This is a genomic window from uncultured Ruegeria sp., from assembly GCF_947497005.1.
Taxonomy (GTDB): domain Bacteria; phylum Pseudomonadota; class Alphaproteobacteria; order Rhodobacterales; family Rhodobacteraceae; genus Ruegeria.
Genome location: NZ_CANMFF010000007.1, coordinates 1 through 55304 on the forward strand (window position 1 = coordinate 1; position 55304 = coordinate 55304).

General features: G+C 55.7%; 60 protein-coding genes, 1 tRNA gene and 1 pseudogene (1 of these 62 running past the window's edge). 25 read left to right on the top strand and 37 right to left on the bottom strand.

Annotation, left to right across the window (positions count from 1 at the left end):
* Nucleotides 1–245 precede the first annotated feature (245 nt).
* Nucleotides 246–1181 (bottom strand): LysR substrate-binding domain-containing protein, encoded by a 936-nt coding sequence (locus Q0816_RS11020; RefSeq protein WP_298850347.1) that lies wholly within the window; start codon nt 1179–1181, stop codon nt 246–248.
* Between the two features lie 237 nt (nt 1182–1418).
* On the opposite strand from Q0816_RS11020, the gene Q0816_RS11025 reads away from it, so the two are divergent.
* The 6 genes from Q0816_RS11025 to Q0816_RS11050 all read left to right on the top strand — a co-directional run bounded on the left by Q0816_RS11025 (nt 1419) and on the right by Q0816_RS11050 (nt 8672).
* Complete coding sequence (locus tag Q0816_RS11025) at nt 1419–2369, top strand: ABC transporter substrate-binding protein (protein WP_298850348.1); 951 nt, start codon at nt 1419–1421, stop codon at nt 2367–2369.
* Nucleotides 2370–2453: 84 nt separating this feature from the next.
* Nucleotides 2454–3482, top strand: coding sequence for a glycine betaine/L-proline ABC transporter ATP-binding protein (locus Q0816_RS11030; RefSeq protein WP_298850350.1), 1029 nt, complete (start codon nt 2454–2456; stop codon nt 3480–3482).
* Nucleotides 3482–5464, top strand: coding sequence for a proline/glycine betaine ABC transporter permease (locus Q0816_RS11035; RefSeq protein WP_298850352.1), 1983 nt, complete (start codon nt 3482–3484; stop codon nt 5462–5464). The genes Q0816_RS11030 and Q0816_RS11035 overlap by 1 nt, the downstream gene beginning before the upstream one ends.
* 1 nt (nt 5465) lies before the next feature.
* Nucleotides 5466–5837, top strand: coding sequence for a cupin domain-containing protein (locus Q0816_RS11040; RefSeq protein WP_298850354.1), 372 nt, complete (start codon nt 5466–5468; stop codon nt 5835–5837).
* On the top strand, nt 5834–8233 hold the full coding sequence (locus Q0816_RS11045; RefSeq protein ID WP_298850356.1) for a DUF1989 domain-containing protein: 2400 nt from the start codon (nt 5834–5836) through the stop codon (nt 8231–8233). Before Q0816_RS11040 ends, Q0816_RS11045 begins: the two co-directional genes overlap by 4 nt.
* Nucleotides 8220–8672, top strand: a complete 453-nt coding sequence (locus Q0816_RS11050; RefSeq protein ID WP_298850358.1) for a hypothetical protein — start codon at nt 8220–8222, stop codon at nt 8670–8672. The genes Q0816_RS11045 and Q0816_RS11050 overlap by 14 nt, the downstream gene beginning before the upstream one ends.
* Nucleotides 8673–8867: 195 nt before the next feature.
* Here Q0816_RS11050 and Q0816_RS11055 read toward each other — a convergent pair whose 3' ends face one another.
* The 5 genes from Q0816_RS11055 to Q0816_RS11075 all read right to left on the bottom strand — a co-directional run bounded on the left by Q0816_RS11055 (nt 8868) and on the right by Q0816_RS11075 (nt 11654).
* Nucleotides 8868–9548 (bottom strand): IS6 family transposase, encoded by a 681-nt coding sequence (locus Q0816_RS11055; protein WP_298850360.1) that lies wholly within the window; start codon nt 9546–9548, stop codon nt 8868–8870.
* 64 nt (nt 9549–9612) lie between these two features.
* Nucleotides 9613–10341 carry a carbohydrate porin gene (locus tag Q0816_RS11060; RefSeq protein ID WP_298850362.1) on the bottom strand — a complete coding sequence of 243 codons (729 nt, stop codon included), beginning with the start codon at nt 10339–10341 and terminating at the stop codon, nt 9613–9615.
* Between the two features lie 16 nt (nt 10342–10357).
* Nucleotides 10358–10606 carry a hypothetical protein gene (locus Q0816_RS11065; RefSeq protein ID WP_298850364.1) on the bottom strand — a complete coding sequence of 83 codons (249 nt, stop codon included), beginning with the start codon at nt 10604–10606 and terminating at the stop codon, nt 10358–10360.
* A complete protein-coding gene (locus Q0816_RS11070) occupies nt 10603–11367 on the bottom strand; it encodes a DUF3299 domain-containing protein (protein WP_298850365.1) in 765 nt (254 codons plus the stop codon). The genes Q0816_RS11065 and Q0816_RS11070 overlap by 4 nt, the downstream gene beginning before the upstream one ends.
* A gap of 137 nt (nt 11368–11504) precedes the next feature.
* Nucleotides 11505–11654 carry a hypothetical protein gene (locus tag Q0816_RS11075; protein ID WP_298850366.1) on the bottom strand — a complete coding sequence of 50 codons (150 nt, stop codon included), beginning with the start codon at nt 11652–11654 and terminating at the stop codon, nt 11505–11507.
* A gap of 26 nt (nt 11655–11680) precedes the next feature.
* Between Q0816_RS11075 and Q0816_RS26045 the strand changes: the two genes are divergently transcribed.
* Both Q0816_RS26045 and Q0816_RS11080 read left to right on the top strand, forming a co-directional pair.
* Nucleotides 11681–11836: a helix-turn-helix domain-containing protein gene (locus Q0816_RS26045; protein ID WP_367180492.1), complete on the top strand. Its 156-nt coding sequence runs from the start codon at nt 11681–11683 to the stop codon at nt 11834–11836.
* A 521-nt stretch (nt 11837–12357) separates the two neighbouring features.
* Entirely contained in the window at nt 12358–13356 is a 999-nt protein-coding gene (locus tag Q0816_RS11080; protein WP_298850367.1) for a LacI family DNA-binding transcriptional regulator, read from the top strand.
* Here Q0816_RS11080 and Q0816_RS11085 read toward each other — a convergent pair whose 3' ends face one another.
* Nucleotides 13357–14490: a Gfo/Idh/MocA family oxidoreductase gene (locus Q0816_RS11085; protein WP_298850369.1), complete on the bottom strand. Its 1134-nt coding sequence runs from the start codon at nt 14488–14490 to the stop codon at nt 13357–13359. It abuts the gene before it with no gap.
* A 38-nt stretch (nt 14491–14528) separates the two neighbouring features.
* Nucleotides 14529–15632, bottom strand: coding sequence for a Gfo/Idh/MocA family oxidoreductase (locus tag Q0816_RS11090; protein ID WP_298850372.1), 1104 nt, complete (start codon nt 15630–15632; stop codon nt 14529–14531).
* Between the two features lie 112 nt (nt 15633–15744).
* Between Q0816_RS11090 and iolC the strand changes: the two genes are divergently transcribed.
* Genes iolC through Q0816_RS11105 form a run of 3 tightly spaced genes read left to right on the top strand, consistent with a single transcriptional unit; the run spans nt 15745 to nt 18407 of the window.
* On the top strand, nt 15745–16725 hold the full coding sequence (gene iolC, locus Q0816_RS11095) for a 5-dehydro-2-deoxygluconokinase (protein WP_298850375.1): 981 nt from the start codon (nt 15745–15747) through the stop codon (nt 16723–16725).
* A 9-nt stretch (nt 16726–16734) separates the two neighbouring features.
* Nucleotides 16735–17571 (top strand): 5-deoxy-glucuronate isomerase, encoded by an 837-nt coding sequence (locus Q0816_RS11100; protein ID WP_298850377.1) that lies wholly within the window; start codon nt 16735–16737, stop codon nt 17569–17571.
* The gene (locus Q0816_RS11105; protein WP_298850379.1) at nt 17568–18407 is read left to right on the top strand and encodes a class II fructose-bisphosphate aldolase; all 840 of its coding nucleotides are present in this window, start codon (nt 17568–17570) and stop codon (nt 18405–18407) included. The genes Q0816_RS11100 and Q0816_RS11105 overlap by 4 nt, the downstream gene beginning before the upstream one ends.
* A gap of 15 nt (nt 18408–18422) precedes the next feature.
* Here Q0816_RS11105 and Q0816_RS11110 read toward each other — a convergent pair whose 3' ends face one another.
* From Q0816_RS11110 to iolG, 10 genes are all read right to left on the bottom strand, one after another.
* Nucleotides 18423–19202, bottom strand: coding sequence for a TIM barrel protein (locus Q0816_RS11110; protein ID WP_298850380.1), 780 nt, complete (start codon nt 19200–19202; stop codon nt 18423–18425).
* Between the two features lie 27 nt (nt 19203–19229).
* Nucleotides 19230–19988 (bottom strand): SDR family NAD(P)-dependent oxidoreductase, encoded by a 759-nt coding sequence (locus tag Q0816_RS11115; RefSeq protein ID WP_298850382.1) that lies wholly within the window; start codon nt 19986–19988, stop codon nt 19230–19232.
* Nucleotides 19985–20791: a 5-deoxy-glucuronate isomerase gene (gene iolB / locus Q0816_RS11120; protein ID WP_298850384.1), complete on the bottom strand. Its 807-nt coding sequence runs from the start codon at nt 20789–20791 to the stop codon at nt 19985–19987. Before iolB ends, Q0816_RS11115 begins: the two co-directional genes overlap by 4 nt.
* Nucleotides 20792–20838: 47 nt before the next feature.
* Nucleotides 20839–22020, bottom strand: coding sequence for a phytanoyl-CoA dioxygenase family protein (locus tag Q0816_RS11125; RefSeq protein ID WP_298850388.1), 1182 nt, complete (start codon nt 22018–22020; stop codon nt 20839–20841).
* 48 nt (nt 22021–22068) lie between these two features.
* The gene (gene iolE, locus Q0816_RS11130) at nt 22069–22968 is read right to left on the bottom strand and encodes a myo-inosose-2 dehydratase (RefSeq protein WP_298850389.1); all 900 of its coding nucleotides are present in this window, start codon (nt 22966–22968) and stop codon (nt 22069–22071) included.
* Nucleotides 22965–24797: a 3D-(3,5/4)-trihydroxycyclohexane-1,2-dione acylhydrolase (decyclizing) gene (gene iolD / locus Q0816_RS11135; RefSeq protein WP_298850391.1), complete on the bottom strand. Its 1833-nt coding sequence runs from the start codon at nt 24795–24797 to the stop codon at nt 22965–22967. The genes iolE and iolD overlap by 4 nt, the downstream gene beginning before the upstream one ends.
* A 154-nt stretch (nt 24798–24951) precedes the next feature.
* Complete coding sequence (locus Q0816_RS11140) at nt 24952–25773, bottom strand: ATP-binding cassette domain-containing protein (protein ID WP_298850392.1); 822 nt, start codon at nt 25771–25773, stop codon at nt 24952–24954.
* Between the two features lies 1 nt (nt 25774).
* Complete coding sequence (locus Q0816_RS11145) at nt 25775–26881, bottom strand: ABC transporter permease (RefSeq protein WP_298850393.1); 1107 nt, start codon at nt 26879–26881, stop codon at nt 25775–25777.
* A 68-nt stretch (nt 26882–26949) separates the two neighbouring features.
* The gene (locus Q0816_RS11150; RefSeq protein ID WP_298850395.1) at nt 26950–27870 is read right to left on the bottom strand and encodes a sugar ABC transporter substrate-binding protein; all 921 of its coding nucleotides are present in this window, start codon (nt 27868–27870) and stop codon (nt 26950–26952) included.
* Nucleotides 27871–27994: 124 nt separating this feature from the next.
* Entirely contained in the window at nt 27995–29008 is a 1014-nt protein-coding gene (iolG, locus tag Q0816_RS11155) for an inositol 2-dehydrogenase (RefSeq protein ID WP_298850397.1), read from the bottom strand.
* 562 nt (nt 29009–29570) lie between these two features.
* Here iolG and Q0816_RS11160 point away from each other — a divergent pair.
* On the top strand, nt 29571–29720 hold the full coding sequence (locus Q0816_RS11160) for a hypothetical protein (RefSeq protein WP_298850399.1): 150 nt from the start codon (nt 29571–29573) through the stop codon (nt 29718–29720).
* A gap of 173 nt (nt 29721–29893) precedes the next feature.
* On the opposite strand, the pseudogene Q0816_RS11165 reads toward Q0816_RS11160, so the two are convergent.
* A pseudogene (locus Q0816_RS11165) lies at nt 29894–30010 on the bottom strand (universal stress protein); the annotation flags it as partial.
* A gap of 108 nt (nt 30011–30118) precedes the next feature.
* Here Q0816_RS11165 and Q0816_RS11170 point away from each other — a divergent pair.
* On the top strand, nt 30119–30583 hold the full coding sequence (locus tag Q0816_RS11170; protein ID WP_298850401.1) for a hypothetical protein: 465 nt from the start codon (nt 30119–30121) through the stop codon (nt 30581–30583).
* Nucleotides 30584–30702: 119 nt separating this feature from the next.
* On the opposite strand, the gene Q0816_RS11175 is transcribed toward Q0816_RS11170, so the two are convergent.
* From Q0816_RS11175 to Q0816_RS11185, 3 genes are all read right to left on the bottom strand, one after another.
* Nucleotides 30703–30779: transfer RNA gene (locus Q0816_RS11175), tRNA-Arg, on the bottom strand.
* 152 nt (nt 30780–30931) lie between these two features.
* Nucleotides 30932–31420, bottom strand: coding sequence for a GNAT family N-acetyltransferase (locus Q0816_RS11180; RefSeq protein ID WP_298850402.1), 489 nt, complete (start codon nt 31418–31420; stop codon nt 30932–30934).
* Nucleotides 31421–31732, bottom strand: a complete 312-nt coding sequence (locus Q0816_RS11185; RefSeq protein WP_298850403.1) for an ETC complex I subunit — start codon at nt 31730–31732, stop codon at nt 31421–31423.
* Nucleotides 31733–31890: 158 nt separating this feature from the next.
* Between Q0816_RS11185 and Q0816_RS11190 the strand changes: the two genes are divergently transcribed.
* The 3 genes from Q0816_RS11190 (at nt 31891) to Q0816_RS11200 (ending at nt 35504) form a co-directional block, all read left to right on the top strand.
* Nucleotides 31891–32370, top strand: coding sequence for an SRPBCC family protein (locus Q0816_RS11190; protein ID WP_298850405.1), 480 nt, complete (start codon nt 31891–31893; stop codon nt 32368–32370).
* A gap of 82 nt (nt 32371–32452) precedes the next feature.
* Complete coding sequence (gene uvrB, locus Q0816_RS11195; protein WP_298850407.1) at nt 32453–34639, top strand: excinuclease ABC subunit UvrB; 2187 nt, start codon at nt 32453–32455, stop codon at nt 34637–34639.
* 1 nt (nt 34640) lies between these two features.
* Nucleotides 34641–35504 (top strand): DUF4238 domain-containing protein, encoded by an 864-nt coding sequence (locus Q0816_RS11200; protein WP_298850409.1) that lies wholly within the window; start codon nt 34641–34643, stop codon nt 35502–35504.
* Nucleotides 35505–36060: 556 nt separating this feature from the next.
* On the opposite strand, the gene Q0816_RS11205 is transcribed toward Q0816_RS11200, so the two are convergent.
* Nucleotides 36061–36618 carry a hypothetical protein gene (locus Q0816_RS11205; protein WP_298850411.1) on the bottom strand — a complete coding sequence of 186 codons (558 nt, stop codon included), beginning with the start codon at nt 36616–36618 and terminating at the stop codon, nt 36061–36063.
* Between the two features lie 467 nt (nt 36619–37085).
* Entirely contained in the window at nt 37086–37376 is a 291-nt protein-coding gene (locus Q0816_RS11210; RefSeq protein ID WP_298850413.1) for a hypothetical protein, read from the bottom strand.
* A 227-nt stretch (nt 37377–37603) separates the two neighbouring features.
* On the opposite strand from Q0816_RS11210, the gene Q0816_RS11215 reads away from it, so the two are divergent.
* Nucleotides 37604–38308 carry an ORF6N domain-containing protein gene (locus Q0816_RS11215; RefSeq protein WP_298850415.1) on the top strand — a complete coding sequence of 235 codons (705 nt, stop codon included), beginning with the start codon at nt 37604–37606 and terminating at the stop codon, nt 38306–38308.
* Nucleotides 38309–38351: 43 nt separating this feature from the next.
* Nucleotides 38352–38780, top strand: coding sequence for an excinuclease ABC subunit B (locus Q0816_RS11220; RefSeq protein ID WP_298850417.1), 429 nt, complete (start codon nt 38352–38354; stop codon nt 38778–38780).
* Between the two features lie 5 nt (nt 38781–38785).
* Here Q0816_RS11220 and Q0816_RS11225 read toward each other — a convergent pair whose 3' ends face one another.
* Nucleotides 38786–39028: a zf-TFIIB domain-containing protein gene (locus tag Q0816_RS11225; protein ID WP_298850902.1), complete on the bottom strand. Its 243-nt coding sequence runs from the start codon at nt 39026–39028 to the stop codon at nt 38786–38788.
* 158 nt (nt 39029–39186) lie between these two features.
* Nucleotides 39187–39609: an excalibur calcium-binding domain-containing protein gene (locus Q0816_RS11230; RefSeq protein ID WP_298850426.1), complete on the bottom strand. Its 423-nt coding sequence runs from the start codon at nt 39607–39609 to the stop codon at nt 39187–39189.
* 139 nt (nt 39610–39748) lie between these two features.
* Between Q0816_RS11230 and Q0816_RS11235 the strand changes: the two genes are divergently transcribed.
* Nucleotides 39749–40231 carry a HugZ family protein gene (locus tag Q0816_RS11235; protein WP_298850428.1) on the top strand — a complete coding sequence of 161 codons (483 nt, stop codon included), beginning with the start codon at nt 39749–39751 and terminating at the stop codon, nt 40229–40231.
* A 3-nt stretch (nt 40232–40234) separates the two neighbouring features.
* Here the strand turns inward: Q0816_RS11235 and Q0816_RS11240 are convergent, their stop codons facing one another.
* From Q0816_RS11240 to Q0816_RS11260, 5 genes are all read right to left on the bottom strand, one after another.
* A complete protein-coding gene (locus Q0816_RS11240) occupies nt 40235–40642 on the bottom strand; it encodes a universal stress protein (RefSeq protein ID WP_298850430.1) in 408 nt (135 codons plus the stop codon).
* Between the two features lie 64 nt (nt 40643–40706).
* Nucleotides 40707–41033 (bottom strand): antibiotic biosynthesis monooxygenase, encoded by a 327-nt coding sequence (locus Q0816_RS11245; RefSeq protein WP_298850432.1) that lies wholly within the window; start codon nt 41031–41033, stop codon nt 40707–40709.
* A 143-nt stretch (nt 41034–41176) separates the two neighbouring features.
* Nucleotides 41177–43465: a glycosyl hydrolase family 28-related protein gene (locus tag Q0816_RS11250; protein WP_298850434.1), complete on the bottom strand. Its 2289-nt coding sequence runs from the start codon at nt 43463–43465 to the stop codon at nt 41177–41179.
* A gap of 138 nt (nt 43466–43603) precedes the next feature.
* Complete coding sequence (locus Q0816_RS11255) at nt 43604–44005, bottom strand: DUF4864 domain-containing protein (protein WP_298850436.1); 402 nt, start codon at nt 44003–44005, stop codon at nt 43604–43606.
* Nucleotides 44006–44053: 48 nt separating this feature from the next.
* Nucleotides 44054–45628 carry a lysine--tRNA ligase gene (locus tag Q0816_RS11260; RefSeq protein ID WP_298850438.1) on the bottom strand — a complete coding sequence of 525 codons (1575 nt, stop codon included), beginning with the start codon at nt 45626–45628 and terminating at the stop codon, nt 44054–44056.
* A gap of 370 nt (nt 45629–45998) precedes the next feature.
* Here Q0816_RS11260 and Q0816_RS11265 point away from each other — a divergent pair, with 370 nt between their 5' ends.
* The 3 genes from Q0816_RS11265 to Q0816_RS11275 all read left to right on the top strand — a co-directional run bounded on the left by Q0816_RS11265 (nt 45999) and on the right by Q0816_RS11275 (nt 47606).
* On the top strand, nt 45999–46724 hold the full coding sequence (locus Q0816_RS11265) for a methyltransferase domain-containing protein (protein ID WP_298850440.1): 726 nt from the start codon (nt 45999–46001) through the stop codon (nt 46722–46724).
* Nucleotides 46721–47095 carry an EamA family transporter gene (locus Q0816_RS11270; protein WP_298850442.1) on the top strand — a complete coding sequence of 125 codons (375 nt, stop codon included), beginning with the start codon at nt 46721–46723 and terminating at the stop codon, nt 47093–47095. The genes Q0816_RS11265 and Q0816_RS11270 overlap by 4 nt, the downstream gene beginning before the upstream one ends.
* A gap of 88 nt (nt 47096–47183) precedes the next feature.
* A complete protein-coding gene (locus tag Q0816_RS11275; protein WP_298850444.1) occupies nt 47184–47606 on the top strand; it encodes a tellurite resistance TerB family protein in 423 nt (140 codons plus the stop codon).
* A gap of 28 nt (nt 47607–47634) precedes the next feature.
* On the opposite strand, the gene dacB is transcribed toward Q0816_RS11275, so the two are convergent.
* From dacB to Q0816_RS11295, 4 genes are all read right to left on the bottom strand, one after another.
* A complete protein-coding gene (gene dacB / locus Q0816_RS11280) occupies nt 47635–49113 on the bottom strand; it encodes a D-alanyl-D-alanine carboxypeptidase/D-alanyl-D-alanine-endopeptidase (RefSeq protein WP_298850446.1) in 1479 nt (492 codons plus the stop codon).
* A gap of 66 nt (nt 49114–49179) precedes the next feature.
* Nucleotides 49180–49800, bottom strand: coding sequence for a nicotinate-nucleotide adenylyltransferase (locus Q0816_RS11285; protein WP_298850448.1), 621 nt, complete (start codon nt 49798–49800; stop codon nt 49180–49182).
* A gap of 32 nt (nt 49801–49832) precedes the next feature.
* A complete protein-coding gene (locus tag Q0816_RS11290) occupies nt 49833–50303 on the bottom strand; it encodes an MOSC domain-containing protein (RefSeq protein WP_298850450.1) in 471 nt (156 codons plus the stop codon).
* Entirely contained in the window at nt 50296–51126 is an 831-nt protein-coding gene (locus tag Q0816_RS11295; RefSeq protein ID WP_298850452.1) for a hypothetical protein, read from the bottom strand. The genes Q0816_RS11290 and Q0816_RS11295 overlap by 8 nt, the downstream gene beginning before the upstream one ends.
* A 66-nt stretch (nt 51127–51192) precedes the next feature.
* Here Q0816_RS11295 and ettA point away from each other — a divergent pair, with 66 nt between their 5' ends.
* Entirely contained in the window at nt 51193–52848 is a 1656-nt protein-coding gene (gene ettA / locus Q0816_RS11300; protein ID WP_298850454.1) for an energy-dependent translational throttle protein EttA, read from the top strand.
* Between the two features lie 61 nt (nt 52849–52909).
* Nucleotides 52910–53605: a hypothetical protein gene (locus Q0816_RS11305; RefSeq protein WP_298850455.1), complete on the top strand. Its 696-nt coding sequence runs from the start codon at nt 52910–52912 to the stop codon at nt 53603–53605.
* 58 nt (nt 53606–53663) lie between these two features.
* Here the strand turns inward: Q0816_RS11305 and Q0816_RS11310 are convergent, their stop codons facing one another.
* Complete coding sequence (locus Q0816_RS11310; RefSeq protein ID WP_298850456.1) at nt 53664–53828, bottom strand: hypothetical protein; 165 nt, start codon at nt 53826–53828, stop codon at nt 53664–53666.
* Between the two features lie 49 nt (nt 53829–53877).
* A complete protein-coding gene (locus Q0816_RS11315; protein WP_298850458.1) occupies nt 53878–54810 on the bottom strand; it encodes a hypothetical protein in 933 nt (310 codons plus the stop codon).
* Between the two features lie 428 nt (nt 54811–55238).
* Here Q0816_RS11315 and Q0816_RS11320 point away from each other — a divergent pair, with 428 nt between their 5' ends.
* Nucleotides 55239–55304, top strand: the 5' portion of a protein-coding gene (locus Q0816_RS11320; RefSeq protein WP_298850459.1) for a cold-shock protein. 141 nt of this gene lie beyond the right edge of the window; only the first 66 of its 207 coding nucleotides appear in the window; it begins with the start codon at nt 55239–55241; its stop codon lies beyond the right edge, outside the window.

Sequence of the window (55304 nt, forward strand, 5' to 3'; positions counted from 1 at the left end):
ATCTTCGCGCCGATTTCCTGAATCGGTTTCTTGTTCGCTTCGCGGGCGATTTCGATGTCGGATTTGTAGCTCATTGGGTGCTGGGCTCCGTGCAAAGTAGGTTTAACGAACTCAAACCCGTCCGCATCTGCGACCGGGGGAGGAATCAAATACTTTCTTTACGGTAAATAAATATTCCTTTGGGTCAACCTCAGAAATGCGAGGACATGACCGAAAGAGCGTTTCTTACGCGATGGCGTCACGGATCACGCGTAACGTTTACGCACCGCGCTTAGCCCCAACAACCACTCCTCTACGATGCGCAGTTCCGGGAATGCTTTTTGCGTTGGGCTTTTAAGAAGATAGTACCCAGACTGCGTTCGCACCGATACGTCCTGAATCGGTCTGACTAACGCGCCGCTTTCAAGCAGTGGGTCGACAAGATGGGCCCAACCTAATGCGACACCCAATCCATCGACTGCTGCTTGTATAGAGAGAGGATAAGTGTTGAAAGCCACAGCGCGTTCCATCAATGAGGTTGAAACATCATTGCCGTTAAGCCACGTGTGCCAAGTCATCCATTCCGCGTGACTACTAGTCACCTCAATCAGATCCAACTCCGGCAAAGCAGTTAAATCTGTCACCGACGGATTGGTTTTAAGATACTCTGGGCTGCAAACCGGGAAAACAGTTTCCCCAAATAGAAGCTGAGCATCATATCCAGGCCATTCGCCATCCCCGCGCAATATCGTTAAGTCCATCGAATCTGACAGGCACTCTGCATCACTGTCGGAAGACACTAACGAAATACGAATTCGACCATTGGATTTGTTGAATTTTCTTAGCTGTGGCATCAACCAGAGTGACGCAACCGAGTTGGTCGCAGAGATCGAGACAGTGTTGGCTTGATGTTTAGCCAGCATGTCACGGCTAACATCCCGCATCAGGTCCAGCGACTTTTCCACGGTTGTCAACAATATGGCACCTTGCTGCGTCAGCGAGACCGACCGATGACCTCTGACAAACAGAGGAACATCATAATGCTGCTCCAACAGTCGCACCTTGCGGCTGATTGCCGTTTCCGAAATGTTGAGCACCTTGCTGGCCTGCGCAAAGCTCTGCGCTTTCGCAGCCGCTTCAAATGCCAAAAGGTAATCGAGCGGTGGAAGGACCTTCCCGGTAATTGGTGCTTTCTTTGCCATCTGAAGGCGGTTTCCCAATCTGAAGATGATCGCAATCAAGAACATTTGCCCGCTTCGACTGGAAACCGATCAGGCAACTGACTGTTAAAATAGTGAAAAATCAGATTTGCCTCAAGATTTTATAGGCAATGCCTCTCAAATTTCTGTTCTGCGTCTCGCGAAAACTTAGGCAGAATGAGAAAATTCGGGGCCGGAAGAGTCCGCAGATAAGAAATGTACGTCACTCAGGGAGCAAACATGAAACTCACAAATCTATTTTCTGCTGCAACTTTGGCAGCGGTAGCGGGCACCGGAGCGATTGCCGAAGACAGCAGCGATCCGATCGTCATACCAATTCACAACTGGTCCAGTCAGATCGTGATGTCTTACGTTACAGGTCAACTACTCGAAGAGATCGGTGACAACGTCGAATACGTCACAACAGACAGTCAGGCGGTCTACGAGTCGGTGCGCTTGGGCGATGTCACACTTGAGATGGAAGTCTGGGAAGGTGCGTTTGGCGCATCCTTCCGCGCCGCGCTAGAAAAGGGTGGTTTGCATGATGCAGGTGATCATGATGCGGTCACGCGCGAGGATTGGTGGTATCCGATGTGGACTAAGGAATCCTGCCCCGGCCTGCCCGATTGGCAAGCGTTAAACGAATGCGCGCATCTTTTCGCAACAGCGGAAACCGGGGACAAAGGCCGATATCTGGATGGACCCGTCGACTGGTTGAAGCATGGTAAGGAACGTGCCGAAGCGCTTGATTTGAATTTCACGGTCATCAATGCGGGTTCGGCTGCGGCGCTTTGGGCCGAGATCGGAGCCGCAGAGGCAGATAAGAAACCGGTTCTGGTCTTCAACTGGACACCCAACTTTGCCGAAGCTGTCTGGCCCGGTGAATTTGTCGAGTTTCCGGCCTGGGAAGATGGTTGCGACAAAGACCCATCCAAAGGTCCGAATCCAGATGCGTTGTATGATTGCGGCAACCCAGCCACCGGTTACCTGAAAAAAGCCGCGTGGGATGGCATGAAAGACAAGTGGCCGGCTGCCTATTGCGTATTGACCGAGATTTCGTTCACCAACCCACAAATCGCGGAAATGGCCAAGCTGGTCGATACAGATGAGCTGGAACCAGAAGAGGCCGCAGCCGAATGGCTGGATGCTAACCGCGCTGTTGTTGACCCCTGGATCAGCGCCTGCAGCTGATAATCCGGTCATTAGCAACGAAACTGGCGCGGCCTTGCTGATCTCAGTGAAGCGAGGCCGTTCCTAACAAGAAAGAAGGCAGCCATGTCCGCCACAGCGCCCGTCATTTCAGCCAAAAACATCTGGAAACTGTTTGGAGCCTCTCCTGAGGCCTATCTGAAATCCATGCCCGCGGGCCGCAGCTTCGATGAGATACGTGCAGACGGCTACATCGCCGGAGTCAAAGACGTCTCGATTGAAGTTGACCGGGGTGAAATGCTGGTCATCATGGGGCTGTCCGGATCAGGCAAGTCCACTCTGGTACGGTGCTTTTCTCGCCTTCATGACATAACCGGCGGCACGATAGAGGTTGATGGTCAGAACATCATGAGCCTGAGTGAGCGTGACTTGATCGAGTTGCGGCGCAACAAGATGGGCATGGTGTTTCAGTCCTTCGGTCTGCTGCCGCATCGTACGGTTCTGGATAACGTTGCCTTCCCGCTGGAAATGCGCGGCCAGGATCGCCATGACCGACGCGAGCGGGCGTTGGAAGTCATCAAGCTGGTCGGCCTTGAGGGTCGCGAAGAATACTTCCCGCGCGAGCTTAGCGGCGGGCAACAGCAACGGGTCGGCATCGCCCGCTCCCTGGCGATTGAGCCGGATATCTGGTTTCTGGATGAACCGTTCTCGGCCCTTGATCCATTGATCCGCCGCGAAATGCAGGATGAATTCCTGCGGCTGCAAGAGATGCTGGGCAAGACCATCGTCTTTATCACCCACGATTTCGACGAGGCGCTGCGTTTGGCAGACCGGATCGCGATCATGCGCAATGGCGCTGTCGAACAATGTGACACGCCCGATCAGATCGTCATGAACCCCGCCACCGAATATGTGGCGAAATTTACCGAGGACATCGACAAAGCCCGCGTGGTACATGCGAAAGGGCTGGCGAAACCGGTCAACGGGCACGCTTTGGAAGGCGCTCCAATCAATGGCGGCTCGACCATCCACGAACTGGCGCGGGTTCTGGTCAATGACAACCGTATCCTTTTACCGGTTGCAAATGACAAAGGCGTTGTCACCGGTGTGCTGGAACGCGACGCCGCGTTGAATGTTCTGCTCGGAGCCGAATAATGGCGACACTGTCCACTGATCTGCCCAAGACCACGGACAAGTCGTGGGGACGTACCCGAGTGCTTACCGCGCTGCTTGCCGTGGCTTTTGCACTGATCCTCGCCAAGGCAGTCGGTATTCTGCCTGAATGGCTGAACCGCATCCCCGAAGCGGCCATTCCACCCACCGCGCAGGTTCTGGATGCGATTTTCAACTTCATCCAAAACGACCTCGGCCTGATTTACGTCACCCGCTTTATCGCCGAAGGCCCGCTGGAATTTCTGCTGGACACTTCAGCCAACCTTTTAGAAGGCAAACGCCGCTGGCCAAACCTGGGACCGATCCCATGGTCTGCGATTGCCGCCGTTGCCGGGGTTGTGGGCTATGCTGTCGGTGGATGGAAGTTGGCCGCTCTGGGCGCGGGCACCTTTATCTGGACTGCGGCAATCGGCCAGTGGAAGATCGCCATGCAAACCATGTCCGTGATCGTGGTTGCGGCCCCCTTGGCGTTTTTGCTGGGTCTGGCTCTGGGTACTGCCGCATGGAAATATGGCTGGTTCGAGCGGATGCTGAAACCCATCCTGTCCATATTGCAGACCCTGCCCTTCTTTACCTACCTTTTGCCTGCGGTGATCTTCTTCAAGGTCGGGCCAACAGCCGGTGCCGTCGCGACGATTACATTCGCGATCCCACCGATGATCCTGATGACAACGCTGGGGCTCAAGAAGGTCAGCCCCGAAGTGATCGAAGCAGGCCAGATGTCGGGCTGCACCCGCTGGCAGATGCTGCGCCATGTCTATATACCGGCGGCGCGGACCGAAATTCTGGTTGGCGTCAATCAAGTAATCATGCTGTGTCTGGCCATGGTGGTCCTGACCGCCTTCATTGGTATGCCTGGCCTTGGTGCCAAGCTGTTGGCAATGATGGGCAGCTTCAAGCTGGGCCGTTCCTTCGAGATCGGCGTGACCATCGTTCTTCTGGCCGTGACGCTGGACCGGATGTCCAAGGCCTGGGTCGTCAAGCAACCGGTTCACTTTGAACGCGGCACACCGTGGTGGAAACGGCATCAGATCTCGCTGGTCGCACTGGGTCTGTTTGTCGGGTTTATCCTGCTGTCGCAGCTGTTCCCGATCCTGGCCGAAGTCGGCCGCAAACAGCACTTGAGCCAGGGCAAGGAAATCGATGTGGTGATCAAGTCGTTCCTGGCGATCGAAGCCATCAAGGGAACAACCGAATGGTTGCGCTGGTTCTTGAACGTCAAGGTTCTGATCCCGTTCCGGAACACGTTGCTGGCGATCCCGACCCCTGCCTTCATCCTGCTGGTCGTTGCTTTTGCCTATTGGGTCGGCGGACGCCGCCCGGGTATCTATGCGGCAGTATTCTTCACCATGGTCGCATTCTCGGGCTGGTGGGACCGGTCGGTGATCACTCTGTATACGGTTATCTCGGCCGTTGCGCTGGCCACGCTGATCGGCATACCGCTTGGCGTGATCGCCGCCCGGTCCGAGCGCTGGTCGAAAAGCATCCTGCTGGCCTGCGACACCGCGCAGACATTCCCCAGCTTCATCTACCTGATCCCGGCCATCATGCTGTTCGGCGTCAATGACGTGGCCGTCGTGTTCTCGATCCTGATCTTCGCCGCCGTGCCATTGATCCGGTACACCATTATTGGCCTCAGCAGCGTGCCCCCGGAAATGACCGAAGCGGCAGACATGTCCGGGTCCACGCGGCGGCAAAAGCTGATGTCGGTCCAATTCCCGCTGGCGCTGCCGACCATGGCAGTGGGCTTCAATCAAGCCATCATGTTCGCCTTTTTCATGGTCATCATCGCGGCCTTCATCGGCACCCAGGACCTGGGACAGGAATTGCAGCGCACGCTGGCGGGCACCGAGTTGGGCAAGAACTTCGTCCTTGGCCTGAACGTGTCGCTGATGGCGCTGACCTTTGACATGGCCATCAGCAGCTGGGCGGAACAGCGTAAAAAGCGACTGGGGCTCGACTGAGATGGAACAGCCGCAAAACATGCGTACCGTCACCCGTTTCGACGACACCGGCTTTGTCAGAATGCAGATGGAAGATTTGCCCGACGAACAGATCTGGTGGAAGAATGTCAGCTTTGACGAGGACACCGGGCAAGGCAGCTATCTGATGAAAATGGCACCGGGCACGCGCTCGAACCCGCATATCCATCACGGCCCGGAAGAGTTCTTTGTGCTCGAAGGTGATCTGACCGATCACGACGGTTTCAGCTATCGCAGTGGAGACTTTGTCAGCCTGGCCGCCGGTTCCGGTAACTTTTCGCGCACCGAAGCGGGATGCCTTTTGGTGGTCACGCATCGCGGCGCAACTGAATCCATTCAGGAAGGTGCACTATGAATGTGAAGCCGGTTTTCGAGGTGCCGTATGAACGCAGCGGGGTTCTGGCCCCCGGCCTTCCGATCCTGCCGCATGGAACGGAACGTCATCCCGTCCCTGGCGCAGGATCGCGTGCGGTTCAGGTGTCCAAAGGCGACACGATCACATTGCTGGATCGCGATGGGATGCAACCCGCCGAGATAGTGTTCTTTGCTCCTGATCGAAGCTCGGACGCTGCCATGCTTGGCGCGGAGGGGCACGGACGTCCAGAGGGGCTGATTGCAACTCTGGCGAATGGCTCGGCTTCGGGCAAGAAAGTGTTGCGCGCGTTAGAGGTTGCAGGTTTCGACATCGGACGCGGGGATGCGATCAGGGCTTTCTCGGATGAATCACGCCCCGGCGACATGGCGCACTTCGTGGCCGAATGCGACGGTCTACTGATCGTCTCTGCTCCCGGCGAAGCGATGCGGCCCGAAGACAACAACCCACCGACCGACATTATCCTATACATTCAGCGTGCCGCTCCCGGCTTTGAAAAACCCGACGTGGGCGCGCCCGATCCGTTGGCCGACCCTCTCAGAGACATCAACATTCAGCCGGGCAATGCCAAATCTTATGAGGTCAAAGCCGGAGAGTTCATCCAGATCGTGGATATCAGGGGCCGCGAATGCTCAGACTTTCAGGCGTTCAGCCGTCGTGCATTAGATCAGGGGATCGAACGGGAGATTGATCCCACCACAACGCGCAGCCTGATGGGCAGCTTGTATCCGCAACCAGGTATATTCTCGAAATACTGGTCAGTGGATCAGGAACCGCTGGTTGAGATCGTGCAGGATACATGCGGCCGCCACGACACGTTCGGGCTGGCCTGCACAGCACGGTATTATGAAGACTTGGGCTATCCCGGCCACGTCAATTGCTCGGACAATATCAACAAGGATCTAAGCCAATATGGCATCCGTCCCCGCGCAGGTTGGCCTGCGATCAACTTCTTTTTCAACACAATGCTGGACGATAACAATGCCATTGGCATGGACGACCCGTGGTCGCGACCCGGAGATTTCGTGCTGCTGCGCGCCCTGACGGATCTGGTCTGCGTCAGCACCGGCTGTCCCTGCGATATCGATCCGGCCAATGGCTGGAACCCAACCGACATTCAGGTGCGAACCTACAAAGCAACCGAGGATTTCAAACGGTCCTATGGCTACAGAAAATCTGCGGAGGCGGATGTGGAAGAAACCAAGAAAACAGCATTTCACGACTGCTTTGCGCGTCATACCCGTGATTTTGTCGAATATAATGGATATTGGCTGCCTAATACGATGACCAATCACGGCACTATTGCCGAATACTGGGCCTGTCGGGACAAAGTTGCTGTGATGGACCTGAGCCCGCTGCGCAAATACGAGGTTGTTGGCCCGGATGCCGAAGAACTGATGCAGCTTTGCGTGACCCGCAACATGAAAAAGCTAAGCGTTGGTCAGGTAGTCTACACGGCCATGTGCTATGAACACGGTGGCATGATCGACGATGGCACCGTCTATCGCCTGGGAGAGACCAATTTTCGCTGGATTGGTGGCAACGACACCAGCGGTTTGTGGCTGCAAGAACAAGCGCGTAAGCGCAATATGAATGTCTGGGTGAGAAACTCTACAGATCAGTTGCACAACATCGCGGTACAGGGGCGGCACAGCCGCGACATCCTCTCGCAGATATTCTGGACGCCACCCCAGCAACCAACCATTGAAGAATTGCCTTGGTTCCGGCTTACAGTGGCCCGGGTTGGGGATGTGCGCGGGACATCCGTTGTAATTTCTCGGACGGGGTACTCCGGCGAGTTGGGGTATGAAATCTTCTGCCACCCTAAGGACGCTGTCGAGATTTTCGACCGTGTCTGGGAAGCTGGTCAGGACTATGGAATTGCCCCTCTTGGACTTGCCGCCCTCGACATGTTGCGGATCGAAGGTGGCTTGATCTTTGCCGGGTCCGAATTTGACGACCAGACTGATCCGTTCGAGGCCGGGGTCGGTTTTACCGTCCCATTGAAATCTCAGTCCGATGATTTCATCGGGCGCAACGCAATTGAGGAACGCAAGGCTCACCCTCACCGCAAACTGGTCGGGTTTGATATAGAAGGTGGAACAGTTCCTTCTCCGGGCGATTGTGTACGTATCGGAAAAGCGCAGGTCGGCGAAATCACCAGCGCGATGAAGTCACCCATCTTAGGCAAGGTCATCGCCCTCGGGCGGGTTGCATCAACCCATGCGCTCGAGGGGCACGACATTGAGATCGGCCAACTGGATGGGCAGCAAAAGCGCTTGAAGGCAAAAATGGTTCCGTTCCCGCATTTTGATCCATCAAAAGAGCGTGTGAAGGGTGTTTACCTGAAAAACGATTTCCCGGATGCGGCTGAATGATAATTTAACAACCAAGCAAACGACCAAAGCTGCGGTCGTTTGTTTTCTGGGGTTTGTCATGGCTACTTTGCCAGAAACCGGCTTCGCAGGAGTATGTGACAGGGTTACCGCACTTGAAAACTACAACACCACCGGTTTCTCGCCGATAGGAGCAATGTGCAAACCGTATGTCGGCCTAGCCAATGTCCAAGGCATTTCATGCCGATGGGAGTTTCCGTTCCGAGACGCCGAAGCCAATCGCGCATTCAACGACCTTTGGACCGAAGTAACACGTTGCAAAGACGGAACTCAGAAACAACACCGTAGTTCCGTTAACCACCCTGACAGCTACGTACAGAGGAAACTTATCACCTCGGACGGTGTTTATCGCGTCGCCCAAAAAGACAAGGGCCAAATCAATCTTACATTGGTGTTTTTGAGTCTCGAACATCGCAATTGACGCAGCCGGCGTACCATTGCTCGCTAGATGACTAAGGATAGAGTAGTGCATGCTCTGCCATCTTCGATCGTCACGAAGCCCAAGTGCCGGACAACAGAACAGGCAGTGGCGCGAGCTGTCAGCTCAGGTATTCTGAAATGGAGGTTGTGGTGCAAAGATTCTTGCTAGCCAAGGAGATTACGGCGTGTCTTCAAGTTAAGCGGCCAGTTCAGCGAATTGTTGAAAGGGACAGAGTCCGGACGTGAATTGGCCCTTGCGGATCATGTTCGCGACTTCGATTCCAGCGAGTGTTGCTGCAGCAGAATCGAAAGCTTTGAACCCCAGCATTGGCCAAGTGCGTCTCTTGATGAATCGGTGATCCTGTTCGACGATGTTGTTTACGAACTTCTGCCTCACCATCTCGATTGGAATCGGACATCCAAAGCCCTTCAGCATTTTGTTGATGGCTTTAATACCTGCTGTGTTTGCGCCGCTTTTGTCGATGACAATCTTTCGGGTAAGGCCGTTGACCTCCAACATCCGAGCAAACAAGTTTGTGGCTGCAGGTTTATTACGACGTCGAGAAAGCATGAAATCAAAGGTTTTGCCGTGTTTGTCGACGGCCCGGTAGAGGTAAACCCACGCACCTTTCACTTTGATATAAGTTTCGTCCATTCTCCAGGAACGATCACATGACCCTTTTCGGCGACGCGCTGCTTCAGCGATCGCGCCGGAATACCGTGTTACCCATCGGTTCAGTGTGGTGTGGTCTACCGAAACACCGCGCTCAGCCATGATTTCTTCTAGATCCCGATAGGAAACACCGTAGCGGACATAAAAGAAGACCGTCAACAAGATCACGTCTTTCGGATACTGAGCGCCTTTGAAAGAAATCAAGAACCAACCTTCAATTGGATAATGCCGTTCGCCACACAGGCACTGACGCCACAAAGGTCAATGGTCAAAAGTTTGCAACACAACCCCGCTTTGGAGCAGTGAAACATTTGCTTTGCACCGCAGCGAATGACCGCTTCCCGCCCCTCGGGTATACAACTCCTCTATTCAAACCGCTGGCCAGACGTTTTGCGATTGTTGTCTTACCGGTGCCCGCATAGTCTTCCGCGCGGCTTCCATTATCAGCTGCATCCGCGTGCCACAAAGTCAGGTGGACATTGTCGGAGTAGATGCGATCAAAGCCAGCGGTATAACCAAGCTTGAGCGACTTGAAGAGATTGCCATCGCCAAACGCATCAAAATCTGGATGGGACGGGTCTGCATTTGCGTCTGCAATGCTCGCAATTGCGTAGATGTTCTCGCTTAGCTTTACCCCGCCTGCAATGCCAAGACCTTGATTGGGCGTGTTAATAGTCGGGTTAGTGTTGAAGGACAGATTCTGAAACCCACTGTAGGGACTGACCAGCCCATAGATATCAACGAAATCCGTGACGTCGATCTGACTGACTTGCAGTGTCCACGAGCCATTCTCGGCCCTTTGGGTCCAAAACAGGTTGGTCAGCCGCAAACCATTGTCATTGAAAGCCGTCCCGGTGATCGACAGAGCACCGCCGTCCAGCCGCAGAAACTGCAAGGCGATATCGGCGTAACTGTGCCGATCTTCGATCTTAAATGACAGTGAACCAAGTTCAGTTGCCTGCCAACTACCGTAGAGACGCGTAATTCCGCTGGCCACCTCGCCGGTTCCCAGGTCAGCATTTCGTAGATTGACCCAACGCCAGGTAATCAATGTTGAACCGAAATCCTTCCTCGGCCAGTCGGTCTTTCCAAGTGAACCACCCCGATGTGATGTTGCGCGGACACTCTGAGCGGTACTGCGGATCGGTCAAACCATCTCCGGGCTCAAGGTCAGCTTCAACAGAAGAAGGTCTGGACAGTCCCTGCGCCGAAACTGTACCAGCGAAGGCGATACTCAATGTGGCAGCCAAAAGTCTTATCATTCAGACGCCTTTGCCCCACCGGTCTTGCGGTCGCCTGCCGCACGGATGCGATCAGCAGCACGCTGTTTACACTCCAGCCTGTCTGCCTCGGTTTCCAGTATTTCGACACTAACCCTCTCCAACCGGAAGGTCGCACTCATGGGCACAAGACCATCCACGACCATCATGCTCTGAACCGAGGGATCAATCGTCAGCGTGCCAGTTAGACGAATGGGTTCATGGAAATAGCTGGGCGTCCAGTCCCCATTCAACCGCACGCGGATCATCTGGTTGGGCGGCGGTGGAGGCATGTGGCTGCACATCCCGCGTTCTGGCACCAAATACGCTACAGGTCGCCCGTCAGGGTCGCTCGGGGCAGGAATAGCAAAGCCCGCGAGTGTAATTGTCTGACCGTCGAATTGCGGATTCCCATTTGTTCCTGCCTTTCTTCGACGTTCTGTCACAACCTCCCGCTGATCGAGTTGCCAGTCGACATCAATCCCATCTGCTGCCAAGGCGTCCTCTGTCTCGGTCAGAAGCTCTTGCCATTTCTGCCTGTCTTCCATGCTGCCACCGTCTTGATGCAGCCTGCCTCGCAAGAGTATGATAAACAGGACATCGTCGAACTGTTCGGGGCTAAGATCACGATAGGGGTCTTCAAAGACCTGCACGGATGGATCTGGCAGGTCGGGCCAGTCCAGCGTTGTTCCCGGCGATGCCATGGCAGAATGACCAAACCAGACCAATCCTGCAATCATTGCAGAGCGAAACCAATGGTGCATGAACACTCTTCGGCTGATTTTTCGGGTCATTCCATTGTATATTTATATATCACACCGTCCTTCATAATCAGTTGAATCTTTTCCGGGCTCTCCGGCCTCGGGTCGGCACCGAACCGCTGATCGCCCGTTCCAACGACTCAGAAGTCTTCAAGTGGGTTGCCGTCGATCAGCAGGATGTCAGCATAGGCGCCTTCTTCGATCACACCCAGCTTACCTTCTGGATAGGGGTTCATGAAATCACCGCTGAGTGCCGTGATCTCGCCGCCTACCGAAGTCAGGGTTACCATCGACGCTCACCCGCGAAGTAAAACGGCTGCGTGCCGATGTCGCTAAGGAGCGCCTCAGAGAGGACAGGATGACAATTGCAGAAATCGGCCTCATGCATGGCTGCTCCGACAAGCCCCACTTCACTCGCTTTTTTCGAGGCCAGACCGGAATGACGCCGACCCAATTCCGCTTTGGATCGTAACTGCGGTGCGAACAGCTGGATTGGCTGTCAACTCCGGGTCGACAAGAATTTGCAACACATTATTCAGGGCCAATATCCAAGGATTGAAGAGAGACAATTGGCCCCATGGCCATTTTGGTTGAGCATGCAGCGCTGCAGCACTTCTTTGTTTGGGTTCGATCGGTCATGAACTTGATCGCAGCAAGTTGCCATATGCTCTTGAGCCGTCCCGCAGGGTGTGAAACCTTCAAGCCGCTAGCAACACTAGACATCTCTTCAACATGCTGCTGGTGGCGGTAACGAAGGACAGCACCTTGTTGCACGTGTGGATTGGATTAGAACGCCTCGTTTGATCCGAAAATGTTGGAAGTTCGAGTCACTCGTCACCCACCATTCTCTCGTCAAAGCAGCGTATCTGTAACAAGGTCGAAATGCTGAACGCACCTTGCAACCGGTTGCAAGTTTTTGCCGATGGTGCATAATGATTTGGCTATGCAGAACTTAACGAAATCCCAGTCTCACAGCGGCAGGAATCGGTCAGCGTGAGTGTGACCCTCAAAGACGTTGCCGCACTGGCAGGTGTTTCACGATCAGCCGTGTCGCGCACCTTTACCGAAGGGGCCTCCGTTTCCGCAAAAACGCGCAGCAAGGTCGAAAAAGCCGCGCGCGAACTTGGCTATAGCCCAAATGCTCTGGCTTCATCATTGACAACCGGGCGCACCAAACTGATTGGGTTGATTTCCAACAACTTTCACAACCCAATCTTCCTCGAAGTCTTCGATCAGTTCACGCGCGCCCTACAGGAACGCGGCCTGCGCCCGTTGATCGTGAACCTGACGGATGAGACCGAGCCCGCAAACTCGGTGCGAATGCTGCGGCAGTATTCGGTTGATGCGGCCATTGTGGCTTCGTCCACCCTGCCGCCCAGTTTTGCAAAAGCCTTTCACGATGCCGGTGTGCCCGTGGTTCACACATTTGGTCGGTCGGCCACCTCGCCCGAAGTGCATGTGGTGGGAATCGATAACGTCGAATGTGGCCGCATGGCCGCCAGAGAGCTTTTGTCGCGCGGTTATACCCATGTCGGGTACCTGGGCGGCCCAAAGGATGCCACCTCGGCCCTCGACCGGTATCGGGGATTCACAGAAGAGCTGGCAGATCACCCTGAGGTCGAAGTGACCCATTGTTTTGCCGGGGCGTATTCATTCGAAGCCGGACGGGACGCAATGTTGCGCCTGTTGGTCGGCGCACCCGCGGAGGCGTATTTTTGTGGTGACGACATCCTGTCCGTCGGTGCGCTTTCAGCGTTGGAAAACCACGGATTGAAGCCGGGTCAGGACATCGGAATCATCGGCCTGAACGACATGGAAATGTCGCGCTGGGAAAATATCAACCTGACAACGATTCACCAGCCGATCAAGCAGATCATCACCTCATCCGTGAATCTGGTCGTGGAGATGCTGAAAGAGCCTCAGCGTTATCCTGAAGCCCGCATCTTCCCCTGCCGGGTGATTGAGCGGGGCACATTGCGACCCCGCCCATAATCAGCGAAACATCGGCGGGCGGGCATCCTGCCAAGCGCCGTCTGCCTTGCCGGATGTAACGGCCGCATGGACGGCTGCGATGGATCGCACCCCATCAGCCGCTCCAGGCAATCCATCCCGGCTTTCACCGCGGATCGCATCCGCCAGATCGCAATAGATATTGGCTACGGCCAGCGGGAACCCTTCGGGGTGCGCAATGGCAACTCGGGACAGGCGTTGAACCTCGTCATGCAGACCACCCTCGCCTTTTTCGATGATCTGAGTACGTCCGCCGACAGGTGTATAGATCAACTGGTTGGGTTGCTCAGACGCCCAGCGCAGCCCGCCGGTTTCGCCAAAGACCTGAATGTCGAAACCATGCTGACGGCCAATCGCGACCGATGATGTCCAAAGACGCCCGACCGTGCCACCTTCCATTCGGAAGTTGATCATCGCATCGTCTTCCAGTTCACGGCTGGGGATGGTCGAGGCCAGATCAGCGGAAAGAGACTTTACCTCATCATCACAAATAAAGCTGGCCATGTGCAATGCGTGGATACCGCAATCGGCAAACTGGCCCGAGACTCCCGCCATCGCAGGATCATAGCGCCAACGTACACGTGGATTATCTGCATCGGTGGCATCGCCATGATGACCGTGGCTGAAATTCGTCACAACCAAACGCACCTTGCCCAACTCACCTGCGCGCACCATAGCACGCGCCTGACGCACCATCGGATAGGCGGAGTAGCAGTAGTTCACCGCGCATATCTTGCCCGAGGCTTCGGCGACGCGAACAATATCTTCGCCCTCTTCCACTGTCATGGTCATCGGCTTTTCACAAAGAACGTTAAAGCCAGCCTCGAGATACGCTTTGGCGATCTCGAAATGAGTCGAGTTGGGCGTCGCGATGGTCACCAGATCAATCCGATCTTGACGGCTTTTTTCGCCCGCCAACATCTCCTGCCAATCGCCATAGGCGCGCCCGGCTGCGACCCCCAGCCGCTGCGCGTATTCGCGGCCCGCTTCAGGTCGGTGATCTAGCGCGCCAGCTGCAAATTCAAACAGCCCGTCAGCCTGCGCACCAAGACGGTGGGCGGGACCAATTTGACTGCCCTCACCACCTCCGATCATGCCCCATCTCAACTTAGCCATGGTCTTCGTCTCTCATTAGAACTTTTTAGGTTGAGCGATCAGAAATCGCTGATGTTTTTCCACTGCCGCTGATCTGACGACGCCAGGACGGCGGCCAGCACGCGGTTCACCTCATGCCCGTCGCGGAAGGTGGGCCAAATCGCTTTTCCGCTGTGGATGGCCTGCAGGAAGTCTTTGGCTTCGATGATAATCTGGTCCTGATATCCGGTTCCGTGGCCCGGACCCTGGCAAAAGGGTTCATAATCCGGATGCGCAGGGCCGGTCAGGATCTTTGTGAAGCCACGCGACGCTTCGAGGCCTTCGCGCTTGTACAGCCACAATGCGTTCTGATCTTCCTGATCGAACCGAATGGCGCCTTTGGTGCCCGCGATTTCATATGCATAGCCCATTTTCCGGCCCGTCGCCACGCGGCTGAAATACAGGTTTCCCATAACCCCGTTTTCGAACCTGCACATCACCTGGGCATGGTCGTCATTTGTCACTTCACCACCCGGTCGGGTTTTGTGAACGGTTTCAACATCCGCCATCACCTGGGCTATGGGTCCGATCAATGCCAACGCTCCGTTGACCATATGCGGGGCCAGGTCGCCGATCGTTCCGTTCGCCATACCTGTTGTGCGCCACGTTGCCCGGGCTTGCGGGTCGGCATAAAAATCCTCGGTGTGCTCCCCCCGGAACCAGGTGACATCTCCGATCTCACCATTGACGATCAGCTGGCGGACGTATTGGCTGGCGGGCGTGCGGATATAGTTGAACCCCACCATATTGACCGCGCCCGAAGCCTTGGCAGCAGCAACCATGGCTTGGCTGTCATCCAGTGACGCGCCCAGTGGTTTTTCGCATAAGACCGGCTTGCCCAAGGCGAAAGCCGTCTCGGCAACCTGCCTGTGCGTGGATTGAGGGGATGCAATGACAATGGCCTCAACCTTTGGGTCCTCAACCAATGCACGCCAGTCATCGGTTGCCCGCTGAAACCCGTAAGCCGCCCGGTAACGTTCCGCACTTTCGGAGGTTGATGCACAGATGATCTCAAGCCGGGGCCTTAACGCCGTGTTGAACACCGCACCTACCGCCGACATGGCAACGGAATGGGCCTTGCCCATATAGCCGCCGCCTACGATTCCAATTCCGATTTCAGGCATCTGCCACGGCCTCGCACATTGTATTTGCAACCGGTTGCAAAATCAGTATCGTGTGAATCGATTCAACGCAAGGTCCAAACTTTGCCGACCCCTTTTCACCGGAGGATATGACGTGAACGCTTTGACGGATGGCATCAGAGGAAACCGGTTCGCCATCTTGGGGCGTGCGGGCATGGATTTGTTCGCCGATCCCATCGGGATAAAAAGCGAAGACGCCGATACTTTCCAGGCAGATTTGGGCGGCTCGTCTGCCAATATCGGTGCTGGTCTGGTGAAATTGGGCAGCCAGGCGTCCCTGATCACGTCGATTTCGGATGATGCCATCGGGCGGTTCTGTCTGAAACGTCTGCAGTATTACGGCGTTGATACTTCCCACATCCGCGTCGTCGGTGGCGAACACCGTATGTCCGTCGCGATCTATGAGAGCCGTACGGAAGATTTCCAGAATGTCATCTATCGAAACGGTGCAGTCGACTTTCAAGTTACCGAAGAAGACATGGATCGCGTGGATTTCAGCGCTTTTTCTGCTGTCCTGTCCGCCGGAACTGTTTTTGCATCTGAACCCTCGCGCAGCGCAACCTTCCGGGGGTTTGAACACGCGCGCAAAGCTGGTCTTCCGATCATTTTCGACATTGATTATCGCCCCTACAGCTGGCCCTCGCCAGAAGTCGCCGCCGATGTTCTGTCCCGAGCCGGTGAAGCCAGCGATCTGATCGTCGGCAACGATGAAGAGTTCGGCTTTATGGCCGGAGGCCTGGACAAGGGCTTTGCCAAGGCACAGGAGCTTGCCGAGAAACCAGGCCGCATCGTCATTTACAAAATGGGCGAAAAGGGCGCAGTAACGCTGGCGGACGGGCAGGAAATCAAAACCGGTATCTATCCTGTGGACGCCATCAAGCCGGTCGGCGCTGGCGACAGTTTTATGGCGGGGCTTCTGGCTTCGATCGCTGCCGGGCACTCGCTGAAAGACTCGGTGATGCGCGGTTCGGCCTGCGCATCCATTGTCGTTTCCAAGCCCGGCTGTGCTCCTGCAATGCCGACAACCACACAGTTGGATGCGTTTTTGTCCAACCATCCCGGCCCCACAACGTAGGAAACCGTCATGCACATCGCGCCCTATGACAACCAGAACAAACCCATCGTTGACGCCGATGACCCAACCGTCCCGTTGAACTATTTCAACATCGTCAAGCTGAAGAAGGACGAGGCGTTTGAATATCAGGTTCCTGGCTATGAGACCTGCATCGTGCCTGCAACAGGCAGCGTGGATGTGGATATCGAAGGCGTTGCCTTCGCCAAGCTTGGCAACCGGGGCGAGGATGTCTGGGATGGTGAGCCCGAAGGTGTCTACGTGCCCGTCGGTGCCAAGGTGCAGTTGGCGTGCGTGTCGGACGAGACCGAAGTGTTCATTGCCGGGGCCCGATACGACAAGGTGCTGGATCCGTTCGACGTGCGCAAACATGACCTTGTGCAATACGGCAGCGACGACACCAAGACACACCGCAAGATCAAACACATCCTTGGCCAAAAACAATACGACAAGGTTGGTCGCCTTCTGGTGAGCGAGCTGTTTACAGTTGGTCAAGGCGGCTGGTCCGGATTTCCCAGCCACAAGCACGACACCAATCGCTTGCCGGACGAAACCCGCCATGACGAGACCTATAATTTCCGGTTCAAGCCCAACTGGGGCTCGGGCCTGCAAATGCTACAGCGCGAAGATAACCAACCGGGCGATGCCTATCATATCGTAGATGGTTCGACGATCTGCATCGACAATGGCTATCACCCCTGCTGCGTTCTGCCGGGATACGAGATGTATTATTTCACCATCCTTGGCGGTCTGAGCCAGCGCTCACTTGTGCAGTATTTCCAACCGACACATGCCTATCAGATTGAAACGATCCCGGGCATCAAAGACATGATCGCGAAATTCAAATGACCCTCGTCACACTGAAAGACGTCCTGCAACCCGCTTATCAACAAGGCTATGCCGTGGGCGGGCTGGTCACACTCGGCTGGGAAGACATGCGCGCCTATGTGGCAGCCGCCGAGGCCGAGAATGCGCCGGTGATCCTGCAAGCCGGACCCAGCTGTCGCGAGAACACACCGCTGCCCGTTTTGGGTAAAATGTTCCGGTATCTCGCCGAAAACGCCTCGGTTCCGGTCGTTGCGCATCTGGATCACGGTTACACATTCGAGGACTGCAAGATTGCGCTGGACAGCGGTTTTACATCCTTGATGTTCGACGGGTCACGCAAACCGTTAAACCAGAACATCGACGAAACCGCCGCGATTGCCGAGATGGCGCATGCGGCCGGCATTTCATGCGAGGGCGAGATCGGATTTGTCGGGTATTCCGGCGGTGAAGGATCGAACGGCACTGACCCCGAGGAAGCCGCGAAATTCGCACGGGAAAGCGGCGTGGACGCGATAGCGATTTCCGTCGGTAACGTTCACTTGCAACAGAACAAGGAAGGCGGTCTGGATGAGGCGCGTATCACCGAAATCGACGCCATGACCGAAGTGCCTCTGGTCATCCACGGCGGATCGGGTGTGCCGGTAGAACAGCGTATGAAGCTGGCGCGCGAAACCTCGATCTGCAAGTTCAACATCGGCACCGAACTGCGTATGGCCTTCGGTACAGCCATGCGTGAGGCCGTCATTCGCGATCCCGAACGGTTTGATCGTGTCACGATCCTGAAGGAAACGCATGACCCGGTCGAAGCCGCTGCTCGTACCGTGATCCGTGCCTTTGGCGCCCCGCCGCAAAGATAAGGCGCCCAAGCTTTCTTAAATCGTAAAGGCTGCCCGGAACGCCTCAAGCGCCGTGTCCGGGTCGCCCGAAGCACAAGACTCCATACCGACAGGTCCACGGTAACCCATATCACTGAGCGCCCGCGCAACAGCTACATAGTTGATCTCTCCGGTTCCCGGCTCGCACCGGCCGGGATTGTCGGCCACCTGAACCTCTCCGATCCATGGCAGGCATTTCTCGCACCAGCGGATCAGGTCGCCTTCTCCGATTTGCGTGTGATAAAGGTCCAGATTGATCCGAAGACGCGGGTGATTGACGGACGAGACCAGCGCCAGAACATCCCCGGTCGATCCAAAGGGACAGCCGGGGTGATCCAGCAGGTTCAGGTTTTCCAGTGTGAAGACGATATCTTCTTCTTCGGCCAAATCACAGATGCGGCGCAGCGTGTCCTGCGCTTTCAACCACATGCCACCTGTCACGACATCATGCTGCCAGATCGGAATTCCACCATCACCCAGACCGGTGCCGTGCAGGTTCAGACGATCCACGCCCAGACGCTTGCCAATCTGCGCGGTCTCACGCGCGGATGACAGCAGCATGTCAGCCCCTTCATCATCCGCAAGACGACCCTGAAGATACCCGTCCATGATCGTGTAATTCGCGCCAACACGTTCCAACTTGTCCAGGTCCCACGTCGACCAGTTCCACAGGCCGACACCAAATCCCATCTCGGTCAGCCGCGCTGCGCGCCAATCCATGGATTTATCCAGCCACAGCATCTCGGCACATGCCGCCAGTTGAAAGGGTTGAGACATGTCAGCTCCCCAATTGTTCTGATTGGCTCAGATCGAGCCACCTTCGACCATGAAATTGCCCGCACTGCACATCGCTGCGTCATCCGAGGCCAGAAACAGCACCATGCGCGCCACATAGACCGGATCAATCGGGTCCGGCAGACATTGACGATCTACCTGTTTGGCCAACGCCTCGGGCGTGACCCACAGGTCTTTCTGGCGATCGGTCATGATCCAGCCCGGCACGACCGTATTCACGCGAACACGTTGATCACCCAACTCACGCGCCATGGTACGGGTCAGGCCGTGTACTGCGGATTTGGCTGTGGCGTAGGCGGGAAATCCCGCACCGGCCTCCCACCAGGAATTCGAGCCTATGTTGACGATCGAGCCATTGCCCTTGGCGATCATACCTGGGGCTACGGTCTGAATAGCGAAGAACATATGCCGGATATTTGTTGCCATGCGCTCGTCCCAGTATTCCGGGGTTACTTCGCGCCAGTCGTGGCGGTCATCATGAGCGGCGTTGTTGACCAAGACATCCGCTTCACCCAGCTCTTCAACCAGTTGTCCCAGAGCAGCTTTCGTTGCAACGATGTCGCGCAGGTCGCATTGGGCAAAGGCGTGCTCACCCTCAAGAGAGGCCAACAGAGCAAGCCCGGCGTCGGCATTTAGATCCAGAAACCCGACCTTTGCCCCCTGTGCCGCAAAGGCCCGCACAGATTCTGCGCCAATTCCCCCAGCCCCGCCGGTGATGAAAACCGTCTTGTCTGCAAGGCTTGGATAGTTGGCGAAGTTCTTGTTCATCCGTCACGCTCCATGATCCACTCAACCTCGGGGGCCGGGACAAATCGCCATTTCCGTAGCGGTCCGGCCATCACGTTCAGATAGTACATCTCAAACCCATAAGGCGCGCCGCAAGGGTGATGGCCGCGCGGAACGGTCACAACATCGCCATCAGATACGGCCATCGTCTCATCCAACTGACCGTCATCCGTATAAACCCGCTGTATCCCGAACCCGTTTGCTGGGTTGAGACGATGATAATATGTCTCTTCCAGATAGGTGATCCGGGGGAAGTCATCCTCGTCATGACGGTGGCTGGGGTACGAAGACCAGTGCCCATTTGGCGTAAACACCTCAGTCACCAACAAACTGTCGGCGTAGTCCTCGTTCTCCATCGCTATGTTATTGATGTATCGCGTGTTCACGCCCTTACCGCGTTCAGTGAGTGTGATGCCATCCGGCCCAATGCGACGTGCTTGGTGACCGCCTTTGCCTGGAGCCGAGCACACCGCCACAACGCAATCGGTTTCCGCCACGACCTCCCACTCGGTTCCGTTCGGCAGATACAAACAATGCGGCGGCGTCTTTTCGAACACGTTCATCCGGTCGCCCAGAACACCCCATTCCTGACCCGCCCCGGTGATCTGTGCCTTGCCTTCGACCATCACCAAAATGACCTCGTGATCCCCGGTTGCTTCGGCTGCGCGATCCCCTGCCTTTAGACGATAAAGTCCAAAGCCCACATATCTCCATCCAGCGCTGTCCGGCGTGATATCATGTACCTTGCCACGGGTTCCGAATGGTTTTTTCAGCAAGTCTGCCATTCTTTTCTCCTTATTGGGCGGGCCTGAAAAGCCCGCCTGCGTTGATTTCAGGCAGCTTGCCTTGTCTGCAAGGCCGAGAATGCTTCGGCCAGTTGCGCATCGGTCCATCCTGCGGACACCGCGCGACGCATGATATCGGCCTGACTGTCGGGCGCGTTGCCACCAACCGGTGGATCGGTGTCCAGGTTGGTTGGAAACGGATAGCCCTCGGCAGTTGCGGCAATCACCGCGTCCAACTCCCCCGCACTAAGCGCTCCACGTTGTTTCAAAGCGATTAGCGACGGAAACACCGCTTGCGACATAGTACGCCGGTCAATCATCTCCATTGCACGACCGAAGGCAGATGAAATCTGCAGCAGGTTCGCCATCCGTTGAATATTCGCACTGCTGTTTTCCCCAGCTGCGTGGAACAACGCCGGGTTGAAGAATACCGCATCACCCTTTTCAAGCGGCAATTGAATGTAGTTTTCTTCAAAACACGCCCTGTGTGCCTCATCATGGAAGGCCAGATATCCCGGTGGGTACAGCTGGGAAAAGGGCAGCAATTTGGTCGGCCCGCTTTCCACTGGCATGTCGCAATGCGCAACGGCCCCCTGCAAAGTCAGCGAAGCAGTCACCAGATGGGCATGCGCCGGATATCGGGCGGCATTGTCCGCCGTCTGAAAACCCAAGTGATAGTCCCGATGCGCCTGCTGTGCCTTACCGCCGGGACGTACCTGATTGATCTGAGCGGTCATCTGGTAATTCGGCCCCAGCCACGCCTCGCACGCTGCTGCTATCGCCACATTCCCGAAATACAGCGCAAAGCCCTCTGGGTCGCGCATGCATTGTTTTTGCAATGCGTTCCATATCCGGTCATTGGCGCCCGAGGCTGCAAAGTGGTCGCCTTCACCACTTGCGCCCTCGCGTTCCTCCTTGATGATCTGTTGGAACACTCCGGTCGCCCGGTCGATCACGGACGTATCCGCAAAAGCGCCTTTGAGAACGATCACGCCCGCCGATTTATCAAGCACGCGCGCCCATTCTGCCAGCAGCGCTTTTCTTTGATCTGCTTTCTCCAAGGCGGGGCGCAGCGCGTGCATGTCATAGATCGGAACGTTCTTTTCCACCAAAGCGGCATGAGGAACCGCATTGGGCATCAAGTTTTGCGAGGTCAACACCTTGAATTCATCCAGATCACAGGATTCCCGGTCGAAATAGCCGACATATCCAAGTTCCTGATGTACCATGATATACTCCTCTTTCATGGCTTCGGTGTTGCCACTTGGGGCGGTGATTTAGGTGGTGATCTCCAGTCCTGCCTTGCCGCACACTTCGACGATATGGTCGTAACCAATTTTGGAGTACTCATAGGGCGGCGCCTTGGCGGGATCCTGCTCTGCTTCGACCACGATCCAGCCATTATAGTTCATCGCTTTCAACGCGTTGGCTACGGCCTGAAAATCGATGCAACCATCTCCGGGAACGGTAAACCCGCCTGCAATCACCGCATCCAGGAAACTGCGATTATTCTCGCGTGTCTCCTGCACAACTTCGGGGCGGATGTCCTTGAAATGGACGTGATGCACCCGGTCACCCCAGCGGTTCAGCGTGGCCATCACATCGCCGCCACCAAACAGCAGATGGCCCGTATCGAAACACAGCTTCAACTCGGGGCCTGAACCTTCCATCAGCCAGTTCACCTCATCTTCGCTTTCGATGATCGTGCCCATGTGATGATGATACGCCATCGACATGCCCTGATCTGCCATCCATTTAGCAAGTTCGGTCAGCTTGCCCGCATAGGTCAGAACCTCATCCTTCGACAGTTTGGGACGATCGTTGACAGGTGTCCCAATCTGCCCCTGAACGGTATTGGAGCATTCGGCATAAACGATGCACGGGCTGCTCAGCGCAACGAATTGTTCGACTTGGTCGCGTACGGCGGCAACTTCGGCGTCAAAATCATTGACCAGGGTACCGCCTGAACACCATCCACCACACAACGCTATGTCGCTTGCGTCCAGATAGGCGCGCAATCCTTCGGTGTCGCCGGGCATCCGTTGGCCTCGTTCAACACCGGTATAGCCGATCTCACGCGCTTCTTTCAGCGCCTGCTCCATCGTGTAGGCCGCGGTCAGGTCCGGCAGGTCGTCATTCTGCCAGGCAATCGGAGAAATACCGATCTTCACGCTCATTTCGTGTTTCTTTCCTTGATGGCGACTTCATATGCCGCACGTTTTTCGTTTACTTCCGGGCGGACACTGACCTCGGGCACCGCCACTTCCCACCACGTTCCGCCATATTCGGTCGACGGGTAGGGATCGGTGTCGATCACCACAACATAGGGACCTTTGACGTCGCTGCGTTTGGCCAGTGCGTCTTCAAACTCGGCAATCGAGCTTACTTTGACCGAGGTGGCCCCCATCGCCGCCGCATGGGCTGCAAAGTCAATGGCCGATGCCGTCTGATGGACGGTATGATCAAGAAGGTTGTTGAACTCGGCCCCGCCTGTACCCATCTGCAAACGGTTGATGCAGCCAAAGCCGCGATTGTCCGTGACCACAACCGTGAACGAAATCCCCATCATCGCCGCCGTCGCCATTTCGGAATTCGCCATCATGTAAGTACCGTCGCCGGTAAAACAGATCACGTCCCGATCCGGCTGAGCCATCTTGATCCCCATGGCACCCGCGATCTCATAGCCCATGCAGCTGAAACCGTATTCCATGTGATAGGCACCGGGGCGCGGCGCTTTCCACAGCTTGTGTAACTCACCCGGCATTGTGCCGGCTGCGCACATCGCAACGGTGTTTTCATTGGCCGCCCTTTGCACGGCACCGATCACCTGCATATCCGTGGGCAGCGCGTTGCTGTCGGTCGGGGCATCGGTCAACGCGTCGACTTTGCCAAACCAATCAGATTTCAATGTCGCGGGCAGATCCGGCGCGCGGTGATCGCCCAACGCTTCGGTCAGTTCGCCCAGTCCGACCCGAGCGTCGGCCTGCAGCGGCATCGCACCGTGCTTTTCGGCGTCATAGGCGGCGGTGTTCAAGCTGATCAATTCACGCTCGGGGTTCGCGAACAAACCCCATGACCCGGTGGTAAAGTCTTGAAAACGGGTGCCAACACCCAGAACAAGATCGGCCTCGGCGCAGATGTCGTTGGCGGGTTCGCCACCGGTCACACCAATTGGGCCATGGTTCAGTGGATGATCCCAGGCCAGCGCGGATTTACCCGCCTGTGTCTCGGCCACCGGGATATTGTGCACCTCGGCAAAGCGCTGCAACGCAGCGGTTGCGTCTGAATAATGCACGCCACCGCCAGCGACGATCACGGGACGCTTCGCTGCCTTGATCGCAGCAACGGCGCGGGCCAGTTCACCTTCATCCGGGCGAATGCGGCGCTGATACCAGACGCGTGGTTCAAAGAAGCTTTCGGGATAGTCATAAGCCTCGGCCTGCACATCCTGACAAAAGGCCAGCGTCACCGGGCCGCAATCGGCCGGGTCCGTCAACGTGCGGAAGGCGCGCGGCAGAGCCGTCAGCAGATGCTCGGGGCGAGTGATACGGTCGAAATACCGGCTGACCGGTCTGAAACAATCATTGGCACTGATGGTTCCATCCGAGAATACTTCGGGTTGCTGCAAAACCGGATCAGGGCCACGCGTCGCAAACACATCGCCGGGCAGCAACAAAACAGGCAAGCGGTTTACATGAGCCAGCGCGGCAGCGGTGACCATATTTGTGGCCCCCGGTCCGATCGACGAGGTCACGGCCATCGCACGCCTGCGACCCAATTGCTTGGCATACGCGATCGCGCAATGCGCCATAGTCTGTTCGTTATGACCGCGATAGGTAGGTAGACTATCTTTCACGCCATGCAACGCCTCGCCCAATCCGGCCACGTTGCCATGGCCGAATATCGCCCAGACACCTGCGATAAAAGGCTCTCCGGCCTCGTTCATCTGCGCCCCAAGATAGCGCACCAGAGCCTGCGCCGCGGTCAATCGGACTGTTTTGCTCATCATGATCCCTTTCAACTCGGAGCCGCCTCAAGTGGTCCGCGGGTTTTCTCATTTGCGAAGGTGTCAGGCCTTTTGCCAGAGCCTGAAAACAGAGTGGCGTCAGGTGCCACCGCCCGATGGATGCCCCCAAGGGGACATCCGTGGTTTTGAAGGTTTAAACCGTTCCGCCCAGCGAGCCCTCAAGCTGGGCCATTTCCTGGCCGCCTGCCATCAGGTCCTGCAATTGCTCGGGCGTGATTTCACCACGCGTGGCTGTGCCCAGCGTCTTGCCCCGGTTCAGTACGGTGAACCGGTCACCCACCGCCAGTGCATGGCGTACGTTATGGCTGATGAAGACCACGCCAATACCATGGTTACGCACCTTGTCGATGGTCGCCAGAACGTTTGAGGTCTGGCGCACACCAAGGGCCGAGGTCGGTTCGTCCAAAATCAGGATTTTGGCACCGAAATACACAGCACGGGCGATGGCGACGGTCTGACGCTCACCTCCCGACAAGGTGCCAACCGCCTGATCCGGGCCACGCAGGTTGATGCCCATCTTGCGCATCTCCTCCATGCAGACGTCGTTTGCGTGATCCACATCGAACCGCTTTAGCAGGCCTTTACCCTTGGTGGGTTCGCGCCCCATGAAGAAGTTGCGCGTGACGCTCATCAGCGGGATCATCGCCAAATCCTGAAACACCGTCGCAATGCCTGCCTCCATCGCATCCCGAGGGGTGTCGAAATGCAATGGTTTGCCTTCAAAAAAGATCTCGCCCTTGGTGGGTTTATGCACCCCGGACATGGTCTTGATGAAGGTCGATTTACCGGCACCGTTGTCGCCCAGCAAACAGTGGCATTCACCGGGTTTGACGTCAAAGCTGACACCGGCCAACGCGATGATATTGCCAAAGTGCTTTTCGATGTTCTTCATTTCCACGATGGGCGCCAGATCGGTCACCGTATCGCCATGATGGAACTTGGTATCTTCTGTCATATCAGCGCTCCCCGGTTACGCGTTTACGGATCGCATTGTTGAACAGAACGGCGATCAGAAGCATTCCACCGAGGAAGACCTGGAACCAATCCTGATCGAAATCGGTATAGGTTAAGCCGATGACAACCATGCCAAAGATGATCGAACCGAAGAACGCTCCGATGGCTGAACCGTAACCGCCCGTCAACAGGCAGCCACCGATCACAGCCGCGATAATCGCTTCGAATTCCTTCTGGAATCCGCGACGTGCGTCAGTCGAACCAGCATCGATCACCGTGATGATAGCCACCAGTGCCGCGCAGCAAGCGGTCAGCATGAACAGTGAAACTTTGATCCGGTTCACTGGCACACCCGAGTTGGAGGCTGCAGTACTGTCACCGCCAGCCGCGAATATCCAGTTCCCTGCAGGGGTGCGAAGCAGCACATAGGTTGCAACCAGTGCCAGCACGATGAACCATAGGATTTCGACCGGAACACCGGGCACCTTCGGAGCGCCGCTTTTGAATGTGTCGATCATGCCGTTTGCTGCCAACCAGGCGAACAGGCTGCCGAACGCCTCGCCCGAGAAGAACGGCGCCAGCCAGTCGTTTTCAACCACATCGCGCACGCCACGCAATTGAGTCGAACCTCCGGTGGCAGCCTTGAGGCCAACCAGTGAAAGGCCGCGCAGGATGAACAGGAAGGCCAAAGTGACGATAAAGGACGGCAACCCGGATCGGATCACGATATTGCCGTTTACCGCACCGACAAGGGCCGCAAATACGAATGTCATGGGAATGGCGACGATCAGGGGCAACTGCCAGGTGACCACGCAGACACCGAAGAACAAGCCTGCAAATGCCACCATCGAACCGATGGACAGGTCAAACTCTCCCCCGATCATCAGAAGGGCGGCACCGATTGCCAGAATGCCCAACTGTGCCGCAGGTGTCATGAAGTTCATGATCCCGGCCAGGGTAAACATCGAGTCGTCTGCTGTGATGGCAAAGAAGATGACCACCAGGACAACACCGGCCATCGCACCGAGCTCGGGCCGTTTCATGAGCTTGGTCATGAAAGGTTCTTTTTTGACCCTTTCGTCCCCGGCAATTTGAGCTGAGTCACTCATCGTTTCCTCCCATTTGGGTGGGGACGGCGCCGTTGCGCCGCCCCGTTTGGTTCAGATTTCAGTGCGGATCAGCGGATGCCCTGCGAAGACAGCTCGATCACCTGAGCAGCCTTGTCCTGAGTGATCAGGTTCGGACCCGAAGGAACATTGCCACCGGGCATCAGGCCGTATTTGGCGTGCAGACCCATGAAGTTCACCGACAGGTAACCTTGCAGATACTGCTGCTGATCGATGGCAAAGGCTGCATCGCCGTCCGCGATCGACTGCAGGAAGTTGGCCGACAGGTCGAACGAGGCGACATTCACGTCCCGGCCCGAAGCTTTGACCGCAGCAACAGTCGGCTCACCTGCCGAGCTTGCACCCAGCGCCATCACGGTATCGACGGCTTCGTTTGCGGCCAGAGCAGCGGAAACTTTCGACTCGATTTCCGTTGGGTCGTTCGAGGTCGGCAGAACGTCAACGTTACCGCCAAAGCCTTCTGCAAAACCAGCGCAGCGCAGGTCCAGCGCCACGTTGCCCACTTCGTGGTTCACGCAGATGGCCGCTTTGCCACCCATCGAGGCAAGTTCTTCACCTGCGGCTTTACCGGCATCGAACTCGTCCTGACCCACATGCAGTAATGCGCCCAGATCCTTCGAGACATCTGAACCCGAGTTGATCGAGATCACCGGGATACCGGCTGCAACTGCACGTTCAATTGACGGGCCAAGCGCATCCGCATCCGGAATTGAAACGATCAGGCCGTCAGGCTCTTGGTTCACGGCAGCGTCGATCAGCTGCGACATGGCAACCATGTCGAAGGTCTCGGGCGCGCGGTATTCCACGTTCACCCCGACATCTTTGCCTGCCTGCTCAACACCATTTTTCACGACGTTCCAGAATGCGTCATTGGCCTGTCCATGCGACACGACCACGATTTCCTGCGCAAATGCGGGTGTGGCCAGGGCCAGTGCCCCGGCAGCAAGTGCGCCTTTAACGAAGTTCTTCATTTTTGTTTCCTCCCAATGGTTCAGTCTGATCTTCTGTTGGGGATCCAGCCCCAATCATCCGGCAAGGCCGAATCTCAGTGGCTGCGGCACAGGGCCGAGCTGACGTAAGTTTGAAGTATTTCGATCATTTTGCAACCGGTTTCAAAATTTCTTCCATCCGGACTGGTTTTTCCCTCTGCGACGATAGGGTGGCAGCCTCAGCCATAGCCAACGCCGCGACCCCGTCCCTCAGTGTTACCGGAACCTCCGCCCCGCCTTCGACAGCATCCACGAAAGCAGCCCATTCAATCCGGTAGGCCGGCATATAACGTTCCAGGAAGAAGTAGGTCGGCTTGGCCCCCACAACGCCATCCGCCGTTGATTTTACGACAGTGTTTTCCAACATGTTCTGGGCCTGCAACAGCCCTTGAGAGCCCAACAGCTCGACCCGCTGGTCATAGCCGTAGGCCGCACGCCGTGAATTCTTGATGACCGCAATCCGGCCATCTGCATAAGTCATTGTAACCGCTGCCGTATCCACATCACCTGCCGCACCGATCTCTGCGTCGACAAGCGAAGATCCAAACGCCGAGATGGTTTCCGGCACGTCCCCCATCAGGAAATTCGCCATATCGAAATCATGAATCATCATGTCCCGAAACAACCCGCCCGACACTTTTACGTAACTGACCGGCGGCGGTGCCGGGTCAAACGAGGTGATCGACAACAGCTCGGCCTTGCCAATTTCGCCTGCGTCCAACCCAGCCTTCAAAGCCGCGAAATTCGGATCGAACCGCCGGTTAAACCCGATCATCACCGGCTTGCCACGTTCCGAAACAGTGCTCAGGCAATCCGTGGCGCGTTGCAGGCTCAGATCAACAGGCTTTTCACACAAAACGGCCTTGCCTGCATCTGTCGCGGCCTCAATTAGATCAGAATGCGTGTCTGTCGGGGTTGCGATAAGAACCGCATCAATTCCCGGATCGGCAATGATTTCTTCTGAACTATGCGCTTCAGCCCCATGTTCGCCGGCCAGATTTGCGGCAGCTTCGGGCATAGCATCTGAAACAGCACTAAGTGTACTGCCCGGGTGGGATGTAATGGCCTGTGCATGAACCCGCCCTATGCGCCCGGCGCCCAGCAATCCGACCTTTAGCATGCAAATCTCCCGAATCTTCTTGTTGAGCGTAACAATGATTCCCTTTGCAACCGGTTGCAATATTTTTTTTCAAGTCTCCCGTATTTTTGCATGCGAACTCAAAAGCGCCCCAGAGAAAGCTGCAAAACAGCCCTCGTAACCGGAGTCACTTGCGATACCCGACACGCTGAAATCCGCGCAAATTCGGCTCTACGGGAATCCCCTAATATCGGAGCACGGTGAATCAGGTTAATGTTTAGTTAAGGAACACACACTACCACTCTGTGACCCCTTAGAGGGGCTGGCATGACCCCCTCGTCCAGCCCCTCATACCCTCCACCAAACAGCCGCAATCGCGTCCCGGATGAACGGCCCACCGGTGTTGATACGTTTTTTGTTCGAAACTGGTGACCCCTGTTGATTGACCAGCGGGCGCCCGTTTTTCAAGAAACCAAGAAAGCGAGTGGGCCACGTCCCGCCCGCTGGCACGGATCAGGGCAGAAGAAATGTTCTCGAAGGAGGTAATCCTGGCGAAAAACACATCATCCCCGGACCGATTGCCCACGCACACTGGGGGGATCACATGAACTGGGACAATGTGATCCAAATCGTCATGGACACCGCAGGCGACTATCCGTCCGTCCAGTTGCAGGTTCTGATGCGGCAACTGGAATGGCCCCGTTACCAAAGTCCCAATCCAAACAATCTGATTTCAACGCGCCAGGGCTTTTGACGCCCCGAATACAGCCAGCTGAGCAGTTTGAATTCCGAGTTCCGGGATTTCTGTGCAGGCCGAGAGTTAGCGTAACGACCTCGTGCGACCGATTCAGCCGACGTCCATTCATTCGCCAATTCTGACAGAGTCAAATACAAGAAAATTGCAATAGTCCCTGGCCTAAACTCGCATTATCGCAGCACAACGACACTACATTGTGCGTGTCGGACCACGCGCGCCGCGGTTGAGCCGAGCATATGACCTGACAGGCCAACTCGATGAGAAGACACCACTTTGCAATCGACGCTGTTCTTCTTGGCTCAGGCCAAAACCGAGTTTGCGGGATCCCCGGACACCACATGCGTGCTTACTTGATCTGAAGGCATGACGGCTTTCAGCCCGTGGACGACGAGGGTATGGTTGTTGATGATCGTCAACGCGGTGTGGATCTGGTATTCGTTACACCCAATCGTCAGCTTCCAACTACAGTCACTATGTCAGAGCGTCGGTGTCATGAACTTTTACAGGCAGCCGAAGAGTTTGATTTCTACATCGTTGAAGATGACTCCGAATGTGATGTGGATTATCGGCACTCCACTCCTCTGCCGCTGCAATGTCTCGATAGTACCGGCCGCCTGATTTACCTGGGCAGCTTGCCCAAGGGGCTTTCGCCCGGCTTACAGCTGGGCTACCTGACGGCACCGGTGGAGCTTGTAAAATCCACCCGTGATTGCAGGGGTATGATGCTCCGACATGAGTGCCGCAGTCGAACTAGCCGCCGCCACCCCAGAGTGGACATCAACACGTTTATTGTCCCCCCTGAATTTCAGGAACTTGAATCACGCGACCCAGACCACGGTAATCAGGCCAAAGGGGCCTGAACCTGGCTTGGCAAGGCAATCACAGTTCCAGAAAAGGCACCAATCCACCGGAAGGAGCCTTCGGGAAGCTATCCGCTGATGGCGGATTTTGCTTCGTGGATTTTGATGAAGATGTGAAGTGGCGCCCACGGGAGGACTCGAACCCCCAACAGCCCGATTAGAAGTCGGATATTCTATCCAGTTGAATTACGTGGGCGCAGGTTAACTGTTATTGAACAATGTCGGCAGATAAGTCAACTTGGTAATTTTTCGGCAAGTCGATCGGTTATTTCTCATTTGCGCTCAGAAGGTTGCGTGTTTGGACGTGTATTGCAGCGCTATCCCCTGAGCTAGGGGACCTCTGGACCCTTATTGCGATTTTTGCGGACAGGATTCAAGACCCAGACGCATGAATGCGCTGTTCGGATCGTCACCGTACCCGAAGATCGGATCGCAATAGGAATAACCCAACGCTTCATAGAGCTTGCGAGCGGCATCATACTCAGGAAGATGCTCTGCCCCGGTTTCCAGAACCAAAGCCTTGGCACCATCAGCACGCGCCAATTCGGCCAGGTGATTCATCATCACGCGCGCCAGTCCACGTCCCCGCGCTTGTTCGAGGATATGTACTGATTTCACCTCAGCCGTGCCATCGGGCAGCGCTTTCAGGGCACCACAGCCCAACGCTTGCTGCCCGTCGTAGATCACATAGAATCCAATCCCCGGTCCGGCCAGAGAGTCAACGCTCATCGTGTGATTGCTTTCCGCTGGGCCTGCACGTTCGCTATGGGCAAAATGCGCTTCGACAATCGGGCGCAACTCGTCCGAGGTGGGGTCGGCCTCGCGGAATTCGATCATTCAGTGGGTCCAAGGAGCACGCCGATCGGTGGCGAAGTTTTCACCATAACCCCGTGCGCGCAGGTTGGGTTTGCGCTTGTGCGGTTCGCTGACCTGAGCGTCGATACCATTGTCCTTGGCGTAATCCATCGCCTCTTTTCTGGTGTCGAACTTCAGGCGAATCTGGGTTTGCGTATCACTGGACGAGGTCCAGCCCATCAGCGGGTCTACTTCACGCGCCGAAGCAGGGGCGTATTCCAGAACCCACTTTCGGGTCTTGGCCATCCCCGAGGTCATCGCATTCTTTGCGGGCTGGTAAATCCGTGCGCGCATGTCGCCTCTCCGTACTCACTTGGCTGAACCTGTTTATGCGTCAGAGCGCTGCCCGGGACAAGATAACAAATGTCGCGGATTACAAGTGTGCGCTGATGTCAGAAACTGTCAGTAGCACTCTTTATGATCTTCGAAAGGTCAGCCAAAGGATTGAACAGATGATCCATCATGAACGCACTCTCGACATCGACGCGAACCCCGACAACATCTGGGCGATGCTCAGCCGCTTTATGCAGATTGATGAGATTGCCCCTCAGGTCGTGCATGTGGAGGCCTTGACCCATGGGGCCAATGGCGTTGGATCAAGGCGACGCTGCTACTTTGAGAACGGAACCTCTTTGGTCGAGGAAGTAGCCAAATGGACTCCCGGCCGGGGCTATACTGTCCAGCTGTCAGAAATGTCAGCCATGCCAATAACCAAAGCTCATGCAGCAATCGCCATTGAAGTTCTGACAGAAAATCGTGTGCGGGTCACATGGAGTATGGACTACCGCATGAAATACGGTCTTTTGGGTTGGCTGATAGGCCAAACTCTTATGAAAGTGATGATAGGTCGTATTCTTGACGGCAACCTGAAGGCTCTTTCGGAAAAGATGCGCTCGGTTCGCTTTCCGGACGGGCAGCTTGCGTATTACTGAATACTGCGGCGTTCAAGCAGGATCAGCCCTTGCAGTTGGACAAAATAAGAACAAATGTAGGGGCCAGACCCGGAGCCTGACCATGCCATACGCCCATTCCGACAAGACCCAAATGACCACCGAGGATGTTCGCGCCCGCCTGAAACTGGAAGGCGGCAAGCAGTTTGTGATGCATACGGAATTTGCCCCTGCAGGCGACCAACCGACAGCAATCAAAGAATTGACCAGCGGCGTGCTGGATGGCGAACGTGAACAGGTTTTGTTGGGTGCGACCGGAACGGGCAAGACCTTCACAATGGCCAAGGTGATCGAGGAAACCCAGCGCCCGGCGATCATCCTTGCGCCCAACAAGACACTGGCGGCGCAGCTATACGGCGAATTCAAAGGCTTCTTCCCCGAAAACTCGGTGGAGTATTTCGTCAGCTACTATGACTACTATCAGCCCGAAGCCTATGTGGCGCGGTCGGACACCTATATCGAGAAAGAATCCCAGATCAACGAACAGATCGACCGGATGCGCCACTCGGCCACCCGCGCGCTGTTGGAACGCGATGACGTCATCATCGTCGCCTCGGTGTCCTGCATCTACGGTATTGGTTCGGTCGAAACTTATGGGGCGATGACGCAGGACCTGAAGGTTGGTGGCGAGTATGACCAGCGCCAGATCATGGCTGATCTTGTGTCCCAGCAATACCGCCGCAACGATCAGGCGTTTCAGCGCGGCTCTTTCCGCGTACGGGGCGATTCACTGGAGATCTGGCCTGCCCACCTTGAGGACCGGGCCTGGAAGTTCTCGTTCTTCGGTGAGGAGTTGGAAACCATCACCGAATTCGACCCCCTGACCGGTGAACGCGCCGCCACGATGGAACAGGTGCGTGTCTACGCCAACTCGCACTACGTGACCCCGAAACCGACGATGCAGCAGGCGATCATCGGCATCAAAAAGGAACTGCGCGTCCGGCTCGATCAGTTGGTCGGCGAGGGCAAGCTGCTGGAGGCCCAACGTCTGGAACAGCGCACCAATTTCGATCTGGAAATGCTCGAGGCCACCGGCGTCTGCAACGGGATCGAAAACTACTCGCGTTATCTGACGGGCCGCGCACCTGGTGAGCCGCCCCCAACCCTGTTCGAATTCATTCCGGACAACGCCATCGTCTTCGCCGACGAATCCCACGTTTCAGTCCCGCAGATCGGCGGCATGTACCGCGGAGACTACCGGCGCAAGTTCACGCTGGCCGAACACGGGTTCCGCCTGCCGTCCTGTATGGACAACCGTCCGCTGAAGTTCGAGGAATGGGACGCCATGCGCCCGCAATCCGTCTTTGTTTCGGCCACCCCGGCGAAGTGGGAGATTGAGCAGACCGGCGGCGTCTTCACCGAACAGGTGATCCGCCCCACCGGCCTGTTGGACCCCGAGGTCGAGATTCGTCCGGTGTCGATGCAGGTGGACGACCTGCTGGACGAGGTGCGCAAGGTCGCCGCCGACGGCTATCGCACGCTGGTCACCACGCTGACCAAACGCATGGCCGAGGATCTGACCGAATACCTGCACGAACAGGGCATCAAAGTCCGCTATATGCATTCCGACATCGACACTCTGGAACGGATTGAAATCCTGCGCGACCTGCGGTTGGGGGCCTTCGACGTGCTGATCGGCATCAACCTGCTGCGCGAGGGGCTCGACATTCCCGAATGCGGGCTGGTCGCCATTCTGGACGCGGATAAAGAGGGCTTTTTGCGGTCCGAGACCTCTCTGGTGCAAACCATCGGCCGCGCGGCGCGGAACGCCGATGGCCGCGTGATCATGTATGCCGACAAGATCACCGGTTCGATGGAGCGCGCGCTGGGGGAAACCAACCGCCGCCGCGCCAAGCAGGTCGCGTATAACGAAGAACACGGCATTACGCCCGCCACGGTGAAAAAGAATGTCGAGGATGTTCTGGCTGGGCTCTATCAGGGCGACGTCGACATGAACCGCGTTACCGCCACCATCGACAAACCGATGCACGGCGCGAATCTCGAGGCCCATCTGGACGGGTTGCGCGACAAGATGCGCAAAGCCGCCGAGAACCTGGAATTCGAAGAGGCCGCCAACATCCGGGACGAGATTAAACGACTGGAAGCGGTCGACCTCGCCGTCGCCGACGACCCCATGGCGCGCCAATGGGCGGTCGAGAAAGCATCAGAGGACGCGGTGAAATCACGCGGGCGGTCAACGGCTGGGAGACCGGGTCAGCGAGGTGGGAATGTGAAGCGGCGGAAGCGGTAAGTTGAGTAAGCACAAGGTTTCGAGCAAACACCACTATATCGCCAAGGCAATTCTTCGTAACTTCTGCGTTTCAGGAAAGTCACTATATTACTTTTCTAAGCAATCTGGCTCGAAGGTTCCCGAGCGCCGAAATATCGACAGTGTATTTCGGAGAATGCACTTCAACTCATTCGAACGCAAAGATGGCTCAAAGGATGATACGATTGAGAAATTCTTCGCTTACGAATTGGACAACTACATTCCTGATTGGGTGGGTACTTTTCAGCGAGCCCTCGACACTGGCAAGTTGACATTTTCCACTCAGGATCTTCGGTACAGGTTCATTCAATTTTTTTATGACCATAAGAAAAGGTCCCCAGATTTCATTGACCCGCTTATCCAAGAGGTAGCGAATGAAACTTTCACTGCTGACCTTGCACGCGAATTTGAGGCAACGTACCGCCCCTTAACCGACGACGAGAAACTACTTCTCGACGATGAAAGCTTTAGAGCGCGGGCTATTCGAAATAGTCGAGTATCGAATTTTGGACAGCAATCTATAAAAATCCTCTCTAGGCTTGAGAAGATGAAGATAATCGTTGGCACTCCAAAGCGTGCGAATAAACAGTTCATAGTCTCCAGCAATCCTGTTGCCAGATTTGAAGATTATCCAAAGCAAGAGTTGGGTGAGTTGGGTGTAGAAGAGTGGACAACATTTGCGCCCAATATTGCGGTTGGCTTTGTCGCGGACTATTCGGCTCCTGACTGCGTATTGTTTGACGACGCCAACGTTAGAAACCTTAATCGAGCTTTGACCAAAAATAGCCAAGCGATTGCGTCTACCTCGCAATTATTGCTTCAGTCACTTGCAACCTCAGAATGGTAAGCGAGCTTATTATAGGCTTCGACCCTTTACTGTTGGAGCTTTCCTACACGTTTGAGTAAATCTACTAATCTCGTCACCCCCACATTCCACCCTTGCAGCCCAGCGCCCTCTCCTCCACGTTTGAGATCACAAATTGTGATTCCAAACGGCTGCCATGACCAATTCCAAAAACCTACCCTCCACGCATGAGGTCCAAAGCGCCATTCACTGCGTGCGCGGCACCCGTATGGTGTTGACCGAAGATCTGGCGCAGTTTCTTTTGTAAGGAGATGGGCGGGAATATCCCGCCCAGCCGTTCAACCCTTTTCCCAATGGGCAATTACATCGTATCCGACCGGTGAGGGCGGGCCTTCCATGAATTCGGCGAAATGACCCCACAGCTCGGCCACTTTGGGTACGTTTGCGGTCAATCTTGCCGCCACCGACGACCCCATGGCGCGTCAATGGGCGGTCGAGAAAGCCTCGGAAGGCGCGGTGAAATCCCACGGGTGGTCAATGGCTGGACGACCGGGTCAGCGGGGCGGTAATGGCAAGCGGCGGCGGAAAAATTCCTGATTCACCCGAAGAGTTCATCAAGGATATCCTTTATCGGAACACTGGTCGCACTGCCCCAGTCCGGTGCGTATGATGGTTTGCGAACTTTGTACTCGGTTCCTGTGCCATTGTTGGACCACACCCCGTCAAAGAAAAGTTCTTGTTCGTTTCTTCGTCGAGGGATGATCTCTGGTGGTTTCTTCCAGTTCATGATGGATTTTCTTGCACCGGAAACATCTCCGGCTTTCCATTGTTTGACCCAGGTTGCCGTTTTTATTCCACCTGTATTGTAGTGAAACGAAAGTGCGGCCCCAAGCTGAGCTTCAGTAAGTGAGTGCCCGGCAAACGCATCTTCGACGGCGGGCAGGTAATTGTTTCGAAGCACCCACTCAAATACTTCAAAACACCTTTTCAATGGTTGGGGGTTATCGACGTAGCGTGGCCAGACTTTGTGACCGGATGACGAAGTGATACCAATACTCCAGGTCCACACCCCAACTGAATCCCGGTAGGCTTCACGGACTATACCTTCATGTGAAATTAGTTCCGTGGCGATATTCGGCGTAATTTCATAAGCCACAACAATCTCCTTAATTTGAATAGGCGCTATTTTATCACAAAATGGTCTATTTACTAAATGCAGAGGGGCGCCAGCACTGTAGCCGCACCAGAATTTCGGCTATTTTTCGATGGTGAAGAAGCTTTCGATGGATGTTCGAACTGTCCTTGCCAGCTTCCCACGCAATGATGTGTGAAATGACCCGTCCTGCAAAAAACCAAGGTCGCCCGAATGCTCCACACTTCAAACTTGCAGCCCAGCGCTCCCTTCGCCACGTTTGAAATCACATATTGTTATTCCAAACGATCGCCTTGACGAACCTAAACGCCCTGCCCAGCACCCATGAGGTCCTAAGCGCCAATCACAACCCGTGTAGGATGGGTTTCTTACCCATCACTCTGAAGCCGCCCAAAACGAGTGATAGGGAAAAACCCGATCCTACACACCACGCCAAAATAGGGCGGGGATACCCCCGCCCGCCCGAGCCTTTACCCCTTATCCCAATGGGCGATTACGTCGAACCCAACCGGTGTGGGCGGGCCTTCCATGAACTCGGCAAAATGACCCCACAGCTCGGCCACTTTTGGGGCGTTCGCGTTCGAGGTTTCCTCACTCTCCACCACCGAGATCACATAGCCCGACCCGTCTTCGTTCATCACGTTGGTAAAGCTGTGTATCCCGGGCATGCCCATGATTTCGGATTTCAAAGCGTTCATTTTTTCCGTCGCCGCCTCGCGCGTGCCGGGCTTCATCTTGAATTGGGTAATACGTGCAAACATTACTTTCCTCCCTCGTCTGGCGAAATTGCCATGGGGCGCGACCGGAGCGGCCGGGCCGCGCGCACCCTAGCACGGCAGCGATAAATCTCGCATTGATACTCGGGATTTATGGCTGTTTTCAACTGGACGGCCCACCACAACCAGGCAGTTGACACTTCAAGGTTGCAGCCCAGCGCAGGCTGCTTCACCTTTGAGATCACAAATCGTGATTCCAAACGGTGCCCATGATGAGTTCGAAGAACCTGCCCAGCACACAAGAAGTCCAAAGCGCCATTCACCGGGTACGTGGTGCCCGCGTGGTGCTGGCCGAGGATCTGGCGCAGTTCTACGGAAAATCCGTCAGCGCCTTCAATCAAGCCGTGTCACGTAACACCGACCTGTTTCAAGGCTACCGTTTTCAGCTGACCGATGCCGAGGTCGCCGATCTGCAATCACGGAATGTGATCTCGAAACCCAAGGGCCGAGGTGGACGGCGGGTCAATCCGTGGGTCTATACCGATTACGGCGTGGCTATCGCCTCGGCCCTGTTCAAGGACCCGCGCGCCATCAGGATCACCCGGATGATTACCGAGGCTTTCGTCGACGGTGCAAATGCGCTGGCCGAAACCCCGCGCAGCGATCCGGAAATCCTGCCGCCCGAAAGTGCCCCCGCCCAGCTGCTGCCCAATGGCGAACAGTTACGCGATTTGGCTGAAAACATCCTCGATTCCGGTCAGCAGAGCCTTATCGATTACATCGCCAACCCCACCACCAAGCGTCAGCAGGCTGTAGCCGTGATCATGAAGACCCTGGCCGAAACCGCCGGAGAAGAAGTGCGCACTCAGCAGGATCGCCTGCGCCTGCGCATCGCCGAACGGCTGGCCACGGGCGATTATGCCGATGATGACGACCGCAAAGGATTGCTGGAACTGTTGACCGCGATGAAAGGGTAGAGCCGCCCTTGCCTCTGACCTGTGGGCGACTAGCTTTCCTGCTATGCGCATCGTTCTGGTATCACTGATCCTCGGCACACCGGCCACCGCGTGGGAGGCAACGGTAGGCCAGATCTGCACCCTGTCACATGCCACGGACGAGGCAGAGATATTCCTGACCTACGACCCGGCAAAACCGCTTTACACCCTGTCGGTCACCCGAAAGACTGAGAGCTGGACCAAAACACCATGGTTTGCGATGCGGTTCGAAGGGCCAAACCCCATCGAAATTGCCACTCCGAACCATATCCTTTCTGACGGTGAGTCGTCACTGACGGTCACCGATACCGGATTTGGAAACGTTCTGAACGGGTTGGAATACAACCTGACGGCCTATGCGTTTACACAGGACAGGTTGACTGAATTTCCCCTGGATGGCGCTGCCCCCCAGGTTCGCGTCTTTCGTGAATGCGCTGGTGCTCAGCTGTCCTGAATGTATCAGAAGTCAAACAGATCTTCCAGAAAACCGCCACGTTTCTTTTTCTTGCGATGGCTGTGATCCGCCCTGTCATCATAACTGGACTGTGGCGGAGGTGGTGGCGTATAAGCTGTCGATCGCTCGATGATCTTATCCAGTTCACCCCGATCCAGCCAAACACCCCTGCATTGCGGACAATAGTCGATTTCGACGCCGCTGCGGTCCGTTATGACCAGTTGAGTTCCGTCAATTGGACATTGCATCATACGATCTCCCATTTTGCTACCAGCATGAAATGGGGTCGATCCGTTGCCGTGTCATCCCTCTGTGACATGACGCCCGAGCGCGTAGGTCGAAAAGGGAAGAAGCCGACAATTGCTCTTGGTCAAAGATGATCATCCAGTTCGCGCAATCATTGCCATCAGGGACGCACGAATTTGGCGGTTCCAAGAGACCTCTGTTGTGGCTCCGGGCTGTTCTGCACTTGCGGAACATTCACGCGCGGCGCATTGGCGACACCACAGGCGATCCCGTCGCCGTCCGGGTCATTGCGCTTATGATAGCCCGCCTGCCCCTCATAAAACGGCCCGACACCAATCGCCTGTGTCGCATCACATCCCGCCAGCGCGATCAGATGGATCACCGCCTCTTCCCGCTCATACTCGGACAGCCGTAAAAAGACACCCGTCGCGATCAACACGGTAGTCAACGGCAACAGCAAAACCATCACCAGAATTCGTACCGGAGACAGCGCCTGCCTGCGCAACGCTTCGGCGCGTTGATGTCGTCTGGACGACCGTGGATTCAGATCAGGCGCATCATGCGGAGGTTTCTTGAACAGCATTCCCTGATGTGTAACTCCGATATGTGGCAAAGCCGAGGCAGCCCGAATTCAAAAAACAGAACAGTGGGCCTGGATCAGGTCGGCAACATCGGACAATAATTCCCGTGCACCTGAGATGTTTGCAGATCGGACCAACACCATGACCGAGCTCACCCCCTATCGGACACCCGATGAAGCCGTTCGCTCGCAGGCGCGGGACCTTCTCGCGCATGGGCATTTTGCATCTTTGGCGGTTCTCTGTCCGGAAACAGGGTTGCCCTCGATCTCCCGGATCGCGTTGGCCACGGATGAAACAGGTAATCCTGTGACGCTGATCTCCACCCTTGCCGAGCATTCCCGGGCGCTGTGCGCCAATCCCAATTGCGCCCTCTTGGTAGGAGAGCCTGCGGAAAAAGGCGACCCGCTGACCCATCCGCGCCTGACATTGCACGTGATCGCCCGACCGGTTCACCGGTGCATGACAGGCTATACTGAATTGCGCGAGCGTTATCTGGTCTTGCGCCCCAAAGCGAAACTGTACATCGATTTCGCCGATTTCAACTTTGTGAGGTTCATCATTCAGGACGGCCTTTTGAACGGCGGATTTGGCAAGGCCTATCGTCTCACCACTCAGGATTTCTAACTTTCAGCGGACCACATGCACGGCACATCCTGCGTGACGCACGACATGGGACGCGGTTGACCCCAGCAGCAGGTCCTGCATCCCAGGTCGGTGAGACGCCATGATGATCAGATCCGGATGGTTTGCCTGGGCCCAATCCAGAATGGTTCGCCCGGAATGCCCTTCAATCACTATTCCCTTGGCATTCGGCAATTGCGATGCCAACTCATCCAGCTCAGTCTGAATCGCCTTTCGCGCCTCTGTCAGGTATTCGGACGGCATATAGGAAATCGCATAGTTCGGAATATGCTCGACCACATGCAACAATGTCACCTGTGCGTCTGGCGTGGCCAGAACCTGGGCCAGTTTCAATGACCCCGATGTGTCTCTTTCAGCATCGAAAGAGATGGGGACCAGAATATTGTGATACATGACGCGAGCCTCCGTTTTGCAGGCTCACTATGAAACAGTTTGACAACACATGCTTTGATTCAGGTCAGGAATTTCCGAATGTCTCCGCGACGTCGTACATGACCGGCTCAAAACTCTTGCACAGTTCATTGATTTTGCGGTTACGGTCACGCATTTCGGGCGTCCGCAGCATGGCAAGAAAATCCTCGCGGCGTTGCCACTGCGAATAGTTGGCGATCCGGGTTTGCGCATCATTGACGTGCAGCCCGGCGGAAACGAAACCTGGCTGCTTTGAAATGAACTCGGCATAGGCATCCGTCAGGGCTTCCAAAAGGTCCTGACAGGTGCCCGGTGTCATTTCAAAGGTCGTGATAACTGTTTGAACACTGGCGTTTTTAGCGATTTTCAGCATCGGGATTCTCCATTTCCTCCTCCAAGCCTAACACATCAAAATGAAACGTCGCCTATTTCCTGCCAGCTTCGCAAACCGGGTGTGTCAATACCAGCCATATCAGAGTGAAATGGCCACCCGGTTCGGGGCGGCCAGTCAAGGTTCTAGCGTTCCATGCGCATCAGAACTGACACTATTCCTTTCACATGGTCCGGCCACCGCAACAGAAAACTGTCGCCCGTAGCCCCCTGCTCGACCTCAACATGAGGAGAGCTGAAAACATGGTTGTTGAACACCCCCGAGAGCACACCGATCGTCGTGACCCCATCACAGCTGCGCGCCTTGCTATCGAATGGCAATTGCCCGCTTGCCGAGACATACCAGAGATTGGATACTGAATGTTGCGTATAGCGGACCCTCAGCGGATTTGCAGATTTTCTTGTCACCCCGTGATAGGTATTGTTCTGGAAAGTCACGTTGGCGTGCCTGTCCTTGTTCAAGTCAGCGAAGGTTGTATCAACCCTTTCCGCCCGAAAAATATCGCCGCTCGTAGCACGAAACTTGTTTCCGGTCACTGCCAGACCATTCAGGAAATGCCCGGGACCATAGGGGCGAATGACGATGTAACTGAGCCACGACGGAGCTTGGCTGGAATAGAATATGTTATCCGTGATGCTCATCGCACTGAAAGAAAAGCCACCGGTGTAGGTCGGCACCGGATCGCGTTCATTCGTCCATTCGATAAAACAGTTATCGACATAATTCTCAGCGATGGTGGAGCTGTTATAGGTGCCGATCATGATCAACCCGGCAGTGCGCACACCTTGCGGGATACTGTCGCCCTGAAAGAAGTGGTTGCCCAGGATCATATTGTTATCGCCGCCCAGAACGGCGAAATGCCTGAAACGCACCGCCCGGTTGTGGCGCAACTTCACATCGTTTGAATTGGTGTTCAAAGCGATGGAATACCGATCCGTCACAACAAGAGATTCTTCTGCGGACAGGAATTGACAGTTTTCAATTGACATGCCTTTGCACCCTGTGCCGGTCGAGGTGATCCCTCGATCTTTGGGACGGCTGACAAAACAGTCGTTCAACGAAAAGGTGCTGCCCGAGGCCGCCAGACGGATTCCGCTGCATCGGCTGTTGCATTGAAATTCGATCTGCTCCATGCCGAATTTCCGAAGCGTACTGAAACCACCGAAATCCAACAGATACTTGAAGGAATAAAACGTGAAGGACTGGGTCCCCGACGCGCCGACAAGAGGCGCGCTCAGTGTAATCTCACCCGCTCCGACATTTTTTGACCGCACATAGATCTCACGTCCGACACCGCTGCCGGCAACGTAAGATCCCACTGGAATATTGGCGACATTTGCAACATTGGTCAGGCGCGTTTTGTCCGAAGGGTCATAGGTCGCTGTTGACGTGAACTGCTCGGTATCCCAGGCCGCACTGCTTTTGACATCGAACTGGCCATTCCGGATTACACGACGGGTCGAAAAACCGCTTTGCTTGTTGGGAACTGCCGCCGCCATATCGATCGGAGAGGTCACCGAAATTTTGCGGCCCCCCAAATCAAGAGATTCATGGTCCGAGTTGTTCAGCAGAGCCTGAAACGCCTTTTTGAACGCCAGCTCCTCGTCTCCGAATGCCGCTATATAAGCGGGCAGATGGAAGTCCTTTGTCAGCAACAGCATTTTGTCATCCGGCATGGTGACGGTGCCTTCAAAGTCCATCTCGGACGCCATGCTTGTGTTTTCCGCCAGATGATAGGTCCCCTGTGGAACGTAAACCCGACGACCGCCCGCCGCCTGATCCGCTGCTTCAAACGCAGCTGAGTCGTCCGCTACGCCATCGCCGATGGCCCCATAATCCCGCACATCCACAACGCTGATCATCTCACGCAGGAAAACACTGGTGACATCTGTGATCTCCAGATCATCGACGCGCACCAACGCCCCGTTGGACCCCTCAATATCAAGACCGAAATGACCGTACAGGGCGGCCAGCCCCCACGGCATATCCACACCGGGGCGCTGGCCGGTGCCGACAATCGCCGTGAACTCATGCACAGCGCCATAGCCCGACAACGGGGTGGCTGGCCCCTGCTCCACGACACCCGCCACATGGGTGTCGCCCGCACCACCGGCCCAGGCCGCAATACGCACGGACGGCAATGGACCACTGATCGCCTTTATCCTGGCTTTGATCTGCAAATAGCAGCCGGGCAAAATCGGTGTCTGACCCATATACCGGAGCTGCTGCGTGGTATTCACTTTCAGAATCTCAAGACAGCCGCCAAAATCCGCATCCGCTGGCACGAACACCCCGGTGCCGGACCCGCCATATGTGGGCGAGCCAGGCGTCCCGTCTCCCGCAGACCAGACGGTCAGACCATTCGCGAATTGCGGTGGCATGAACACGATGCCGTCAGTGATTGCCTTGTTCATTGAAAACCCTTTCTCAATCGCGCCGCGCAAATCTGGCGGCGCGTCCAAACCCCGTGTTCAGGTCCGCCCCGAACGCGACAGTCTGGATACCGAAAGGGAATTAACCCCGGCTCATCTCACCGTGACGGTGGTGTTGCTTCAAGCCGCAGGGTCAGCATTGACTAACAACTGGACCCCGTTGATCTTCCAGCCGCCTTCCAGCGGGATCATCTGATAATCCAGAATATGAAACCGCCCGTTTCCGTCGGTGATCATCACCTTCTGCCACAAAGCCCCGGCAATCTCGCGCAGCTCCAGAAAGCGCACATCCGCCGGACGCCAAACCATGGGATACCCATTGCGCACCATGGCTCCAAAATTGTCGGGGTTTTGAAACAGCTGCTGGATGTTGGGACTGGCAAAGGTAAAGGCCTTCGCAAAATCATCCGCCTTAAAGGCTTGTATCTGCGCCGCGATGTTTGCCTCGATTTCGGCATTTTGCGCAAAGGCACCCGACGCCAGTCCGGCACTCAGGGATACAGCAAGCAATAGTCGAAGCATGGGGCCACCTCCTGCGAAAAGAGTAGCCCCACGCCAGTTCAGGTCAAATCAGACCAACTCTCCGGCCAGCGCCTTGTCAATCAGCGCAATTGTCTCGGGCACGCCATAAAGCGCGATGAAGCCGCCAAAGCGCGGACCTTGCGATGCACCAAGCAGCACTTCATACAGCGCCGTGAACCAACCACGCATGGGATCGAACCGTTCACGCCCGATGGAATAGACCACCGATTGCAGCGCCTCATCCTCGGTCGGGCCTTCATAAGCCTCAAGCGCGGCTTTCAGTGCTTCCAGTGCCTCACGTTCCTGATCCGTCGGAGCACGATGTTTGCGTGAGGGTTTGACGAAATCGTTGAAGTAGCAAACCGCAAAACCTGCAGCCTGATCCAGATCGGGATGGCTTTCTGCTGTCGCTTCCGGCGCATAGCGACGAATAAAGCCCCACAGTGCTTCTTTGTCTTCCGCCCCTGAGACCGACGCCAGGTTCAGCAACATTGCAAACGGTACAATCAGGGTCGATTCAGGAACGTCTCCGCCGTGAATATGCCATACCGGGTTGTTCAACTGCGCCTTCAGATCCTGACCGGGATAGGCACGCAACTGCTGGTGATACTCGTCATAAGCCTTCGGGATCACATCGAAATGCATACGCTTGGCCGTTTTGGGCTTTTGATACATGAAATACGCCAAGCTCTCGGTCGGCGCATAAGTCAGCCATTCGTCAATGGAGACACCATTACCCGACGACTTGGAAATCTTCTGGCCATTCTCATCCAGAAACAGCTCATACGAAAAATGCTCGGGCGCACGGCCACCCAGCGCACGGCAGATCGCGTCATATATCTTTTCGTTGGTCGCGTGTTCTTTGCCGTACATCTCGAAATCGACGCCCAGCGCAGCCCATCGTGCGCCAAAATCAGGCTTCCACTGCAGCTTTAAATTGCCACCAGTGACGGGCAGGGTCCATTCCTTGCCGTCCTCATCATCGAATGTAACGGTATAGGTCTCGGCGCAAACCTTCTTCATCGGCACATACAAAACCCGGCCGGTCTCGGGATGAATCGGCAGGAAGATTGAATAGGTCTGCTGACGCTCTTCCCGCAGGCTTTTCAGCATGATAGCCATCACGTCATCATACTTGTCGACCGCACGCTTCAGGATCTCGTCAAACTGACCCGAGCGATAGAAATCGCGTGCCGAGTAGAATTCGTATTCGAAGCCGAATGTATCAAGGAACCGGCGCAGCATGGCATTGTTGTACTCGCCAAAGCTGGGGTATTCGCCAAACGGATCGGGAACCGAGGTCAACGGGCGTTGCAAATGCTCCTCAAGCGCCTCGGGGTTCGGCACGTTGCTGGGTACTTTGCGCATCCCGTCCAGATCGTCCGAGAAACAGATCAGCTTGGTCGGGATGTCCGACAACGCTTCAAATGCGCGCTTGACCATCGTGGTCCGCGCGACTTCACCGAACGTACCGATATGCGGCAAGCCCGACGGGCCATAACCGGTTTCGAACAGAACATATCCCTTTTCAGGAGCACCTTTCTGATAGCGTTTGAGCAACCGGCGCGCCTCTTCAAAAGGCCAGGCCTTGGACGACATCGCGGTTTCGCGCAGTTCAGACATTTCAATATGCTCCATCGGGGAAGGTGTCTCGATCACCCCATGCAACCGGACCGACCCCTCCTATTGTGCCAGTGCAGCATGAGTCAATAAAACAGTGGAGCAATTCGCACTATACCCCGGTGAAAAACAGTATCTCCATCTGGTTGACAGGAACAAAGCTTGTTGAACCCGCAAACAGTTTTCTTGAAATGACTGCGCCACTTATTTCACTGACCGGCCCTACTGAAGCCACATTGGTCGGGCGATTGTGCCCGACGAAGCAAAAAAGTCACGGGCCGCTTGATCTGTCTTGGCCTGCGTATTTCGTGTGCTTACCGGGCAATGCTAAACAAAGGCGACAGGGGGGTTTCCCCGGACAAAAGGAAACGAGATGCGACGCGAAACCACCAACCGTATACGCTTTGTACTCGAAGATATCCTTCCCCCGATCTTACGTGACAGCGCCGCCTTTCATTGGCTTGCGTGTCGGGTTTGGGGAGAACATATCACACGCCTTGCAGAATTCCGCGAGCGCGCAACATACCTGACGGATGACGAGTACGAGAAACTCTATCGCGATCATCCACGCGTGCATCAGGGCACCGACAACTCCGAAGCCTGCATCAAACGGATAGCCAAGGATATCGTTGGGCAAAACATCTGCGATATCGGCTGCGGCACCGGCGTTCTGTTGCAGCGTCTCAAAGCTGCACGACCCGACATCACGCACCTGACCGGGGTGGATTTCGTGGTCGATGATGCGGATGCCATCGACAATATCGACTATGTCGCTGCCCGGATCGAAGAGCTTCCGTTTGATGACAACAGCTTTGACACCGTCATCTGCACTCATGTGATCGAACATCTTCTGGATTACCGACGTGCCATCGCTGAACTGCGGCGTGTCGCACGCAAACGCGTCATTATCGTCGTTCCACGCGAACGCGAAAGCAGGTTTACCTTCAATCCACATTTCAACTTTTTCCCCTATACGCACAGCTTTCTGCGCGCCGTGCATCCCAGCCCCGACATTCATGTCTGCGAGGATCTGGGGCGCGACATCTATTACTGCGAAGACCGCCCAAAGACAGAACCAAAACCGGAGCAGCCAAAATGACCCCGCCCGCCCCAACGGCGATGGTCTGGGTCGGTTTACTGTTTACACCGGTGATGATCTCCGTCGGCCAGATTTTGTTCAAACTAGCTGGAAACCGGATTGATGGACGCGACGCCACCGGATTGGTGGGGCTCATCCAAACTCTGTTCGACCCTTTCCTTCTGACCGCCTTTGCCATCTATGGTTCGGCGACGGTGCTTTGGGTGTACGTCCTGCGATATCTGACCCTGTCTCAGGCTTACCCGTTCATGGCCCTCAGTTTTGTTCTGGTACCGCTGGCCTCGCACCTCTTTTTTGGTGAAACCCTGGGACTGCGTTACTGGTTGGGGGCCGCACTTTTGATCTCTGGAATGATGGTCATGAATACCTGATCAGGCCTGCAGAGTGAAACAAGGTGTTGAACCTGACCCGCTGCGCTCATATCGTGCGTCTTCGAACAACCCCAATCAGGACCATCCCATGACCGAGCAAGCGCCCCACCCGATGTCCCCACAGGATTGCCTTGTGGCGATCATGGTTGCCGTCTCGGCCTCTGACGAAAACATCCGGACGGCAGAGCTGGTCAAAATCGAGGTCGCAGTCAACATGCTGCCGGTTTTCGCCGGATACGACATAGATCGGACCCGTCATGTGTCACAGATTGTGTTTGATCTGTTCGAACAGGAAGACGGGCTGGATGCGCTGTTTGGTCTGATCCGCGAAAACCTGCCGGAACGTCTGAACGAAACAGCTTATGCGCTGGCCTGCGATGTTGCGGCCGCCGACGGATCACTGGCCGAAACAGAGCTTCGTCTGCTGGAAGAAATCCGGTACGAGCTGAATATCGACCGCCTGCACGCGGCAGCCATCGAACGCGGGGCACGGGCGCGCCACACGGTCTGATTGTCGGACCCCAGGCAAGCTACAGCTTTCAGCTCCCGTATAGTGAGCCCCAGCGTTCCAGCAAGGCCCGCTGCAATTTCCGCGACCTGCGGTTCCAACTGCGCGCACCTTCCGGGCGCTCACGCTGCGCGCGCGGAATTTTTTCGCGATGGGCTACATCAGCCGTAAAAATCGCAAATGCCAGATCAACCCCGTCCGCCGTCGTCAGGAAACCACCCAACCCGGACACAAAGTTCAAGGTCCCTGTCTTGGCATCGACCTTGATGGGATGATTCTTGACAGGTCGCCCTTTCCGATCCGTCAGCGCAAAAGGTTTCATCAAGGGGCGCAATGCCCCTGTTTTCTGCGCTGCCACCAAAGCGGCAACCAGATCCGCAGGCACCATGCGTGAAGCGTCGCCCAGACCGGAATGATCGACCATCGCAATTCCGTTCACGCCAAAGCTTTGAGAGGCCCAGCGGTTCATCTCGGCCGCTGACTCCGCCAGGTTCTTAGGCTCAATACCACGCGCTTTGGTCGCAGCCAGCCCGACCATCTCGGCTGTCAGGTTGGTCGAGTATTTCAGCATCCCACGCAGAATACTGTCCAACGCATTGCTGCGATGCACCACAAGATCGACGCCTTTCGGAGACTCTCGCGTCACCTGGACGCGTTTCAGCACGATCCCGTTTGACCGGGCCAAAGTGCGAAACACATCCCCAGCGTACAAGGCTGGTTTGCGCACAGGCAACCAACGCGCCCCGCCATTGCCCAGCGCGCCCTTGGCCACGGTCCAGCGATCCTGCCGCGCGCTTGGCTGATAAGTATAGATCGGCAAGCTTCGGCTTTCGACCCGCATGGCTGCCATGTCCACTGCTGGCACATAACGCGCGCTTCGGGCATCCATGCTCACGTCATAGCCTTTACCGGCACGCTTCCACTCAAAGTGAACACGGTTGAAATTCAACGATATCCCGCTGATCGCCGGGCTGTACCCGACATGATCCGGCTGCCCGGGATCAATGCTGAACACGAAGGGCAGTGCCCCGTCATAGACCTTGAAGGCTCCGCGAACCTCGGTGATTCCGGTCTCGCGCAGGTTGGCCGCCATCTTGGCCAGCGCATCTGTATCGAGCAACGGGTCTCCGCCCCCTGCCAGAATCAGATCGCCATGCAGAATTCCGTTTTCAATCGACCCATCCGCGATCAAACGAGTTTCGAACCGATGGTCAGGCCCCAGAACGTCCAGCGCGTAAAGTGCGGTCATTGCCTTGCCAACGCTGGCCGGGGGCAAACCCGCGCCCTCGCCAAAAACCTCCAGCGGCGTCCCGGTCGCCACATCCGCCACAGCGAATACAACCTCACCCTTCAACCCTGCTGCTGCGACCAAACGCTCGGTGCCACTCAACAGCACCCCGCGCGCACGCGGCCTGAGCGAAACCAATGGCGCCTGCGCCAGACCAGCTGCTGGGATCAGAGACGCCCCCAATCCCCCCAGAAACATACGACGTGAAAAACGACCAGCCATAGCCGAATTAAAATCCCACAGATCAAATACGCGCAACCATTACCTGAGATTATGCGCTTGGTGAGGCTATTCCGGCAACACTTCCGCGCTCCAGTCGCCACGTGTCCGAATATCCGTTGAACTGACATCGACCATCGGCACGTTCACAAAACACCAGGCCGGAGCATGCGCCCGCCCCAAAAGTTGTCGCGCCTGCCCGTCGATCCTGTATTCCGCATAAGCCCGCGCCGCCGGAGACATCCGGGCCGAAATCCGATCTCCCGGCCGGGCCACCACACCGACCGGCACGCTGTCCATGATCAGCCGCCAGTCTTTCCATTTATGAAACTGCGCCAGATTGTCCGCGCCCATCAGCCAGACAAACCTGACTTGCGGATAAAGTCGCCGCAACGCCGCCAGTGTATCCGCAGTCGCCCGTGTGCCCGTCAGCGCTTCGATATTTGTCACATCGACTTTCGGGTGCTGCATCACATCTCGCGCCGCCGTCATCCGCCGTTCTATTGGCGCAGGCCCACGCTCTTTCAAAGGATTGCCGGGGGACACCAGCCACCACACCCGATCCAGTCCGAATGCCTTCATCGCCTCAAGCGTAACATGCACATGGCCCTGATGCGGTGGATCGAATGACCCACCGAACAAACCGACGACCTGCCCCGGCCGCGCATATGGAATGTCGTACCGCTCCATACTCTGCTGATGGTCAGAACTGCGGGGTGTTGTCAATCAACAGGTTGCACCACATCGCCCAGACAAACCCGCCCCGGTTGAATGACTTCGGCACACCACCCCCCATGCCCGCGCACAGCGGAATAGCCACCTTTGCCCAGCGCCTCTTCCATCCGGCTGCACGGCGCGCAAATCACAGTAAAGCGCAGAATAGCCTCGCCCACCTGTACCTCACGCCCCTTGAGCGCCGCCAGATTGATCCCCGACACCACTAGATTGCGCCGCAGAATGTCAGGCGCGACCGGCCCCAGCCCCAGATAAGACCCAATCGCAGCCAGATGCTCTTGCTGAATCAGCGTCACCGCCCGCTTGCCTGCGCGGCTGCGGTCACCTTCGAGGCCGTCGTTGGAGATCATCCCAGCATCAACTGTAACCATCTCCGCCCGCCGCTCGAGTCGTAGCCCGATCCATTCGACACGTCCTGGCTGCGCCCAACCGGCAATCAAGGATTTTAGATCACTCACTGCGTTCACCCGGGTCGTCAAATAGAGGGAGCCTGAAAGAGTCAAAGTCTTTCACTTTGCAATTCGCCATCGAGACACTACGCTTTCGCGGTATGGCAAACTGCTGCTTAGGATGAACGTAGGCTTTGACCATCTTTTGGTGCAGCCTAAAAACTTCGCGTGTCACTGAAACATTCCAAATATGCCATTCCTTTAGAATAGCTCCTCTCTGCTCAACAGTTGCTCCTGGGTGACCACTTCGATGTAATCGCCCATTGAAAACAACTTCTTCTCCTATTGGGAACATGCTGTTGGCAGCTTGGGAATTAATATAAAAATTCAAGTCCACACCAGAAGTTAAGTGCCTCAAGTTCTTCTTCACAGCTTTCAAATTGTAGTGAAATGCAGTTTCGTTTCTGATTGCTCTCGCAATAGCCCAACCTTGGCCACTTTTGACTTCTTTCAGTCTTTGCGCAGTCTTATCTATCAAGTCTAATAACGGCTTCGGCAGCTTGGACACCTGCCGGTTGTTTTTCTCGACGAAATCTATGAACTCGTAAAGCTTGGCGGACCAAATGCGTAAGACCACAGCGCGCTGAGAGATCGAAGCTAGGTTTACCAAGAATTCGTCGTCGAAATCATGAGCCGAAGCGAGATAGAGACGCATCATAGTACGAACTTCACTTGCAATATATGAAGTTAAAGCTAGTGCGGCAGCTTCCCATTCCTCCATTTCAGAGAGATCGGCTTCGCTAAACTCCAGTACGCTAAATTCCACCGACCTGCGTTGTTCGCCCTGCATAAAAATGTCCTCTCTCAGTTGCTCAAACAGATAGTGCCTCATTGCCCCCACCCAACGCATCCGCTATCACACCGCCCAACCCAATTTCCCCGACCCAAAGGACGCGACATGGCCGCCTATCAATATGTCTACCACATGCAGGGTGTCTCCAAGACCTATCCTGGTGGCAAGAAGTGCTTTGAAAACATCCACCTGAGCTTTCTGCCCGGCGTGAAAATCGGTGTTGTCGGCGTTAACGGTGCGGGTAAATCGACGCTGATGAAGATCATGGCGGGTCTGGACAAGGACTTCACCGGCGAAGCCTGGGCGGCCGAGGGTGCCAAGGTCGGCTATCTGCCGCAGGAACCGAAGCTGGACGAAACCCTCAGCGTGCGCGAAAACGTCATGCTGGGCGTGGCGGGGAAGAAGGCAATCCTCGACCGCTATAACGAGCTGGCGATGAACTACAGCGATGAAACCGCTGACGAGATGGCCAAGCTGCAGGACGAGATCGACAGCCAGAACCTGTGGGATCTCGACAGCCAGATCGACGTTTCGATGGAGGCGCTGCGCTGCCCCGCCGACGATGCCAACATCGCCAACCTCTCGGGTGGTGAGAAACGTCGAGTGGCGCTCTGCAAGCTGCTGCTGGAAGCGCCTGACATGCTGCTGCTCGATGAACCGACCAACCACCTGGACGCCGAAACCATCGCCTGGCTGCAACAGCACCTGATCGACTACAAGGGCACCATCCTGATCGTCACCCACGACCGCTATTTCCTCGACAGCATCACCGGCTGGATCCTCGAACTGGACCGGGGCCGCGGCCTGCCTTACGAGGGCAACTATTCCGCATGGCTGGAACAAAAGGCCAAACGGCTGGAACAGGAAGCCCGTGAAGACAAGTCCAAGCAGAAGACCCTGCAGCGCGAGTTGGAATGGATGCGTCAGGGCCAGAAGGCCCGTCAGGCCAAATCCAAGGCCCGGATCAACGCCTATAACGAGCTGGCAGACCAGTCCGAGCGCGAAAAGCTAACCCGCGCCCAGATCGTCATCCCCAACGGCCAGCGCCTTGGCGGCAAGGTGATCGAGGTCGAGGGCCTGTCGAAACACATGGGCGACAAGCAACTGATCGAAGGGCTGGACTTTGCCCTGCCCCCCGGCGGCATCGTCGGCGTCATCGGCCCCAACGGTGCTGGTAAATCGACCCTGTTCAAAATGCTCACCGGTCAGGAAACACCTGACGCAGGCACCATCACACTGGGCGACACGGTTGAGCTGTCCTATGTCGACCAGTCCCGCGACGACCTCAAGGACAACGACACCGTGTGGGAAGCAATCACCGGCGGCGCCGAGATCATCCAGTTGGGCGACGCGCAGGTCAATTCCCGCGCCTATTGCTCATCCTTCAACTTCAAGGGCGGCGACCAGCAGAAAAAGGTCTCACTGCTATCCGGGGGTGAGCGCAACCGCGTCCACATGGCCCGCCTGCTGAAAGAAGGCGGCAACGTCCTGCTGCTCGACGAACCCACCAACGATCTGGACGTCGAAACCCTGCGCGCGCTGGAAGACGCCCTGGTCGATTTCGCCGGCTGCGCCGTCGTCATCTCACACGACCGCTTCTTCCTCGACCGGATTTGCACGCATATTCTGGCGTTCGAGGGGGATGCACATGTGGAGTGGTTCGAGGGCAACTTCGAGGACTACGAAGAGGACAAAAAACGCCGTTTGGGACCGGACGCGTTGGAGCCCAAGCGGTTGAAGCATAAGAAGTTTGCGCGGTAGAAGCTAACGTTATACTGATATTCATAGATGGATCTTGAGTACTAATAATGGGTTCCTAGAATTGGCCGAAACCGAAGGTGCAAAACAAGTTGTTAAAGATCTCGCGGAAGGGTTTAGTTTGTATGCGAAGCTATCTAATCGATTGTGGCTCTCGCTTGTAACAGTGTTGGCTGTTGTCGTCTTACCTGAAACGCAACTAACTGAAGACGGGGGTGCGATAACAAAATCACTGCCATTCGGGCTTGGAATAGTCGAAAAAGGGCTTTTCGACGTCTTGGCATTCTTCACGATGTGCGCTCTGGCTGTTTCATATAGTTCGGCTCGGGCGAATGCGATGTTGGCATATGACTTAGCACACAAAGCGATTGACCAAATTGCAGACCCAGATAAGTCGATTGTTACTCAACGGCAATTTTTTGACATTATGTCATACCCAACGCTTCTTCGCGTTGGACCAATATCTGTAATTACACGTTTAAGATTCAAAAACAGAAAATCAATTTTACTTATGAGCTCGTGGATGTACGCTATTGTCAAAAACATGGGTGTGATAATAACTTATGCTATCCCATTGTACGCAATTTTTTATTCTTATTACTCAATTGCTCAAAACCTTAACGTATGGTCTTGGGTTATGTGGGTCGCCTTTGGGACAGGTATGTTAGCGAGCCTCGCAATGGTTCAAGTATTGCTGTCCGATATAGTTCTTACATTGGGAGTTTTTCGACGGCTCTCTAGCTCTAATGACGACACATAACAAACCTAGGGTGGGTGCTTACACCCGTCACTCCTCAATTCTCCAAAATCCCACCGCGTCAAATGTAGGTGAAATCATCCATCCCAAGGCTCTCCGAAAATGCCCTCGGTGACACCACCTTGCCATTCCGGATCAACCCGACCTGCGCGGATATCGCAATGAATTGGCGAATACGCATATTGATCGGCGGCTTGACCAGCTCGCCCACGAACGGGGCCGCCACTCTACGGCCTCCCAATTCTCAATGTATGTGATGATTGCAGGGGCAGTGCTTACGCAGATCGGTTTGCGCGAATCTTTCCGACGCCAAACAGCCCTGTCACCGCGCCGACCAGCAGTAGCCAACTGGCGGGAAGCGGGACGGCTGCGACATTCACATCCGCACCGGTGCCCAGCGTCTCGGTTTCGCCGCAGCTCTGCTCACAGAATTCCGGATTGGCATTTTCTTCGAGCTCGGCCAGTTCTTCCCAAGCCTCCTGCAAAAGGTCATACCTGCCGAGTTCTTCCAAATGACGAAGCCTGCCCATGCGGCGCGCGATCATGTCTTCGAATGTAGAAACTTCAATATCCTGTTCACGCAAAAAGATGGGCTGGTTATCCAGCTCTTCTTCAGACACGTTCAGTTCCAAACTCTCCGCTCCAACAGGAACGGTCAGAGCATGCGACGCTCCGGCCCAGCACATCAGCATTATCGTACATAAAGCTCTCAAATTCTCCCCCACGGCCACTGCGGATATTTTAACATCAGCCTCCGGTTTTTCCAAATATCGCATTTCTTGAATGAAAACTGATGGTTGTGAACAATATCCTTGTTCAACCGAACAAAACGTCTCTGGTATTGGCGCTTGGGGCCACAACTGACGATTGACCGGCAAATTCGTGCAGGCGCGGTTTTCGGATTTCACCCTAAGTGTTTGAACGCAAAGGCTCGCAACCACTGGCTGAATGCGCTGCCAAAGGTTTATCCGCTCCTCTCGGCGAAAAAAGTACGAATCGGGCAGCATGCGCAGGATGGGGTTTGACCCCATCTTCCTTGTCTCCGACACCCTGCGCGTAAACCGCGCCTTGATCGCACCCCACCGCGTCGAATAATCCGTATCCCTCGGCGACAATGTCCAAACTGCATGCAGATGATCGGGCAACACAACAAACGCATCGCACCAGAACGGTCGCTCTTTCTGTGTCACCGCAAACGCCACCCGCAAATGTGCGACCTCGCGCGTCAACAAATCTGATGATCGGTCGGCCAGGGACACGGCGAAAAAGTACCTGGCTCCGGGAATGCGGACCCGCCGGTGGTTGCTCATACCCCAACTTGATCACAGGCTTGGTTAACGGATTCTGAATTCCGTTAGTATGCTCTGAGCCATCAACCACATCATGTAGAACGCGCTCAAAGTGATACCTAATCCGATCGGCGGATTCTTGTGCAAATCGGACAATTGACCCTCAAACCCTTGTACGAAACGTACAAAATCCCTTGTCACACGGCCTGACCGATGCCATATCAAAGGCGCTTACGTTTTTCTATTTCGACCCACTGTCTCCGTTACCGGCGCTCAGTCTATCGATACAGACGACGACGCCGGGCTGCCGCATCCCCGTGGGCAGCACTAAAACAGGAGACACGGATATGCCTGCAGGCACCGTAAAATGGTTCAACACCACCAAAGGCTTCGGCTTTATCGCACCTGAAGAA

Excerpts from the sequence above, each read along its gene's own strand:
- Q0816_RS11145 (WP_298850393.1), bottom strand. The coding sequence starts at position 26,881 with ATGAGTGACTCAGCTCAAATTGCCGGGGACGAAAGGGTCAAAAAAGAA.
- Q0816_RS11295 (WP_298850452.1), bottom strand. The coding sequence starts at position 51,126 with ATGAGGCACTATCTGTTTGAGCAACTGAGAGAGGACATTTTTATGCAG.
- Q0816_RS11265 (WP_298850440.1), top strand. The coding sequence starts at position 45,999 with ATGCGACGCGAAACCACCAACCGTATACGCTTTGTACTCGAAGATATC.
- Q0816_RS11245 (WP_298850432.1), bottom strand. The coding sequence starts at position 41,033 with ATGCTGAAAATCGCTAAAAACGCCAGTGTTCAAACAGTTATCACGACC.
- dacB (WP_298850446.1), bottom strand. The coding sequence starts at position 49,113 with ATGGCTGGTCGTTTTTCACGTCGTATGTTTCTGGGGGGATTGGGGGCG.
- iolB (WP_298850384.1), bottom strand. The coding sequence starts at position 20,791 with ATGGCAGACTTGCTGAAAAAACCATTCGGAACCCGTGGCAAGGTACAT.
- Q0816_RS11230 (WP_298850426.1), bottom strand. The coding sequence starts at position 39,609 with ATGCTGTTCAAGAAACCTCCGCATGATGCGCCTGATCTGAATCCACGG.
- Q0816_RS11125 (WP_298850388.1), bottom strand. The coding sequence starts at position 22,020 with ATGGTACATCAGGAACTTGGATATGTCGGCTATTTCGACCGGGAATCC.
- Q0816_RS11270 (WP_298850442.1), top strand. The coding sequence starts at position 46,721 with ATGACCCCGCCCGCCCCAACGGCGATGGTCTGGGTCGGTTTACTGTTT.
- Q0816_RS11225 (WP_298850902.1), bottom strand. The coding sequence starts at position 39,028 with ATGCAATGTCCAATTGACGGAACTCAACTGGTCATAACGGACCGCAGC.
- Q0816_RS11235 (WP_298850428.1), top strand. The coding sequence starts at position 39,749 with ATGACCGAGCTCACCCCCTATCGGACACCCGATGAAGCCGTTCGCTCG.
- Q0816_RS11215 (WP_298850415.1), top strand. The coding sequence starts at position 37,604 with ATGAGTTCGAAGAACCTGCCCAGCACACAAGAAGTCCAAAGCGCCATT.
- Q0816_RS11185 (WP_298850403.1), bottom strand. The coding sequence starts at position 31,732 with ATGCGCGCACGGATTTACCAGCCCGCAAAGAATGCGATGACCTCGGGG.
- Q0816_RS11040 (WP_298850354.1), top strand. The coding sequence starts at position 5,466 with ATGGAACAGCCGCAAAACATGCGTACCGTCACCCGTTTCGACGACACC.
- Q0816_RS11020 (WP_298850347.1), bottom strand. The coding sequence starts at position 1,181 with ATGGCAAAGAAAGCACCAATTACCGGGAAGGTCCTTCCACCGCTCGAT.
- iolE (WP_298850389.1), bottom strand. The coding sequence starts at position 22,968 with ATGAGCGTGAAGATCGGTATTTCTCCGATTGCCTGGCAGAATGACGAC.
- Q0816_RS11220 (WP_298850417.1), top strand. The coding sequence starts at position 38,352 with ATGCGCATCGTTCTGGTATCACTGATCCTCGGCACACCGGCCACCGCG.
- Q0816_RS11140 (WP_298850392.1), bottom strand. The coding sequence starts at position 25,773 with ATGACAGAAGATACCAAGTTCCATCATGGCGATACGGTGACCGATCTG.
- Q0816_RS11035 (WP_298850352.1), top strand. The coding sequence starts at position 3,482 with ATGGCGACACTGTCCACTGATCTGCCCAAGACCACGGACAAGTCGTGG.
- iolG (WP_298850397.1), bottom strand. The coding sequence starts at position 29,008 with ATGCTAAAGGTCGGATTGCTGGGCGCCGGGCGCATAGGGCGGGTTCAT.
- Q0816_RS11050 (WP_298850358.1), top strand. The coding sequence starts at position 8,220 with ATGCGGCTGAATGATAATTTAACAACCAAGCAAACGACCAAAGCTGCG.
- Q0816_RS11115 (WP_298850382.1), bottom strand. The coding sequence starts at position 19,988 with ATGAACAAGAACTTCGCCAACTATCCAAGCCTTGCAGACAAGACGGTT.
- Q0816_RS11075 (WP_298850366.1), bottom strand. The coding sequence starts at position 11,654 with ATGGTAACCCTGACTTCGGTAGGCGGCGAGATCACGGCACTCAGCGGT.
- Q0816_RS11105 (WP_298850379.1), top strand. The coding sequence starts at position 17,568 with ATGACCCTCGTCACACTGAAAGACGTCCTGCAACCCGCTTATCAACAA.
- Q0816_RS11085 (WP_298850369.1), bottom strand. The coding sequence starts at position 14,490 with ATGGCTAAGTTGAGATGGGGCATGATCGGAGGTGGTGAGGGCAGTCAA.
- Q0816_RS11285 (WP_298850448.1), bottom strand. The coding sequence starts at position 49,800 with ATGGAGCGGTACGACATTCCATATGCGCGGCCGGGGCAGGTCGTCGGT.
- uvrB (WP_298850407.1), top strand. The coding sequence starts at position 32,453 with ATGCCATACGCCCATTCCGACAAGACCCAAATGACCACCGAGGATGTT.
- Q0816_RS11030 (WP_298850350.1), top strand. The coding sequence starts at position 2,454 with ATGTCCGCCACAGCGCCCGTCATTTCAGCCAAAAACATCTGGAAACTG.
- Q0816_RS11025 (WP_298850348.1), top strand. The coding sequence starts at position 1,419 with ATGAAACTCACAAATCTATTTTCTGCTGCAACTTTGGCAGCGGTAGCG.
- Q0816_RS11250 (WP_298850434.1), bottom strand. The coding sequence starts at position 43,465 with ATGAACAAGGCAATCACTGACGGCATCGTGTTCATGCCACCGCAATTC.
- Q0816_RS11110 (WP_298850380.1), bottom strand. The coding sequence starts at position 19,202 with ATGTCTCAACCCTTTCAACTGGCGGCATGTGCCGAGATGCTGTGGCTG.
- Q0816_RS11045 (WP_298850356.1), top strand. The coding sequence starts at position 5,834 with ATGAATGTGAAGCCGGTTTTCGAGGTGCCGTATGAACGCAGCGGGGTT.
- Q0816_RS11150 (WP_298850395.1), bottom strand. The coding sequence starts at position 27,870 with ATGAAGAACTTCGTTAAAGGCGCACTTGCTGCCGGGGCACTGGCCCTG.
- Q0816_RS11180 (WP_298850402.1), bottom strand. The coding sequence starts at position 31,420 with ATGATCGAATTCCGCGAGGCCGACCCCACCTCGGACGAGTTGCGCCCG.
- Q0816_RS11160 (WP_298850399.1), top strand. The coding sequence starts at position 29,571 with ATGAACTGGGACAATGTGATCCAAATCGTCATGGACACCGCAGGCGAC.
- Q0816_RS11255 (WP_298850436.1), bottom strand. The coding sequence starts at position 44,005 with ATGCTTCGACTATTGCTTGCTGTATCCCTGAGTGCCGGACTGGCGTCG.
- Q0816_RS11240 (WP_298850430.1), bottom strand. The coding sequence starts at position 40,642 with ATGTATCACAATATTCTGGTCCCCATCTCTTTCGATGCTGAAAGAGAC.
- Q0816_RS11070 (WP_298850365.1), bottom strand. The coding sequence starts at position 11,367 with ATGCACCATTGGTTTCGCTCTGCAATGATTGCAGGATTGGTCTGGTTT.
- iolD (WP_298850391.1), bottom strand. The coding sequence starts at position 24,797 with ATGAGCAAAACAGTCCGATTGACCGCGGCGCAGGCTCTGGTGCGCTAT.
- Q0816_RS11100 (WP_298850377.1), top strand. The coding sequence starts at position 16,735 with ATGCACATCGCGCCCTATGACAACCAGAACAAACCCATCGTTGACGCC.
- ettA (WP_298850454.1), top strand. The coding sequence starts at position 51,193 with ATGGCCGCCTATCAATATGTCTACCACATGCAGGGTGTCTCCAAGACC.
- Q0816_RS11275 (WP_298850444.1), top strand. The coding sequence starts at position 47,184 with ATGACCGAGCAAGCGCCCCACCCGATGTCCCCACAGGATTGCCTTGTG.
- Q0816_RS11210 (WP_298850413.1), bottom strand. The coding sequence starts at position 37,376 with ATGTTTGCACGTATTACCCAATTCAAGATGAAGCCCGGCACGCGCGAG.
- Q0816_RS11065 (WP_298850364.1), bottom strand. The coding sequence starts at position 10,606 with ATGATAAGACTTTTGGCTGCCACATTGAGTATCGCCTTCGCTGGTACA.
- Q0816_RS11190 (WP_298850405.1), top strand. The coding sequence starts at position 31,891 with ATGATCCATCATGAACGCACTCTCGACATCGACGCGAACCCCGACAAC.
- Q0816_RS11260 (WP_298850438.1), bottom strand. The coding sequence starts at position 45,628 with ATGTCTGAACTGCGCGAAACCGCGATGTCGTCCAAGGCCTGGCCTTTT.
- Q0816_RS11090 (WP_298850372.1), bottom strand. The coding sequence starts at position 15,632 with ATGCCTGAAATCGGAATTGGAATCGTAGGCGGCGGCTATATGGGCAAG.
- Q0816_RS11170 (WP_298850401.1), top strand. The coding sequence starts at position 30,119 with ATGGTTGTTGATGATCGTCAACGCGGTGTGGATCTGGTATTCGTTACA.